The organism is Pseudarthrobacter cremeus (genome assembly GCF_051857465.1).
GTDB lineage: Bacteria > Actinomycetota > Actinomycetes > Actinomycetales > Micrococcaceae > Arthrobacter.
Map to the genome: position 1 here is coordinate 1 of NZ_JBPZHC010000006.1, position 55357 is coordinate 55357.

At 65.6% G+C, this 55357-nt stretch carries 56 protein-coding genes, 1 tRNA gene and 2 pseudogenes (1 of these 59 cut by a window edge); 35 read left to right on the top strand and 24 right to left on the bottom strand.

Annotation, left to right across the window (positions count from 1 at the left end; genetic code table 11):
• Positions 1 to 278: transposase (locus tag ACS5PJ_RS12085; RefSeq protein ID WP_439435130.1), on the top strand; the 278-nt coding region annotated here is incomplete at its 5' end.
• 363 nt (positions 279 to 641) lie between these two features.
• Here the strand turns inward: ACS5PJ_RS12085 and ACS5PJ_RS12090 are convergent.
• The 4 genes and pseudogenes from ACS5PJ_RS12090 to ACS5PJ_RS12105 all read right to left on the bottom strand — a co-directional run.
• A pseudogene (locus ACS5PJ_RS12090) lies at positions 642 to 1412 on the bottom strand (alpha/beta hydrolase family protein); the annotation flags it as partial.
• 74 nt (positions 1413 to 1486) lie between these two features.
• A complete protein-coding gene (locus ACS5PJ_RS12095; protein WP_439435131.1) occupies positions 1487 to 2320 on the bottom strand; it encodes an alpha/beta fold hydrolase in 834 nt (277 codons plus the stop codon).
• A gap of 41 nt (positions 2321 to 2361) precedes the next feature.
• The gene (locus tag ACS5PJ_RS12100) at positions 2362 to 3216 is read right to left on the bottom strand and encodes an alpha/beta fold hydrolase (protein ID WP_439435132.1); all 855 of its coding nucleotides are present in this window, start codon (positions 3214 to 3216) and stop codon (positions 2362 to 2364) included.
• Between the two features lie 31 nt (positions 3217 to 3247).
• Positions 3248 to 4132, bottom strand: coding sequence for an alpha/beta fold hydrolase (locus ACS5PJ_RS12105; RefSeq protein ID WP_439435133.1), 885 nt, complete (start codon positions 4130 to 4132; stop codon positions 3248 to 3250).
• Positions 4133 to 4200: 68 nt separating this feature from the next.
• On the opposite strand from ACS5PJ_RS12105, the gene lysS reads away from it, so the two are divergent.
• The 5 genes from lysS to ACS5PJ_RS12130 all read left to right on the top strand — a co-directional run bounded on the left by lysS (position 4201) and on the right by ACS5PJ_RS12130 (position 9963).
• The gene (gene lysS / locus ACS5PJ_RS12110) at positions 4201 to 5733 is read left to right on the top strand and encodes a lysine--tRNA ligase (RefSeq protein ID WP_439435134.1); all 1533 of its coding nucleotides are present in this window, start codon (positions 4201 to 4203) and stop codon (positions 5731 to 5733) included.
• 3 nt (positions 5734 to 5736) lie between these two features.
• On the top strand, positions 5737 to 5943 hold the full coding sequence (locus tag ACS5PJ_RS12115; RefSeq protein WP_439435135.1) for a hypothetical protein: 207 nt from the start codon (positions 5737 to 5739) through the stop codon (positions 5941 to 5943).
• 139 nt (positions 5944 to 6082) lie between these two features.
• Complete coding sequence (locus ACS5PJ_RS12120) at positions 6083 to 6412, top strand: histone-like nucleoid-structuring protein Lsr2 (RefSeq protein WP_439435136.1); 330 nt, start codon at positions 6083 to 6085, stop codon at positions 6410 to 6412.
• Positions 6413 to 6656: 244 nt separating this feature from the next.
• On the top strand, positions 6657 to 7358 hold the full coding sequence (locus ACS5PJ_RS12125) for a M23 family metallopeptidase (protein WP_439435137.1): 702 nt from the start codon (positions 6657 to 6659) through the stop codon (positions 7356 to 7358).
• 112 nt (positions 7359 to 7470) lie between these two features.
• Entirely contained in the window at positions 7471 to 9963 is a 2493-nt protein-coding gene (locus tag ACS5PJ_RS12130; RefSeq protein ID WP_439435138.1) for an ATP-dependent Clp protease ATP-binding subunit, read from the top strand.
• A 212-nt stretch (positions 9964 to 10175) separates the two neighbouring features.
• Here ACS5PJ_RS12130 and ACS5PJ_RS12135 read toward each other — a convergent pair whose 3' ends face one another.
• Positions 10176 to 11465, bottom strand: a complete 1290-nt coding sequence (locus tag ACS5PJ_RS12135; RefSeq protein WP_439435139.1) for an ISL3 family transposase — start codon at positions 11463 to 11465, stop codon at positions 10176 to 10178.
• A 142-nt stretch (positions 11466 to 11607) separates the two neighbouring features.
• Here ACS5PJ_RS12135 and ACS5PJ_RS12140 point away from each other — a divergent pair, with 142 nt between their 5' ends.
• The 4 genes from ACS5PJ_RS12140 (at position 11608) to dhaM (ending at position 14758) form a co-directional block, all read left to right on the top strand.
• Positions 11608 to 12117 (top strand): amino-acid N-acetyltransferase, encoded by a 510-nt coding sequence (locus ACS5PJ_RS12140; protein WP_439435140.1) that lies wholly within the window; start codon positions 11608 to 11610, stop codon positions 12115 to 12117.
• 300 nt (positions 12118 to 12417) lie between these two features.
• Entirely contained in the window at positions 12418 to 13419 is a 1002-nt protein-coding gene (gene dhaK, locus ACS5PJ_RS12145; RefSeq protein ID WP_439435141.1) for a dihydroxyacetone kinase subunit DhaK, read from the top strand.
• A 2-nt stretch (positions 13420 to 13421) separates the two neighbouring features.
• Complete coding sequence (dhaL, locus tag ACS5PJ_RS12150) at positions 13422 to 14054, top strand: dihydroxyacetone kinase subunit DhaL (protein ID WP_439435142.1); 633 nt, start codon at positions 13422 to 13424, stop codon at positions 14052 to 14054.
• Positions 14051 to 14758 carry a dihydroxyacetone kinase phosphoryl donor subunit DhaM gene (dhaM, locus tag ACS5PJ_RS12155; protein ID WP_439435143.1) on the top strand — a complete coding sequence of 236 codons (708 nt, stop codon included), beginning with the start codon at positions 14051 to 14053 and terminating at the stop codon, positions 14756 to 14758. The genes dhaL and dhaM overlap by 4 nt, the downstream gene beginning before the upstream one ends.
• Positions 14759 to 14789: 31 nt before the next feature.
• Here the strand turns inward: dhaM and ACS5PJ_RS12160 are convergent, their stop codons facing one another.
• Complete coding sequence (locus ACS5PJ_RS12160) at positions 14790 to 15083, bottom strand: DUF3040 domain-containing protein (protein WP_439435144.1); 294 nt, start codon at positions 15081 to 15083, stop codon at positions 14790 to 14792.
• 149 nt (positions 15084 to 15232) lie between these two features.
• Here ACS5PJ_RS12160 and ACS5PJ_RS12165 point away from each other — a divergent pair, with 149 nt between their 5' ends.
• On the top strand, positions 15233 to 15421 hold the full coding sequence (locus tag ACS5PJ_RS12165; RefSeq protein WP_439435145.1) for a YnfA family protein: 189 nt from the start codon (positions 15233 to 15235) through the stop codon (positions 15419 to 15421).
• Positions 15422 to 15442: 21 nt separating this feature from the next.
• Here ACS5PJ_RS12165 and ACS5PJ_RS12170 read toward each other — a convergent pair whose 3' ends face one another.
• Positions 15443 to 15793 (bottom strand): ArsR/SmtB family transcription factor, encoded by a 351-nt coding sequence (locus tag ACS5PJ_RS12170; protein WP_439435146.1) that lies wholly within the window; start codon positions 15791 to 15793, stop codon positions 15443 to 15445.
• 44 nt (positions 15794 to 15837) lie between these two features.
• A complete protein-coding gene (locus tag ACS5PJ_RS12175) occupies positions 15838 to 16578 on the bottom strand; it encodes an aquaporin (protein WP_439435147.1) in 741 nt (246 codons plus the stop codon).
• A gap of 45 nt (positions 16579 to 16623) precedes the next feature.
• Here ACS5PJ_RS12175 and ACS5PJ_RS12180 point away from each other — a divergent pair, with 45 nt between their 5' ends.
• The 5 genes from ACS5PJ_RS12180 (at position 16624) to ACS5PJ_RS12200 (ending at position 20859) form a co-directional block, all read left to right on the top strand.
• Positions 16624 to 17301 (top strand): metalloregulator ArsR/SmtB family transcription factor, encoded by a 678-nt coding sequence (locus tag ACS5PJ_RS12180; protein ID WP_439435148.1) that lies wholly within the window; start codon positions 16624 to 16626, stop codon positions 17299 to 17301.
• 78 nt (positions 17302 to 17379) lie between these two features.
• Complete coding sequence (locus tag ACS5PJ_RS12185; protein WP_439435149.1) at positions 17380 to 17799, top strand: arsenate reductase ArsC; 420 nt, start codon at positions 17380 to 17382, stop codon at positions 17797 to 17799.
• Between the two features lie 29 nt (positions 17800 to 17828).
• Positions 17829 to 18818: a thioredoxin-disulfide reductase gene (gene trxB / locus ACS5PJ_RS12190; RefSeq protein WP_439435150.1), complete on the top strand. Its 990-nt coding sequence runs from the start codon at positions 17829 to 17831 to the stop codon at positions 18816 to 18818.
• A 189-nt stretch (positions 18819 to 19007) separates the two neighbouring features.
• Positions 19008 to 20372: an FAD-dependent oxidoreductase gene (locus ACS5PJ_RS12195; RefSeq protein WP_439435151.1), complete on the top strand. Its 1365-nt coding sequence runs from the start codon at positions 19008 to 19010 to the stop codon at positions 20370 to 20372.
• 52 nt (positions 20373 to 20424) lie between these two features.
• A complete protein-coding gene (locus tag ACS5PJ_RS12200) occupies positions 20425 to 20859 on the top strand; it encodes an arsenate-mycothiol transferase ArsC (protein ID WP_439435152.1) in 435 nt (144 codons plus the stop codon).
• Positions 20860 to 20888: 29 nt separating this feature from the next.
• Here ACS5PJ_RS12200 and ACS5PJ_RS12205 read toward each other — a convergent pair whose 3' ends face one another.
• The 4 genes from ACS5PJ_RS12205 to ACS5PJ_RS12220 form a co-directional block, all read right to left on the bottom strand.
• Positions 20889 to 21383, bottom strand: a complete 495-nt coding sequence (locus ACS5PJ_RS12205) for a YajG family lipoprotein (RefSeq protein WP_439435153.1) — start codon at positions 21381 to 21383, stop codon at positions 20889 to 20891.
• A 37-nt stretch (positions 21384 to 21420) separates the two neighbouring features.
• On the bottom strand, positions 21421 to 21852 hold the full coding sequence (locus ACS5PJ_RS12210) for a DUF3592 domain-containing protein (RefSeq protein ID WP_439435154.1): 432 nt from the start codon (positions 21850 to 21852) through the stop codon (positions 21421 to 21423).
• 3 nt (positions 21853 to 21855) lie between these two features.
• Positions 21856 to 22287, bottom strand: a complete 432-nt coding sequence (locus ACS5PJ_RS12215; protein ID WP_439435155.1) for a DUF3592 domain-containing protein — start codon at positions 22285 to 22287, stop codon at positions 21856 to 21858.
• 92 nt (positions 22288 to 22379) lie between these two features.
• Positions 22380 to 23321, bottom strand: coding sequence for an iron-sulfur binding domain-containing protein (locus ACS5PJ_RS12220; RefSeq protein WP_439435417.1), 942 nt, complete (start codon positions 23319 to 23321; stop codon positions 22380 to 22382).
• 224 nt (positions 23322 to 23545) lie between these two features.
• On the opposite strand from ACS5PJ_RS12220, the gene ACS5PJ_RS12225 reads away from it, so the two are divergent.
• On the top strand, positions 23546 to 24232 hold the full coding sequence (locus ACS5PJ_RS12225) for a hypothetical protein (protein ID WP_439435156.1): 687 nt from the start codon (positions 23546 to 23548) through the stop codon (positions 24230 to 24232).
• Positions 24233 to 24291: 59 nt separating this feature from the next.
• Positions 24292 to 24444 (top strand): hypothetical protein, encoded by a 153-nt coding sequence (locus ACS5PJ_RS12230; RefSeq protein ID WP_439435157.1) that lies wholly within the window; start codon positions 24292 to 24294, stop codon positions 24442 to 24444.
• A 15-nt stretch (positions 24445 to 24459) separates the two neighbouring features.
• Here the strand turns inward: ACS5PJ_RS12230 and ACS5PJ_RS12235 are convergent, their stop codons facing one another.
• Positions 24460 to 25086 carry an alpha/beta hydrolase gene (locus tag ACS5PJ_RS12235; protein ID WP_439435418.1) on the bottom strand — a complete coding sequence of 209 codons (627 nt, stop codon included), beginning with the start codon at positions 25084 to 25086 and terminating at the stop codon, positions 24460 to 24462.
• A 71-nt stretch (positions 25087 to 25157) separates the two neighbouring features.
• Positions 25158 to 26234, bottom strand: a complete 1077-nt coding sequence (gene disA / locus ACS5PJ_RS12240) for a DNA integrity scanning diadenylate cyclase DisA (RefSeq protein ID WP_439435158.1) — start codon at positions 26232 to 26234, stop codon at positions 25158 to 25160.
• A gap of 255 nt (positions 26235 to 26489) precedes the next feature.
• Here disA and ACS5PJ_RS12245 point away from each other — a divergent pair, with 255 nt between their 5' ends.
• The 4 genes from ACS5PJ_RS12245 to ACS5PJ_RS12260 all read left to right on the top strand — a co-directional run bounded on the left by ACS5PJ_RS12245 (position 26490) and on the right by ACS5PJ_RS12260 (position 31853).
• On the top strand, positions 26490 to 28151 hold the full coding sequence (locus ACS5PJ_RS12245) for an alpha-amylase family glycosyl hydrolase (RefSeq protein WP_439435159.1): 1662 nt from the start codon (positions 26490 to 26492) through the stop codon (positions 28149 to 28151).
• A gap of 198 nt (positions 28152 to 28349) precedes the next feature.
• Positions 28350 to 29963, top strand: a complete 1614-nt coding sequence (locus ACS5PJ_RS12250; protein WP_354148162.1) for a peptide chain release factor 3 — start codon at positions 28350 to 28352, stop codon at positions 29961 to 29963.
• 6 nt (positions 29964 to 29969) lie between these two features.
• Positions 29970 to 31214 carry a beta-ketoacyl-[acyl-carrier-protein] synthase family protein gene (locus ACS5PJ_RS12255; RefSeq protein WP_439435160.1) on the top strand — a complete coding sequence of 415 codons (1245 nt, stop codon included), beginning with the start codon at positions 29970 to 29972 and terminating at the stop codon, positions 31212 to 31214.
• Positions 31215 to 31262: 48 nt separating this feature from the next.
• On the top strand, positions 31263 to 31853 hold the full coding sequence (locus ACS5PJ_RS12260; RefSeq protein ID WP_439435161.1) for a flavin reductase family protein: 591 nt from the start codon (positions 31263 to 31265) through the stop codon (positions 31851 to 31853).
• A gap of 2 nt (positions 31854 to 31855) precedes the next feature.
• On the opposite strand, the gene radA is transcribed toward ACS5PJ_RS12260, so the two are convergent.
• Together radA and ACS5PJ_RS12270 are read right to left on the bottom strand one after the other, a co-directional pair.
• Positions 31856 to 33229: a DNA repair protein RadA gene (radA, locus tag ACS5PJ_RS12265; RefSeq protein WP_439435162.1), complete on the bottom strand. Its 1374-nt coding sequence runs from the start codon at positions 33227 to 33229 to the stop codon at positions 31856 to 31858.
• Positions 33230 to 33301: 72 nt separating this feature from the next.
• On the bottom strand, positions 33302 to 34429 hold the full coding sequence (locus tag ACS5PJ_RS12270; RefSeq protein WP_439435163.1) for an FUSC family protein: 1128 nt from the start codon (positions 34427 to 34429) through the stop codon (positions 33302 to 33304).
• A gap of 268 nt (positions 34430 to 34697) precedes the next feature.
• Between ACS5PJ_RS12270 and pstS the strand changes: the two genes are divergently transcribed.
• The 4 genes from pstS to pstB all read left to right on the top strand — a co-directional run bounded on the left by pstS (position 34698) and on the right by pstB (position 38814).
• Entirely contained in the window at positions 34698 to 35819 is a 1122-nt protein-coding gene (gene pstS / locus ACS5PJ_RS12275; protein ID WP_439435164.1) for a phosphate ABC transporter substrate-binding protein PstS, read from the top strand.
• Positions 35820 to 35925: 106 nt separating this feature from the next.
• On the top strand, positions 35926 to 36858 hold the full coding sequence (pstC, locus tag ACS5PJ_RS12280) for a phosphate ABC transporter permease subunit PstC (protein WP_439435165.1): 933 nt from the start codon (positions 35926 to 35928) through the stop codon (positions 36856 to 36858).
• Entirely contained in the window at positions 36859 to 37971 is a 1113-nt protein-coding gene (gene pstA, locus ACS5PJ_RS12285) for a phosphate ABC transporter permease PstA (protein WP_439435166.1), read from the top strand.
• Positions 37972 to 38034: 63 nt separating this feature from the next.
• Entirely contained in the window at positions 38035 to 38814 is a 780-nt protein-coding gene (gene pstB / locus ACS5PJ_RS12290) for a phosphate ABC transporter ATP-binding protein PstB (protein WP_439435167.1), read from the top strand.
• A gap of 267 nt (positions 38815 to 39081) precedes the next feature.
• Here the strand turns inward: pstB and ACS5PJ_RS12295 are convergent, their stop codons facing one another.
• The 3 genes from ACS5PJ_RS12295 to ACS5PJ_RS12305 form a co-directional block, all read right to left on the bottom strand.
• Positions 39082 to 40098 (bottom strand): inorganic phosphate transporter, encoded by a 1017-nt coding sequence (locus ACS5PJ_RS12295; RefSeq protein WP_439435168.1) that lies wholly within the window; start codon positions 40096 to 40098, stop codon positions 39082 to 39084.
• Between the two features lies 1 nt (position 40099).
• A complete protein-coding gene (locus tag ACS5PJ_RS12300; protein ID WP_354148152.1) occupies positions 40100 to 40717 on the bottom strand; it encodes a DUF47 domain-containing protein in 618 nt (205 codons plus the stop codon).
• 281 nt (positions 40718 to 40998) lie between these two features.
• The gene (locus tag ACS5PJ_RS12305) at positions 40999 to 41658 is read right to left on the bottom strand and encodes a hypothetical protein (RefSeq protein ID WP_439435169.1); all 660 of its coding nucleotides are present in this window, start codon (positions 41656 to 41658) and stop codon (positions 40999 to 41001) included.
• Between the two features lie 217 nt (positions 41659 to 41875).
• Between ACS5PJ_RS12305 and ACS5PJ_RS12310 the strand changes: the two genes are divergently transcribed.
• Positions 41876 to 41948: transfer RNA gene (locus tag ACS5PJ_RS12310), tRNA-Lys, on the top strand.
• 321 nt (positions 41949 to 42269) lie between these two features.
• Here the strand turns inward: ACS5PJ_RS12310 and ACS5PJ_RS12315 are convergent.
• Complete coding sequence (locus ACS5PJ_RS12315; RefSeq protein WP_439435170.1) at positions 42270 to 42938, bottom strand: ANTAR domain-containing protein; 669 nt, start codon at positions 42936 to 42938, stop codon at positions 42270 to 42272.
• A 639-nt stretch (positions 42939 to 43577) separates the two neighbouring features.
• Between ACS5PJ_RS12315 and arfA the strand changes: the two genes are divergently transcribed.
• From arfA to ACS5PJ_RS12345, 6 genes are all read left to right on the top strand, one after another.
• Positions 43578 to 45104 (top strand): arabinosylfuranosidase ArfA, encoded by a 1527-nt coding sequence (gene arfA, locus ACS5PJ_RS12320; RefSeq protein WP_439435171.1) that lies wholly within the window; start codon positions 43578 to 43580, stop codon positions 45102 to 45104.
• Between the two features lie 58 nt (positions 45105 to 45162).
• Positions 45163 to 45738: an HhH-GPD-type base excision DNA repair protein gene (locus ACS5PJ_RS12325; protein WP_439435172.1), complete on the top strand. Its 576-nt coding sequence runs from the start codon at positions 45163 to 45165 to the stop codon at positions 45736 to 45738.
• A 27-nt stretch (positions 45739 to 45765) separates the two neighbouring features.
• Entirely contained in the window at positions 45766 to 46770 is a 1005-nt protein-coding gene (locus tag ACS5PJ_RS12330; protein WP_439435173.1) for a LacI family DNA-binding transcriptional regulator, read from the top strand.
• A 32-nt stretch (positions 46771 to 46802) separates the two neighbouring features.
• The gene (locus ACS5PJ_RS12335) at positions 46803 to 47240 is read left to right on the top strand and encodes an SRPBCC family protein (RefSeq protein ID WP_439435174.1); all 438 of its coding nucleotides are present in this window, start codon (positions 46803 to 46805) and stop codon (positions 47238 to 47240) included.
• 329 nt (positions 47241 to 47569) lie between these two features.
• Entirely contained in the window at positions 47570 to 49168 is a 1599-nt protein-coding gene (locus ACS5PJ_RS12340; protein WP_439435175.1) for an AMP-binding protein, read from the top strand.
• Between the two features lie 98 nt (positions 49169 to 49266).
• The gene (locus ACS5PJ_RS12345) at positions 49267 to 49707 is read left to right on the top strand and encodes an SRPBCC family protein (RefSeq protein ID WP_439435176.1); all 441 of its coding nucleotides are present in this window, start codon (positions 49267 to 49269) and stop codon (positions 49705 to 49707) included.
• On the opposite strand, the gene ACS5PJ_RS12350 is transcribed toward ACS5PJ_RS12345, so the two are convergent.
• A complete protein-coding gene (locus ACS5PJ_RS12350) occupies positions 49645 to 51240 on the bottom strand; it encodes a carboxylesterase/lipase family protein (RefSeq protein WP_439435177.1) in 1596 nt (531 codons plus the stop codon). The two genes, ACS5PJ_RS12345 and ACS5PJ_RS12350, sit on opposite strands and share 63 nt — an antisense overlap.
• Before the next feature lie 167 nt (positions 51241 to 51407).
• Between ACS5PJ_RS12350 and ACS5PJ_RS12355 the strand changes: the two genes are divergently transcribed.
• Positions 51408 to 51572 (top strand): hypothetical protein, encoded by a 165-nt coding sequence (locus ACS5PJ_RS12355; protein ID WP_439435178.1) that lies wholly within the window; start codon positions 51408 to 51410, stop codon positions 51570 to 51572.
• A gap of 78 nt (positions 51573 to 51650) precedes the next feature.
• Here the strand turns inward: ACS5PJ_RS12355 and ACS5PJ_RS12360 are convergent.
• Together ACS5PJ_RS12360 and ACS5PJ_RS12365 are read right to left on the bottom strand one after the other, a co-directional pair.
• Positions 51651 to 51938 (bottom strand): annotated as a pseudogene (locus ACS5PJ_RS12360) (DUF427 domain-containing protein); the annotation flags it as partial.
• Between the two features lie 45 nt (positions 51939 to 51983).
• Positions 51984 to 52511 carry a transferase gene (locus ACS5PJ_RS12365; RefSeq protein WP_439435180.1) on the bottom strand — a complete coding sequence of 176 codons (528 nt, stop codon included), beginning with the start codon at positions 52509 to 52511 and terminating at the stop codon, positions 51984 to 51986.
• 305 nt (positions 52512 to 52816) lie between these two features.
• Here ACS5PJ_RS12365 and malQ point away from each other — a divergent pair, with 305 nt between their 5' ends.
• Positions 52817 to 55054 carry a 4-alpha-glucanotransferase gene (gene malQ, locus ACS5PJ_RS12370; RefSeq protein WP_439435181.1) on the top strand — a complete coding sequence of 746 codons (2238 nt, stop codon included), beginning with the start codon at positions 52817 to 52819 and terminating at the stop codon, positions 55052 to 55054.
• A gap of 87 nt (positions 55055 to 55141) precedes the next feature.
• Here malQ and ACS5PJ_RS12375 read toward each other — a convergent pair whose 3' ends face one another.
• Positions 55142 to 55357 carry the end of an FAD-binding and (Fe-S)-binding domain-containing protein gene (locus tag ACS5PJ_RS12375; RefSeq protein ID WP_439435182.1) on the bottom strand. The gene runs 2655 nt beyond the window's last position, so 216 of the gene's 2871 nt are visible here — the last part of the coding sequence; the start codon falls outside the window, past its right edge; its stop codon occupies positions 55142 to 55144.

Here is a 55357-nt window from a genome sequence, read left to right on the forward strand (position 1 = left end):
TCCATTCCGAGGCCGCCTTCGCGTCCCTGGCCGGAGCCAGCCCCATCCAGGCCTCGTCAGGGAACACCGTCCGCCACAGACTCAACCGCGGCGGCGACAGAACCCTAAACAAAGCCCTGCACCACATCGCCCTGAGCCGGATGACCTTCGACGCGGCCACCATCGCCTACGTCCAGAAACGCCAAGCCGAAGGACGCACAAAAAAGGAGATCCGCCGGTGCGTGAAACGCTACCTCGCCCGACGGATCTACCGAAACCCAGGCCCCTGCCACGCTTGACAACCATAGAAGGATCCCCGCGTTGCGGTTAAGCCAGCCTGCCACCGCGTTTTCCCAGAGCCCGGGACTGATGTTCCACTCCTGCGTGTGCCGGCAGGAAGGGAACCGGACCAAGGCCACGCGGTCAGGGAAACGGGCCGCATAGTCTTCGCTGATGCGGATCGGCGTGCTGGCATCGCCAACGCTGTGGAGAATGATCACCGGCACAGGCGGCGCCATATCGGTGAAATCCAAGGTCCTGAGGTCCAGAGGCTGGGCCAGTCCCGCGAGCCGGTGCAGCCGCCCGCGGAGGATCCGCAGCACTCCGGTGGCCAGGGCGGCCGGTAGACGCCGGGCTGCTGTGTGGGAGAAGAGCGTCCGGTGCCAGTCCAGGACAGGCGCGGTCAGAACAAGGCCGGTGATCAGGTCCCGGTGGCCGGAGGTGTGGGCCGCGGCCAAGGCCATGGTTGCACCCATGGACCAGCCGGAGATGATGATCGAGCCGGCACCCCGCGAAGCCGCGTAATCCAGGGCTGCTTCCACGTCCGCCAGTTCGCTGAGGCCGAGGTGGTGTTTGCCGTCCGCGGTCGGGGGAGCGTCAGGGTCGCCGCGGAATGAGATCAGCAGTTGCGTGCAGCCGGCCCGGTGGAAGAACGGTGCTGTGCGCAGGCCGGTGATCCGCCGCCCGCCGAGCCCGTGGACGTGGATGACCCAGGGACCCTGGGCCGAACCGGGGATAAGCCACGCGGGAGCGGGCCCCGGCAGCAGCACGTCCTCGAAGGGCAGGCCGGCCGCTTCAGGGTCCGGGAAGACGTAGCCGGACCAGTAGCCCGCAGTGTCCGGCGTGAGTTGGCCGCTGTAGATTTTTTCGACGCGGCGGGTGACCGTGCCACCCCTCTTGTTGCTGGATATCACCTGACCGATGCGGGCGTGCCCGGTGCGGTTGTTCCAGTACAGGCTGTAGACGCCGGGAGCCCTGGTGTCCTGGTCGGCACGGAACGTGGCGGTGGCGTCGTCGACGTCCAGGACCCTGGTGCGCTCCGGCCGCTGGACTATGGGGGTCACCAGACTCCTGGCGATCTGAAGGCAAAGCCAGCCTGCAAAGGAAGCCGCAGCGAGTGCTGAGCCTGCACCGAGGAGGGGCCGGTAGTTCACACAGCTACTTTAGCCGCGGGCCTGAACGGGCCGGGCCTGAACGGGCCGGGCGTGAACGGGCACGGCCTGAGGGGTCAGCCGGCGAAGAACTCGCTGAGTTCGGTGATGAGTTTCTCCGGGGCACGGAGTACGCCGTCGTGGCCGGCGCCCTGCAGGATGGTGTAGCTGGAGCCGGACAGGACATCGTGGATCTGGCCGCACGCCACACCGAAATAGGCCGGGCTCTTCTCGCCCACCACGATCAGGGTTTCCAGGGGCAGTGCCAGGAACGGTTCCGCCGGCATGTCGGCAGCGATGATGGCCTTGATCTCGCGGACGCCGGTGTTCATCAGTTCGCGCTGCTGCTTGCCACCATGGGTGGCGGCGGTGAGCTTGTTGGCGATGGTGAGCATGGAGAGCGGCATCCGGGAGAACGCACCGCCCGTTTCCAGGCCCTTGTTCAGCACGGCGAGGGCCCGGCCGTCGTCCCCGGCCGCAGTGGCCCGTTCGTATTCGGCGGTCCAATCGGCTTTGACGCTGTGGTTCACTGACACCGCCGGGTCGTAGACGGCGAGCCGTTCCACGGGGAGGGTACGCGCTGCGTGCAGGGCCACGGCGCCGCCGAAGCTGTGCCCGAAGACGTCCGTGCTGGACGTGTGTTTCATGACGGCGTCCAGGTCCCGGATGTCCGTGTCCAGGGTGTAGTCCTCAGGCTGCGGCGAAGAGGATCCGCGGCCCCGGCGGTTGAACGTGTGCACCGGACGGCCCAGGGCTGCGCTGAGTTTCTGCGCGAACCTGGTGTAGTCGGCTGCGGTCACCATGGAAGCCGGCACCACCACCACGCCGGAACCGGCCGAAGCCAGCTCCGCACCCGTGGAGAAGAGCTCCAGTGTGCCGCCGTCGGGGGTTCTGATGTTCTCGCGCGTCATGAACCGAGCCTATCGGAGGTACCTGAGTGCTGGCAGCAGGCTCAGCTCTTGAAGTACTCCGCGATGTCGGTGACCAGCTCGTTCAGAGCGGCCGGGATGGAGCCGTGGAAGCCCTTGGGGGAGAGCTCGAAGGTGCTCCCCGGGACGGCGGCGTGGAGGCGCTGCGCGGTGACCTTGTAGTAGCCCGGGCTCTTGCCGCCCACCATGAAATGCGTGTTGGCGGGCAGGACGCCGAAGTCCCGGACACGGTCGGCCTCGTCATACGCGGCCCGCAGTTCGCCGACGCCGGTAGGCATCAGTTCGCGGAACATCCTGTTGACTTTGGTGCGCGACACCAGGGCCATCAGGCCGGCGAGTACGGGCTCGGGGATCCTTGAGAGCGTGGTGGCCGGCTGCATGCCCTTCTTCAGCCGGGCCAGGGCCTGGCCCACATTGCCGGCGTTGACCGCTGCCTCGAAGTCGTCCAGCCAGGACGTGTCCAGGCTGCCGTCGATGTTGACCGCAGCATCATAGACGGCCAGTTTGTCCGGCTCGTGGGCGGTGCCGGCGAACTCCTGGACCGCATTCAGGGCCACCGAACCGCCCAGGCTGTGGCCCAGGACGGTACGGGCGCCGGTGGCGTCCATGACCGTCCGGACGTCAGCGATTTCGGTGGCCATGGAATAGCCGGCAGGCTGGTCCGTGGAGTTGCCCCGGCCGCGCCGGTCGTAGACATCCACGCACCATCCCTCGCCCAGTCCCTTGGCCAGCGCCAGGGAAAACGGACGGTAAATCAGGGCGGTGAGGAACGCGCCCCCGATGACCACCACGCGGCGTTCTCCCGGCGCATCCACGGCGCCGTAGCTGTACAGGGCCAGCCTGCCGCCGTCGTGCGTGGGCACTTCCTGTTCTTTCACGCTCCCCATCCTAGGGGTGCACGGTCAGTGCCTACCGGCGCCGGCCCAGTGGCCGGACCTGCCCGTCGGCGCCGCTGAGGAAGCGGGCCATCCGCACTGCCAGCCCTTTGCCGGGACGGATCGGTCCCTCATGCAGCTGGCCCGGGACCACCTGAAATTGGATGGACGGGACAGCGGCTGCCAGCTGCCGTCCCGTCTCGGCAAAGTACGCGGGGCTCCAGCCGCCGCTCAGCATCAGGATGGGAGTGGTGAGGGCCGTGAAGTCGTCAAGTTCGGCGTCGGCATCCAGCACCGCACGCATTTCCATAACCGCTGTGGGCAACAGCTGGCGCATCTCTCCGCCCAGATTGGTCCGGGCGGAGAGGATACTCAGCATCCGCAGGGCGCCGAGGGGCAGGTAGGACAGGGGACCGGCAGTGGCCAGGCCCTGGACCAGATGGGCCCACGCGTGGTTAAGCTGGCCCGCGGCCACCGCGTCCTCAAGCTCCGGACGCCAGCGGTGGCTCAGGTTTCCGGAGAGGGACACCGCCGCGTCATAGGTCACCAGGCGGCCGATCGGAAGGGTCCGGGCGGCCTGGAGTGCCACGAATCCGCCGTAGCTGTGGGCCACCACGTCCGTGGAGCCCGTCTCGCGCATGACCGTGGCGAGGTCGCTGATCTCCGTCTTCACGGAGTAGTCATCGGGCTGGGGTGATGATCCGTCCCGCCCGCGGCGGTTGTAACAGTGTACCGGCCTGCCCAGCAGGACGCTCAGCTTCCGGGCGAAAGGCCGGTAGAGGGCGTCGGTGACCAAAGTGCCGTGGATAAGTACGACGCCGGGAGGCCCCGCCGTCGTCGGGTCCAGTTCCGCCGGGGTGAGGAAGGAATGCGCATCGAGGCGTCCGCCGTCTTCGGTCTCCACCGTCCATTTCTCCACAGCCCGAGTCTATGCCCGGGAGCGCGACCGGAAGCTGGCCGGGCTAACGCCCGGTAAACTTGGGGATTGTGACTTCCCAAAACACCCCCGCCCCGAAAAATGCCCCAGAGCCGGTCGACACCAGCGAGCAGATGCGAATCCGCATGGACAAGCGCGCCAAACTGATCGAACGCGGCACAGAGGCGTATCCGGTGGGTGTTGAGCGCACGCATTCCCTCACCGAGATCCGCGAAAAGTACGCGCACCTCGAGGCTGACGACACCACCGGGGATGTTGTTGGCGTCACCGGCCGGGTGGTCTTTGTGCGGAACACCGGCAAGCTGTGCTTCGCCACCCTGCAGGAAGGCGGCGTTGACGGCAAGGGCACGCGGCTCCAGGCCATGCTGAGCCTCGCCAACGTGGGCGAGGAAGCGCTCGCGGACTGGAAGTCGCTGGTGGACCTCGGCGACCACGTCTTCATCAAGGGTGAGGTGATTTCCTCCCGCCGCGGCGAGCTGTCCGTGATGGCAGAGTCCTGGTCAATGGCGTCCAAAGCCCTGCGCCCGCTGCCCGTCCTGCACGCGGAATTGAACGAGGAAACGCGTGTCCGGCAGCGTTACGTTGACCTGATGGTGCGCGACGAAGCCCGCGAAATGGTCTACACGCGTGCCGCGATCACCCGCTCCATCCGCGAGAGCCTGTACCGGCACAACTATGTGGAGGTGGAGACCCCCATCCTGCAGCTGGTCCACGGCGGAGCCCTGGCCCGCCCGTTCGAAACGCACATGAACGCGTTCGACCAGAAGATGACCCTGCGCATTGCCACCGAGCTTTACCTCAAGCGCGCCGTGGTGGGCGGCATCGACCGCGTGTACGACATGGGCCGGGTTTTCCGCAACGAGGGCGTGGACTCCACCCACAGCCCCGAATTCACCACGCTTGAATGCTACGAAGCCTGGGCGGACCAGTTCGTTATGGCCAACCGCATCAAGGAGATCATCCTCGACGCCGCTGACGCCGTGGGTGCCGGCCGCACCCTCCAGACTGACGCCGGGGAAATCAACCTCGACGGCGACTGGGCCTGGGTTTCCGTCTATCCCGGACTGTCCGACGCCGTTGGCCAGGAAGTCACGCCGGACACGCCCGTTGAGGTGCTGCGCGCCATTGCCGCCAAGCACGAGGTAAAGGCCGACCCGAAGTGGGACGCCGAAAAGCTCGCCGTGGAACTGTTCGGCGAAATTGTGGAACCCACACTCCTGAACCCCACGTTTGTTTACGATTACCCGCCTTCCGCGCAGCCTTTGGCGCGCCCGCACCGCGAGGACGGCCGCCTGATCGAGGCCTGGGACCTCATCATCGGCGGAATGGAACGCGGCACGGCCTTCTCCGAGCTGATCGACCCCGTCATTCAGCGCGAGCGGCTTACCGAGCAGTCCCGGCACGCGGCGGCCGGCGACGTCGAAGCCATGCAGCTGGACGAGGATTTCCTGCGCGCGCTTGAATACGGCGCCCCGCCGATGGGTGGTATTGGGCTGGGCATCGACCGGCTGGTGATGCTCTTCACCGGTGCCGGCATCCGTGAAACCATTCTTTTCCCGCTCCTGAAGCCGGAAGGACACTGACCCATGGAATATGTCGCCGTTCTCCTGCCTTCGGTGGTGGTTGGCCTGATTTTTTGGTTTGCGATGAAATCAATCTTTAATGCCGATAAGGCCGAGCGCCAGGCGGAAGCGCGCGCCCAGGCAGAAGCCCAAGGCCGGACAAATGCCCCGGCAGATACAAAAGCAGAGAAACATCCTTCTCCGCCGGCCCGCCCGGACCTGGAATCCTGATATAAGGTCCGCAAACTTCCTGCGGATATCCACAGGAACCATTTGATACTTTGACGCGTTGCCATAATAAGGGTCATACTTTTTAGAGGAACATCCTGCTTTTCTGAAAACCCCGACCTTTCCCAGAGGAAGACTATTAATGGCACAGAAAGTAAACATCGTCCTCGTAGATGATCTGGATGGGGGATCCGCGGATGAGAATGTCCGCTTTGGCCTCGATGGGGTCAGCTACGAAATTGATCTGTCCTCGGCCAACGCGGCCGAGCTCCGTACGTCATTGCAGCGGTTTATAGCCGCAGCGCGCAAGACGTCGGCCGGGCGGGTTGCCCGCACTAAAACGGCCATTACCGGACGCGGCAATGATTCCGCGCAAATCCGGCAGTGGGCCCGTGAAAACGGCTACACGGTTAACAGCCGTGGCCGAATTCAAGCGGAAATCCAGGAAGCCTACCAAAAGGCCAATTCCTAGCAGCAGCCCTCCTGCCCCACCGGGAACCCTGTCTTCGCCATCAGGCGGCGGCGGGGTTTTTTGGTCCATTGAATATGGCGTGTAGCGCCGTAATTGGAATTAGCGGATTCGGGCGGTTCATTGCAGTACGGCGGCGGTCCTCCGGAATACGCCCGCGCTGCCCACCCGGTTCGGCGGGCCACCCGGAAACCAGGGACACCCACGGGTGGATATTCCAGCGCGTCGGGCAACGGGAAGGGAAACCATGACATTTGAGGCAAACCCGGAGCTCCAAGATGTGGAGGTTTCGCTCCCGTTCTTCGGACGGTGGAAAGTGGAGAACAGCCCGAAGCGGCGGATTCCCAGCCACGGCACCATGATGTTGGGCACTGCCTGCTCGATCGACTTCGTTGGTGTCGATGACCATGACAGGACTGCGCCCGGGGTGAGCTGGCGAACCGCGTTCGCCACGGAGCCGCCGGAGCAGTTCTTCGCCTTCGGCCGGGAGATTCTCGCCCCCGTGGCCGGGCGGGTAGCCGCGGTGCATCAGGGGGAGCCGGACCACGAGGCACGACGCTCCCCGTTGGTGCTGGTGCCCTACGCGGTGGGACAGGCTTCACGGCTCCGGCAGGGGCTCGGCAGGATCACCGGAAACTGCGTCATCATCTCTTCAGCAGCGGGCACCAGCGCCTTCGTTGCGGTCATGCATCTGCAGGCCGGCTCGATCCGGGTATCCGTCGGCCAGGAGGTCGCGGTGGGAGAGCACATCGCAAACTGCGGCAACTCCGGCAATTCCACCCAGCCTCACGTACACCTGCAGGCGATGGACAGGCTTGACCCGTGGACGGCTCAGGCACTTCCCCTGCGCATCAGCCGCTATTACGAAAAGCCCCGCCGATCGCAACGTTTCCTTCTCCGGGAAAACACCATTCCGGACGAAGGTTCGACTGTGGAGGCCGCGCGCTAGCCGCTTGGCCCCGTCACAAGTGCACCCATGGTTTCCCCTGTGGCGAACACGCTCCACAAGTCCGGGTCTGCCACGTAGCATCAAAGTACGTCGTAGCTAGGAGTGTGGCGAAATGTTTGAGCGATTTACGGACCGTGCCCGTCGAGTAGTTGTGCTTGCCCAAGAAGAGGCACGCATGCTGAACCACAATTACATTGGTACCGAACACATCCTCTTGGGTCTTATCCATGAAGGTGAAGGCGTTGCCGCCAAGGCTCTGGAGTCCTTGAGCATTTCGCTCGACGGCGTTCGCGAGCAGGTACAGGAGATTATCGGCCAGGGCCAGCAGGCCCCGTCCGGCCACATCCCCTTCACGCCGCGCGCCAAGAAGGTGCTGGAACTCTCGCTGCGCGAAGCCCTACAGCTGGGCCACAACTACATCGGCACCGAGCACATCCTGCTCGGCCTCATCCGTGAGGGCGAGGGCGTTGCCGCCCAAGTGCTGGTGAAGCTTGGTGCTGACCTGAACCGGGTCCGCCAGCAGGTCATCCAGCTCCTCTCCGGCTACCAGGGCAAGGAAACCACCGGCGCAGGCGTCGGTGCTGGCCAGCCCGAAGGCACTCCTGCCGGTTCGGTGGTCCTGGACCAGTTCGGCCGCAACCTGACCCAGGCTGCGCGCGAGAACAAACTGGACCCCGTGATCGGACGCGAATCCGAAATGGAACGCGTTATGCAGGTCCTGTCCCGCCGCACCAAGAACAACCCGGTACTGATCGGTGAACCGGGCGTCGGCAAGACGGCCGTCGTCGAGGGCCTTGCCCAGGCGATTGTCCGCGGCGACGTCCCGGAGACCATCAAGGACAAGCAGCTGTACACCCTGGACCTCGGTTCGCTGGTGGCCGGCTCCCGGTACCGCGGTGACTTCGAAGAGCGCCTGAAGAAGGTTCTCAAGGAAATCCGCACCCGTGGCGACATCATCCTGTTCATCGACGAGATCCACACCCTCGTTGGTGCAGGTGCCGCAGAGGGTGCCATCGATGCCGCGTCCATCCTCAAGCCCATGCTGGCGCGCGGTGAACTGCAGACCATCGGTGCCACCACGCTGGATGAGTACCGGAAGCACATTGAGAAGGATGCCGCGCTTGAGCGCCGCTTCCAGCCCATTCAGGTCAAGGAGCCTTCGGTCGCACATGCGATCGAGATCCTCAAGGGCCTGCGTGACCGCTACGAGGCGCACCACCGGGTGACCATCACCGACGGCGCCCTCGCCTCAGCTGCCAGCCTCTCCGAGCGCTACATCTCGGACCGCTTCCTGCCGGACAAGGCGATCGACCTGATCGACGAAGCCGGTGCACGGCTGCGCATCCGCCGGATGACCGCTCCGCCCGAGCTGAAGGCCATGGACGAGCGCATCGCCAAGCTGAAGATGGAGAAGGAATCCGCCATCGACGCCCAGGACTTCGAAGGCGCTGCAGCGCTCCGTGACAAGGAGCAGAAGCTCATCACCGAGCGCTCCGAAAAGGAACGCCACTGGAAGTCCGGCGGAATGGATGACATCTCCGAGGTGGATGAGGATCTCATCGCCGAGGTGCTGGCCAACTCCACGGGCATCCCCGTCTTCAAGCTGACCGAGGAAGAATCCTCGCGCCTGCTCAAGATGGAAGATGAGCTGCACAAGCGTGTTGTCGGCCAAAATGAGGCCATCAAGTCCCTGTCCCAGGCGATCCGCCGCACCCGTGCAGGCCTGAAGGACCCCAAGCGTCCCGGTGGCTCGTTCATCTTCGCCGGCCCCACCGGCGTCGGCAAGACCGAGCTGGCCAAGGCCCTGGCCGAGTTCCTCTTCGGTGAAGAGGACGCCCTCATCACCCTGGACATGTCCGAGTACTCCGAGAAGCACACCGTCTCGCGGCTTTTCGGTGCCCCTCCGGGCTACGTCGGCTACGAAGAGGGCGGGCAGCTGACCGAGAAGGTCCGCCGCCGTCCGTTCTCCGTGGTCCTGTTCGACGAAGTTGAGAAGGCCCACGCGGACCTCTTCAACTCGCTGCTGCAGATCCTGGAAGACGGCCGCCTGACCGACTCCCAGGGCCGCGTGGTGGACTTCAAGAACACGGTGATCATCATGACCACCAACCTGGGCACCAGGGACATTTCCAAGAGCGTTGCCACCGGCTTCCAGTCAGGTACGGACACGCAGACCGGCTACAACCGGATGCGCGCCCGCGTGACGGAGGAGCTCAAGCAGCACTTCCGCCCCGAGTTCCTGAACCGTGTGGATGACGTTGTGGTGTTCCCGCAGCTCACCCAGGACGAGATCATCGAGATCGTGGACATGTTCGTGGGCCGCCTCGAGAAGCGCCTCAAGGACAAGGACATGGGCATCGAGCTCACGCCCGCGGCCAAGGTGCTCCTGGCCACCCGCGGCTACGACCCCGCCATGGGTGCCCGGCCGCTGCGCCGCACCATCCAGCGCGAGATCGAGGATCAGCTCTCCGAGAAGATCCTGTTCGGTGAACTCCACGCCGGCGACATCGTCGTGGTGGATGTGGACGGCGAAGGCGACTCCGCCAAGTTCACATTTGCCGGCAATGCCAAGCCGCGCATTCCGGAGATCGCCCCGAGCGTCTAATCAATAAACCGAAGACCCCGCCATCCCTTTGAGGAGTGGCGGGGTCTTCGCGCGTTGGCGGGAGTCCCGGCGGCACCGCAGCCATTTGCCGCTTGCTGCTCCTTCGTCGCTTTGACGCAAGCTACACAAATGCCTCCGGCGCCGTCGCTGTGCCGGGCGCGACCAAAGCGGCTCTTCACGGTTCGTGGTGAATGTCCTGCCGTGATGAATATTCATGCCGCTGTTCTGGCGGCACTGCGCAACAGGATACGCGTCTTGTAGTTGCGTGCGTTGGTGAATCCCCTGCCTGTCCTTTTTATGTGCTTGATCGCGGTGTTGTTGGCTTCCACTTTCGCTGTTGTCGCGCCGGTGACAATGAGGACTTCGATCTCTCTCCACCACCGGCAGACCGTGCGCCAGAGCCGGTTGGTTTCCAGCTGCGCGGCCTGTTCTACCAAGGTCTGCATGCGGTCTTTCGCGGCCGCAGCGTCGGCGAGGGACCCGGTGGCGAGCAGCGTCCGAAGCTGCTCTTTGACCAGCCAGGCTGCCCGCAATTTTCCGGTGGCATCATCGGTGGCGAACACGGTGCTGAGCCTGTCCCGGGCCCGGTCTGAGAGTGTGTCGCCGGCCCGCAGGAGCAGGCGCCGGTTGGCCCAGACCGGGTCGATGGAGCGTCCCCGCCGGCCATGGACCTGCTGGGTGAGCCGCTGCCGGACTTCGGTGAGCATGTCGTTACCGAGCTTGACCAGGTGGAACGCATCGACCGAGACTGCAGTGCGTGGGAGCCACATCCGCAAGGCTTTGCGGAATGCCGCTGACGGGTCGATCGCGACGACCTGTACGCCCAGGCGCCACTGCAGCGGGCGAGCGAACAGCCATTCTCCGACGCCATCGCTGTCGCGCCCATCCACGATCCCGAGCACTTGTCCGGTGTCCAGATCGACGATTGTGGTCATCCAGGGTTCGTAGCGTTTCCAGGCCTTGGTGGCCGGGTCGCGGAAGAACCGCACGGACCGGTAGCGGTGTTCATCGATGCCGAGCATCCGCGGGGCCAGCGCATCAACATCAGGTAGCGTCAGCGCAGCCGAGTCCAGAGCTCGCTGGACCAGCCACCAGGAGACACCGAACGAGGAGGCAGCCTCCGCCGCCGCCCTGCCGGATCCGATCACGGCGGCGACGAGGGCATCGCGGAGCCGACGGGTGGACCGAGCCCGGCGCGGGACCTGGGCTGTTTCCTCAGCGAATGTCTGGCGCGGGCACAGGTACTCATCGCAGAAGAATCTCCGCTTGGCCCAAATCACTTCGATCGGCCCGGCGACAGGGACGTCACGCAGGCGTTGTGGGCGGCGGGAATGCACCCGGCTGCTGATCACGCCGCACGATGGACACCCGGCCTCGGCAGTGGCTTCGACGCTGACCCGCCGCTGCCCGAAGGCGAGGATCTCAGTGTCTGTGACGCGGTAGTCGGGCAGGTTAAAAATGGCGGTGGCAGCATCTGGGCGCGGGGAAGTAGGCTCGATCAAGGCTCGTAGCTCCTGACTCTTGATGAATGCGTAGAGAACATCCATCACAGCAGGGCTACGAGCCCTTCAGCTTTCAAGACACGGAATCCCTTTCACCACGAACCACGGAGAGCCACCAAAGCCCCACCGTAGGATGGATCCTGTGACTGACGCCTTCCATATCCGCCCTGCCCGCACCAGTGATGTCGCCGCCATCAAAAGCCTGGTGGCGCCGTTGGCCGAGCAGCGGATCCTCATGGCGAAGGAGACCGTGGCCTACTACGAAAGCCTCCAGGAGTTCCGGATCGCAGAGTCCGACGACGGCGACGTGATCGGCTGCGGGGCGCTGCACGTGATGTGGGAGGACCTCGCAGAAGTCCGTACGCTGGCCGCATCCGACGCCTGGCGCGGCAAGGGGGTGGGCCACGTGCTGGTGGAAAGCCTGCTGGAGGAAGCCCGCGAACTGGGGGTGGCGCGGGTCTTCTGCCTCACCTTTGAGGTGGACTTTTTCAAGCGCCATGGGTTCGAGGTCATGGCCGACCAGACAGCCGTGGACCCGACGGTCTACTCCGAGCTCCTGCGCTCCCATGACGAAGGCGTGGCCGAGTTCCTGGACCTGGCCCGCGTGAAGCCCAACACGCTGGGAAACACCCGCATGATCAAGTTCCTGTAGCGCGAACGACACCGCAGGCTCCTGCTCCCCGGAGTGTTGCAGCCTCTGGCTGGCTTTAAATCTATTTGGTGGATAAACTGAACCGGTTGCAGGGTGGCCCGCACGTAAGGGACAGTCATTGGGGGCTGTCCCTTACCTTTTGCCCGCAACCTTTTGCCCGCAACCTTTGCCGGAACCGCTCTCTGAACCGTTCCCCGCGGCCGGCCGCTCCTCACCGGACGACGCGGGCTACCGGACTCAATGCAGCGATAGTAGGGTCAAGGTGCATCCTCCGGAAGCACCGTCCCCAGGAGTTCGGCCATGAAGAAGCTCATCAACGACCCCCGCGCCGTGGTTGCCGAGTCCGTCCAGGGCTTCGGGCTTGCCCACGCGGGCCTCGTGACGGTCAACGCGGATCCGCTGTTCATCACGCGTAAAGACGCGCCGGTCGCCGGAAAAGTGGGGCTCCTTTCGGGCGGCGGCAGCGGCCATGAGCCGCTTCATGCCGGATTTGTCGGACGCGGAATGCTCGACGCCGCCGTGCCGGGGCCGGTGTTCACCTCGCCCACGCCGGACCAGATCCTTCCCGCGACGCTGGCCGTTGACTCTGGTGCCGGCGTCGTCCTTATCGTGAAGAACTACACCGGTGACGTCCTGAACTTCGAGACGGCCGCGGAGCTGGCGGAGGCTGAAGGCGTAGCCATCCGCACAGTCCTGGTAAACGACGACGTAGCGGTGGAGGACTCGCTGTACACCGCGGGACGCCGCGGAGTCGGTGGCACCGTGCTGGTGGAGAAGATCGCCGGGGCAGCCGCGGAACGCGGCGACAACCTGGATGCGGTGGCCGCAATCGGTGACCGCGTCAACCGCAACGTCCGCACCATGGGCGTCGCGCTGTCCGCGTGCACCGTTCCGCATGCGGGAACACCCAGCTTCGATCTCGCGGACAACGAAATTGAGATCGGCGTTGGCATCCACGGTGAGCCGGGCCGGCACCGGATTCCCATGGAGGGCGCGGACGGCATTACGGACCGCCTGCTGGACCCCGTGCTTGCCGACCTGGGAATCGCAGCAGGTGAGAAGGTCCTGCTGTTCGTCAACGGGATGGGCGGTACGCCGCTGAGTGAGCTGTACATCGTGTACCGCCGCGCAGCGCAGGTGATAGCCGGCCTCGGAGCCAGCGTGGAGCGCTCACTGGTGGGGAACTACATCACCGCCTTGGACATGCAGGGCTGCTCCATCACCGTCCTGCGCCTTGATGATGAGCTGACGCAGCTGTGGGACGCTCCGGTGCACACGGCCGCGCTGCGCTGGGGCGTGTGATCATGGTGCTGGATGTGAACTGGACCATTAAGTGGCTGACTCTGTGCGCGCAGGCAATGGCGGAAAACAGGGTCTACCTGATCGAACTGGACCGGCCCATCGGGGACTCCGATCACGGCGAAAACATGGACCGCGGCTTTCAGGCAGTACTGGAGAAACTGGCTGAAACCCCGCCGGAGACACCCGGCGCTGCACTGAAGCTGGCCGCCATGGCCTTGATGTCCAAGGTTGGCGGCGCCGCGGGCCCCCTGTACGGAACGGCGTTCCTGCGGGCCTCTGCTGCGGTGGGCGACGCGGCCGAGGTTGGTCCGGAGGCCTGGGCAAGGGTGGTGGCGGCGGCCCGCGACGGGATTGTGGCGCGGGGTAAGGCCGGGTCCGGCGACAAGACCATGGTGGATGCCTGGACCCCGGCCGCCGGGGCGGCGCAGGCGGCCGCCTCGCACGGTGCCGGCAACGTGCTTGAAGTTCTGGTTGCCGCGGCCGAGGCCGCCGAGGCCGGCGCCATTGCCACAGACCCCCTGATCGCACGGAAAGGCCGTGCCAGCTACCTGGGGGAGCGGAGCGCGGGCCACCGCGATCCCGGAGCCGCCTCCAGCGCGCTGATCCTCCGTGCCGCCGTCGAGGCAGCCGCGTGACCGTTCGTCTCGTGGTGGTCTCGCACAGCGAAAAGATCGCCGACGGCGCCGCGGAACTGGCCGCCCAGATGGCGCCCGACGTCTTGATCCTCGCCGCCGGGGGAACCGGGGACGGCCGGATCGGGACCAGCCTGGAGAAGGTCATGTCCGCCCTGGACCGAGCGGTCGGGGGCGATGGAGTGGTGGTGGTGACGGACCTCGGGTCGGCCGTGATGACGGCTGAATCCGCCCTTGAGCTGGTTGCGGACCCGGCCGGCGTGCTCCTGGCCGACGCCCCGTTGGTGGAAGGCCTCGTGGCGGCCGCGGTGGCAGCTCAGGGCGGCGCAGACCTCAAAGCGGTGAAGCGGGCCGCGGAAGCCGTGTGCGGCGGGGGCCCGGCGGACGCAGAGCAGGCGGCCAGGTTCGCGGCAGGCACCGTCACCGAAGGGTCCGTTACCGGACAGGGGCCGGATTTCACCGGTGACTTCGAACTGGTTAACGAAGCCGGCATGCATGCCCGTCCGGCTGCCAAAATCGCGGGTGGCCTTGCAGCCCTTAACGCCGAAGTGACCGTCAACGGGGTGGACGGGACAGCGATGACATCCCTGATGACCCTGGCCGCAGGAAAGGGCTCGGTGCTCCACGTGGAGGCATGGGGTCCCGATGCGGAGCGGGCCATCAACTATGTAGGAGGCCTGGTCCAGGCAGGCTTCGGAGAGCCCTGACCCCGGACCACAAGCTGCGCGTGCGGGTTTGTTATTTTACTTGCGGCCGGCGGTGCAGGGTCGGCTTATGCCCCTCGAACAGCAGGTAGGTGCCGACGCCCATCAGAAGGAAGCCGGCCACGCCCACGGCGATGATCTGGGTGCTTACGCCGGCGATCAACAGAACGATCCCGAACATTCCCGCGACCGCTCCAAGATAGGTGCTCCGCTTGAACCGTGAGCCCACTGAGCCGGATGAGAGCTCCTGGGCGAGCCGCGGATCCTCGGCTGCCAGTCCCGATTCCAGCTCTTCGAGCTGTTTCCGCTCCCGATCTGAAAGTGGCACCGAAACCCCTTCCCGGCGTGCAGTGTTCTCTAAATCCAACATCTGCAGTGTTAGTAATACTGAAAGTACAGCGTCCTTGAGGGAAGTCAAGGGGGCGGTTCCGGAGGTGTCGAAAGCGGCCGCCCGGACGGGCAGGCGATGATGGAATCATGACCATCGCCAAATCTGTTCTGCTTTTCAGGATCCTGGCCGCCTACGGTGGCGTCTTCATCGCAGGGTCACTGGCGTGGGGTGTGGTCTTTGACGGCTTCCGTCCGGACCGCTGGGACGTCGTTGGCTCCATGGTGTGCCTGGCGGGTGTGGCTGTCATCATGTTCACACCCCGGGACGCGGGCTAAGGGTTACATGGCCGGCAGCTGTCAGAGCGCGGCGAGGAGGCCGGCGGTCTTTTCCAGGGCGCCTGGAACGAGGGAGTAGTAAGCCCAGGTGCCGCGCTTTTCGCGGTGCAGCAGACCTGCATCCACCAGGATCTTCAGGTGGTGGGACACCGTGGGCTGGCCCAGGTCCAGTGGTCCGGTCAGGTCGCAAACGCAGGATTCCCCGGCGGCTTCGGCTTTGACCATGGAAAGCAGCCGAAGGCGGTTCGGATCTGACAGGGCCTTGAAGACAAGGGCTTTCTCCAGGGCCTCCTCAGCGCCAAGGGCGGGCATGGCCGACGGGGCGCAGCAGGCTTCGTCCGTCTCGGCGGCAAGCACGGGCAGTGAGTTCATCTCTCCATTATGCCCTCATATTGACAGCCATCAATATATTCGTGCTACTGGCTGGCCCGCTCGGCGCCATGCGGCAGGATGACATCGTCAGCGGCCCGGCCCGCCGCGGGGAAAAGGATGGCCAGGATACCCACGCCCAGCACTGCGCCGACCAGTTGCGCTGCGATGAAGCCGGGCACAGAGCCCGGTGCGATGCCGGCGAAAGTATCACTGAAGATGCGGCCCACCGTGACGGCCGGGTTCGCGAATGAGGTGGAGGAAGTGAACCAGTAGGCGGCTCCGATATAGGCGCCCACTGCCGGTGCCGCAAGCACGCCGCGGGAGGTGGCGGCGAGGGCAAAGATCAGCAGGATGAGCCCGGCCGTGGCAACCACCTCGGCCAGCAGGTGGCCGGGTGTCGCGCGCTCCTTGGCGGAGATCGAGGAGCCCACGTCAAACATTGCATTCGCCAGCACGCTGCCCCCGGCTGCGCCTGCAGTCTGGGCCACCACGTACGTAGTGAGCTCCGGCAGGGTCAGCCCGGAGCCGCTGCGGCGCCCCAGGAACCAGTCCGCCAGGGAAACGGCCGGGTTGAAGTGCGCGCCGCTTACCGGACCCAACATCAGGATCAGCACCGTCAAGCCCAGGACGGTGGCCGTGCTGTTCTGCAGCAGCTGCAGGCCGGTGTCGCCGGGGGAGAGCTGCTGGGCGGCTATCCCTGATCCGACAACGATGGTCACGAGCAGGGCTGTGCCGAGCATCTCGGCAACGGCACGGCGCCACAGTGGTGGCTGGGTTGAAGTCATGCCACAAGCTTGACGGAAAGAACTATCTCAGTCAAAATTGACTCAATGAATACTGAGGCAAGCGAGAAGCTCCGGGCGCGGGCGGCCAGGCATGCGGCGCTCGCCGATCCCACCCGGCTTCGCATCGTGGACCTGTTGACCCTGGGGGACTTTTCTCCCACGGAGTTGCAGGATGAGCTGGGAATGTCGTCAAACCTGCTGTCCCACCATTTACGCGCACTGGAAGAAGCCGGGCTGGCAACCCGCCACCGGTCGGAGGCGGACAAGCGCCGCAGCTACCTCCGGCTGGCGGCCGGAGCCCTTGAAGGCCTGGTGCCGGGCGTGGAGCACAGCGCAGGCAGTGTGCTGTTCGTCTGCACCAGGAACAGTGCGAGGTCGCAGCTGGCCGCCGCGCTCTGGCGGCAGGTCAGTGACATCCCGTCTGCGTCTGCGGGAACACACCCTGCGGACCGGATTGCCCGGGGTGCCATCGAGACTGCCCGCCGCCATGGCCTTGATCTGCCCGACCGTCCGCCGAGCGGGCTGGATCTGCCCGCCTTGGAGGACGGGCTCGTGGTGACCGTTTGTGACAATGCCCATGAAGAGCTGGCCGGGCGGGGTGATGTCCACTGGTCTGTGCCGGATCCCCTCCGACTGGGCACCGCTCAAGCCTTCGACGCGGCGTTCGAGGACCTTGCCCAACGCATCAGTGGCCTCGTGCCCCGCGTGCTGGCCAAATATTGACATCCATCAATGTATTGCTCGATACTTCCTGTATCGATAACTATCAATGTTCTTGCCGAGAACTGAGAGAAGAGACCCGTGAGCACCGAAACCAAGAAACCTTCAGTCCTGTTCGTCTGCGTCCACAACGCCGGCCGTTCGCAGATGGCTGCAGCATTCCTGACTACTCTCGGCAAGGGCGAAATCGAGGTCCGCTCCGCGGGTTCCCAGCCGGCCGACAAGGTTAATCCGGCCGCCGTAGAGGCCATGGCCGAGCTGGGCATCGACATGTCAGCCGAGATCCCCAAGGTCCTCACCACCGAGGCGGTGAAGGAGTCGGACGTTGTCATCACCATGGGCTGCGGCGACGAATGCCCGTACTTCCCGGGCAAACGCTATGAGGATTGGGTACTCGAAGACCCTGCAGGCCAGGGCGTGGACGCCGTCCGCCCCATCCGGGACGAGATCAAGGGCCGCATTGAAGGCCTCATCGCATCCCTGGCCCCAGCCGCCAAGTAAGACACTTCCGAGCACCAGGAGACCGTTTCGTGAGCGAGACCGTAAACACCGAACAGCTGATCATCATCGGGTCCGGCCCTGCCGGCTACACGGCGGCCATCTACGCTGCCCGTGCGGGCTTGAAGCCTCTCGTGCTGGCGGGGTCCGTCACTGCCGGCGGTGCGCTGATGAACACCACCGAAGTGGAGAACTTCCCGGGCTTCCCCGGCGGCATCCAGGGCCCCGAGCTGATGGACGGCCTCCAGCAGCAGGCGGAAAAGTTCGGCGCCCAGGTAATGTTCGACGACGTCACTGAAGTGACGCTGAAGGGGCACCTCAAGCGGGTGGTCACCGGCGCCGGCGAAACCTACGAGGCCCCGGCCGTCATTCTGGCCACCGGTTCGGCCTACAAAGAACTGGGACTTCCGGAAGAGAAAAAATTCAGCGGACACGGAGTCTCATGGTGCGCCACCTGCGACGGGTTTTTCTTCCGCGGGCAGGACATCATCGTGGTCGGGGGCGGCGACTCCGCCATGGAGGAAGCGACCTTCCTGACCCGTTTCGCCAAGTCCGTGACCGTCGTTGTCCGCAAGGGTGAACTCCGTGCCTCACGGATCATGGCCCAGCGTGCCAAGGACAACCCCAAAATCAGTTTTGCCTGGAACTCGGCTGTCACTGCCATTCACGGAGACGGCAAAGTCACCGGTGTGACCCTGGCCGATACGCGGACCGGTGAGGCACGCGAACAGGCGGCCACGGGGATCTTTGTGGCGATCGGGCACGTCCCGCGCACGGAGCTCCTGCATGGGCAGGTGGACCTTGATGACGAGGGATACATCAAGGTTGATTCGCCCACAACCTGCACCAACCTGACCGGCGTCTTCGCCTGCGGGGATGCCGTTGACCACCGGTACCGCCAGGCCATCACGGCAGCGGGCACCGGCTGTGCCGCGGCGCTTGACGCCGAGCGTTACCTGGCCGCCCTGGACGACGCCGACAGCATCGCCACGGCCCTGGTGGAAGAACCAACCCACGCTTAGACCCCAGGACAGGGGAGGAGGTGAGCGTAAATGATCACCGGATGCTGCGGGGATGCTGGCTGCTGCGATGACTCTGGCTGCTGCGAGGACGAGCAGGACTGCTGCTGACCATCGCCGCCTGCCGGCCCCTGCTGGCCGGCAGGCACCTCCCGCCACAACAGCCACAACTTTGAAATAACAGAGGACACCATGGATTCAGCGAAGAACCTGCCGGTTGCCGTGATCGGTGCCGGACCCGTAGGCCTGGCCGCCGCGGCCCACCTGCTTGAGCGCGGCCTGGAACCGCTGGTCTTTGAGGCCGGGCCCACCGCGGCGTCCGCGATAGCCCAGTGGCGACACATCCGCCTGTTCTCACCGTGGCGCTTTAATGTCGACGCTGCCGCCGTCCGCCTGCTCGAATCCACGGGCTGGAAGATGCCCCGGCCCACTGCCCTGCCTTACGGCGGTGAGCTTATCGACAGCTACCTCGCGCCCCTGGCAGCTGTTCCGGCCATCAGTTCCCGCCTTGAGACCGGGGCCCGGCTGCTGGCCGTAACACGGCTGGGCATGGACAAAACCCACACGAAGAACCGCGACAACACACCTTTCGTGATCCGGGTCCGGCACTCGGACGGTGAGACCCGCGACCACACTGTCGGAGCGGTCATCGACGCGTCCGGAACGTGGTCCCGCCGCAACCCGCTCGGTACCTCCGGCCTGCCCGCCATGGGCGAGGACGACGCCGCAGGCAGGATTTCCCCGCCGCTTCCGGATGTCCTTGGCCGGGACCGTGCCTCGTTTGCCAACCGCAGGATCCTGGTGGTCGGCGCAGGGCATTCCGCCGCAAATACCCTCATCAGCCTGGCTGATCTCGCGAAGGACGAGCCGGACACCAAAATCCTCTGGGCGGTCCGCGGCGACTCTGCCGAGAAGGTCTATGGCGGCGGCGACGCCGACGGCCTGCCGGCACGGGGCCAGCTCGGCGCCCGGCTCCGCCGCCTGGTCGGGGCCGGATCCATCGAACTGCACACGGGCTTCGGTATTGCTTCGCTGAAAGCCCTGGACTCGCACCTCAGCGTCGAAGCCGTCGACGGGCGCACCATCGATGCCGACGTCGTGGTCCCCTGCACCGGATTCCGCCCGGACCTGGACATCCTCCGTGAACTCCGGCTGAACCTGGACCCGGCCGTTGAGGCGCCTGTGGAGCTGGGGCCGCTGATCGACCCGGAATTCCACTCCTGCGGCACCGTCCCGCCGCACGGGGCCAGGCTGCTCGCCCATCCGGAAAAGGATTTCTACATCGTGGGCATGAAGTCCTACGGCCGGGCACCCACGTTCCTGCTGGCCACCGGTTATGAACAAGTGCGCTCCGTGGCCGCAGCCCTCGCCGGGGACGCCGAGGCAGCCGACACCGTCCAGCTCGAACTTCCCGAGACGGGGGTCTGCTCTACCGACGGCGGCTCCAGCTGCGAAGTCCCCGCCGCCGCTGAAGCAGACTCGTGCTGCTCAGTGCCGGAGACGGTGAGTCTCGGCTTCCCAACCGGCCTGTCCCACGGCCGCTCAGGCCTGGCCTGAACCTGTCCGACCAAACCCTTGCCGCCTCACTCACGAAGGAAACAACGTCCTCATGACCCAGGAAACCTCCGCCACTTCGAAGACCCCCTCCGTGCTGTTTGTCTGCAGCAAGAACGGCGGCAAATCACAGCTCGCAGCGGGGCTCATGAACCAGCTGGCCGCAGGCACCGTCACCGTCCACTCCGCCGGAACGAAACCCGCCCAATCCCTGAACTCCCAGGCCGTGGAGTCGCTGACCGAACTGGGCATTGATATCACCGGCGAACACCCCAAAGCAGTCACCGAAGAGGTCCTGGCCTCCGTGGACGCCGTCATTGTCCTCGGAACCGAAGCGAAGCTTGACCCTATCGCGGGCACCCGCTTCGAAGTCTGGGAAACCGACGAGCCTTCCGAACGCGGCATCGAAGGCATGGAACGCATGCGCCTGGTCCGCGACGACATCAACGCAAGGGTCGGGAAGCTCTACGCCGAACTCACGGGCAGTTAGGGACCGCAAAGGCAGGAACCTCCCGGCCGCTATTCCGGGTCGCTTTGGCGCAGGCCGTTGGCGTCAAGGTTCACCGAAGCGGTGATGAACCGCCCGCAGTGCTCCCCGAACGGGTAGGCGCCGCGAGGCCGGAACTCCAGGGTGCGCACCGGCAGGGCCGATCCGTCCGGTGCAGTCCCCGTTGCCGTGAGGTCCATCAGCTCCTCGGTGAGGGAGTCAAGCATCAGCATCCCGAGCCTTGTTCCGTTCGGCGAAGCCGTGGCTGAGCAGCCACCTTCCGGCGTGCAGCCCTGGTCGATGGAGTCACTGCCGGCGAACAGCTCGAGGTCGGACTCCTTGCAGACGCCGCCTTGGCACGCCTTGAGGTGCAATGTCCCCACCTGGGCCGTGTAGTCCCGCGCCACCGTCACGGAAACTACGGTGGCCTGCGCGATCGCAGGGCATGGCGCCGGGATGGGGTAGTGGTAACAGCCGGTGAGTACCGTCGTCGTCATCAATGCCAGAAGCACCGCGGACTTGCGCATACTTCAGCGTAGATCCGGCGGAATCAGTGCTGAACGGCTACCAGAGAAGTGACGCAAACATTGTTATGGCCCCGGCGCCGAAGACCACCAGAATGAGACCTGTAGCCATGCGGCCCTTGGCGACCACAAATCCCGGACGGGTGGATTCAGCCGGGTTGGCCGGGTTGTAGCGCACCGGAATGTCCGTGCCGATGATCTCCTGGTCCGGGCCGTAGATATCGGACTGGCCCAGCCAGCGCTTCCCGGCGGCGTCGTGGAACTCGAAGGACGGCGCGAAGCGGTTGCTGCCGTTGCTCCCGTGGCCGTCTTTGCCGTGCAGGTTTCCGGTGACGGTGGCCGAAGCCTCCACCCACCCGCGCGTGGAGGCGCGGCGCCGATAAGAGGCAGTCAAGGACATCGCCACCAGGATCAGGCCAAGGACCAGGAAGAGTCCGGGCAGGACGATGAAGATCAGTTTCACAGAGTCCATGGTTCAGCCCAGCGGGAAGGCGCCGGCAACCCAGAACAGCAGCAGGGCGAAAAGTGCGAAAGCCGGAATCAGGCACCCGATGACCGCCTTGGACTCGGACGAGATCTCGAAGGACTGGTTGGGATTCGCCGGGTTGTAGGCCACCTCCAGGAGCGAGCCCGGTACCTGCTGGTTACGGTGCCCCACCTCCGACTCACCGGCATACAGGGTCCCGTTCGGGTCAGCGAACTGATACGTGGGATAGAAGACGCGGCTTCGGCTGCCGCCGCCCCCGCCGTTCGTCCAGCCCCCTACATTGCCTGTAACGGTGGCCTGCACTTTTGGCCAGCTGGCGATCAGCTGTTCATGCCGCTTGGTCTTCCGCAGGTTTCGGACGAGGAGGAAAATGGCGGCCGCGACAAAAAGCGCCCAGATAATGTACAGCACGATTCTCATAAACATCCCCCGGTTCGAGTCACCTGAAAGTATGCCATCCGGACGGCGCCGTTCCGTAACCAGCGTCCGGCGCAGTGACTCAGGCCTGGCTGTCAGGCGGGCAGCCGGTATGCGTCCTGGTGCAGCTGGGCCAAGCCGTCGCTGACCAGTCCGGCCAGTGCGCGTTCGAGCTGTTCCGGCGCGGTGTTGAGCCGGTGCAGCGCGGCCAGCGGTACCCCGATGCCCTCAGGTGCGAACCCGAGATCGGCCGGCTCCTGCTGGAACATCACAGCCGGCACCGGGGCGGCGGCGAGCCGGAGCACGGCCATCACGGCCCCGCGGACCTGGCGGTCAGTGCCGTGCCACGCCTGGCCCTTAGGGGTGTACGACGGCGGCGGCTCGCCCGCCGCGAGCCACGCGCAGGAGTCGCGGACCGGGCATGCTGCGCACTTCGGTGCCCGGGCCGTGCAGACCAACGCCCCCAGTTCCATGACGGCGGCGTTCCACCGGACCGACGTTCCGCCGTCGTCCGGCAGCAGTTCGGCCGCGAGCCTCATCTCCGCGGCCGACAAAGACGGGGAGGGGAGCGCGACGCCGGAAACCAGGCGTGCGTGCACGCGCCGGATGTTGGTGTCCACCACGGTCTCACGGCGACCGAAGGCGAAGGCAGCAACAGCGGCGGCGGTGTAGCTTCCCACTCCGGGCAGGGCAATCAGTTCGGCGTAGGTGCCGGGGACCTTGCCGCCGTGATCGGCGACGATGGCGGCGGCAGCCGCATGGAGCCGCAAAGCCCGGCGGGGGTAGCCGAGCCGTCCCCAGGAACGGACGGCTTCACCGGCAGGTTCACCTGCGAGGCCCGCAGGGGTGGGCCAGCGCTCAATCCACTCCCGCCAGACCGGCTGGACACGCACCACCGGGGTCTGCTGCAGCATGATCTCGCTGATCAGGACGCCCCACGGCGAGCAATGCGGCTCCCGCCAGGGAAGATCGCGTGCGGTCTCGGCGAACCAGCCAGTGATCCTGTGGTGCAGGGAGATGAGTTCGGTGCTGCTCAGTCCGGTGGTGCTGGGCCGGCTGGTGCCGGGCCGTCCGGGCACAGGCAGGGCGCCGCTGTCCGCGAGCACGGCTGGGGTGAGGGTTGAAGCGTCGATCCCAACACTGTAGTGGATGCGCCTGAACCGGCGGGCAGTCCAGCCCACGACAAACTGTGACCTGAGCGTTGGCTGAACGCCCGGCGTGGTGGGACGGCGGAATCCGGCCTGTTCTCTAGCCTAGAAGAATGGGCAGGCAAGGCAATTCATCACCACGCAAGACGGCATCCGGGTACGGGGCCGGTTCCGGCGGCAGCGGCAAGACCAGCGCCGCTGTCTACCGCCGCCGTCGGCTGTTTGTCGGCGTAGCACTCCTGGTGGCCGTGGCCCTTGGGCTGGGCGGCTTTGCCGTGTCCGGCGCGTTCAGCGGCAAGCACGCATCCTCCACCGACGGCGCCACGGACGGTGCCACCGGGCCGGCATCCTCACCCGCTGCGACGCCGTCGGAACCCCAGGCCGCCACACCGACGCCCACCCCCACACCCTCGTGCAACCAAAACCTCGTGACGGTGTCCGCGTCCACCGACAAGGCCGCCTACGGACCCGATGAGAGCCCGCTGCTCAGCCTCAAAGTGACCAATGGCGGCACCATGCCCTGCGAAGTGAACATCGGCACGTCGCAGATGGAGTACCTCATCACCAGCGGAGCAGACAGAATCTTCTCCTCCCGGGACTGCCAGGCCAAGAGCGACGACCTGGTGAAAACCATCGCCCCGGGCGCCAGCGAGACAGCAAACATGCCATGGCCGCGCAACCGGACGCTCGAAGGCTGCAGCCCCATCGAGGCCAAGCCCGGAGCAGGCGGCGCGTATTACATTTTCACGGCAAAGCTCGGCGCCAAAGCCAGCCCCAAGGCCGTCTTCCAGCTCAACTGACCGGGCCGCCGGGCCGTGCCCTCCGGGTTTGACGGATCCGGCGGGCGTAGGATTCCGGTATGGGACTCATCATTGCGCTTCTGGTCATCTGGCTCGTTCTGTCTATCGTTGGCTTTGCCGTGAAGGGACTGATTTGGCTGGCAGTCATCGCCCTCATCCTGTTTGTCGCCACAGGCGTCTGGGGCTGGATGAAACGCAAAACCAGCGCCTGAGCTGAGGTCCTGCGTTCAGCGGCGCAGCAGGTAGTCCGCCACCCCGGCGGGGTTTGCCAGTGCCAGGAGATGGCCGCCGGCCACAACATCCGGCTCAACGCGCATGCGTTCGCGGGCCACCCGTCGCTGGAATTCCAGCGGGAAGAACCGGTCCGCCGCGCCAATGAGCACCCGGATGGGGATGTTGGGCCACCGGGTGAAGTTGCATTCCGATTCGAAGGCGGCACTTGCCTCGCTCCGTTGATGATTTTCCCCGTCGGCTGCCACTTCCGGTGGAATGTCATGCAGGAAATAGGTTTCTGCGTCGAATTCGGTGCTGTAGCCGCGCGCCGTCGCCGCGGCTTTCTGTGCTGCAGCCCAGCCGGTGTTCTCCCACCAGGCCCCGGGCGACTCGCCTGGCAGGGGGATCATCGCATTCACCAGGACGAGCTCCCGGACCGAAGCCTTTTCGCACACAAGCGGGGCGGTGAACGCGCCCAGCGACTGCGCCACGAGGACGGCGTCCTGGCTGTCACCAATGGCTTCGAGCACCAGGCGTGTGTACTCCTGCAGGCCGGCGCTTTCGTCGTCACCGGGCAGACGACTGCGACGGCGTCGTGGCCCGCCTCCTGCAGCAGAGGCAGGACCCGGCTCCAGTACCAGGCTGCGCCACCCGCACCCGGTACAAGAACGAACCTGCCCACCGAAGTGTCTCCCACGTGCAGGCGCCGGGACTAGAGGAACCGGTCCAGGAGGCTGGCCTCGGCCATGCGGCTCAGGCCCTCGCGGACAGTCCGGGCGCGCTGGTCGCCGATGCCGTCCACGGTCATCAGGTCATCGATGGTGGCCGCCATCAGGAACTGCAGTCCGCCAAAGTGGTCCACCAGCCGGTCAGCCACAGCCTTGGGGACTGCCTTGAGGCCTGAGAGCAGACGGTAGCCGCGGGGCTGCACCACGGCGTCGAGGTTGGCCTCGCCGCCGGCAAAACCGACGATTCCGGAGATTTTTCCGAGGTCGATCAGCTCGGTGGGGCCGAGGCTGACCAGGGCGCTCACGGCTTTTTCGATGTCCTCAGGGGTGGCATCAGGCCGGGCGTAGTCACGGATGATGACATCGCTGCCTGGCCCGCGGCCCACGGTGAGCTCATCCAGCTGGAGGGACAGCAGCCGGCCGTCCTCGCCCAGTTCCAGCACGTACTGCGAGATTTCCTCGGAGATCCGGCGGACCATCTCCTGGCGCTGCAGGGTGACCGCCACGTCCCTTACCGTCACCATGGCCTCGATCTCCAGCGCGGACAGCGAGCTGGTCACCTGGTCCAGCCGGGAGCGGTAGCGCTCCAGGGTGGCCAGGGCCTGGTTGGCGCGGGCCAGGACCTTCTCGGAGCCCTCCAGGACGTGCCGGAGCCCGTTCACGTAGAGCGCGATGATCTGCATGGACTGGCTCACGGAGATCACGGGCACGCCGGTCTGGATGGCCACACGCTCGGCGGTACGGTGCCGGGTGCCGGATTCCTGCGTCTCGATGCTTGAGTCGGGCACCAGTTGGACTGCGGCGCGGAGGATGTTCCCGGCGTCTTTGTCGCAGATGATGGCGCCGTCCATCTTGGCCAGCTCGCGAAGCCTTGTAGGGGAGAAGTCGATGCCGATGTCGAACCCGCCCGAACAGATGGATTCGATGGTCCGGTCAATGCCCAGCACGATCAATGCACCTGTCCGCCCCCGGAGGATGCGTTCGAGCCCATCCCGTAGGGGAGTGCCAGGAGCCACTCTGCCCAGAGTCGCCTTGAGCGATTCTTCGGGGCTCCGAGCCATAGTGTTCCCTTCAAAGGTGCAGACTGCCGCCCGCGGTGTTCGCCGGATTTAAGCTCCGCCGGCGGGTCCAAAAGTACTCAGTTTCCCGCAAGCTCAATACTAGAGGTAAGAATGGGCAACAACCGCACAACGAAGCCCTAAAGTGGCCCATACGGGGTGCCCCTAAAATGCGCATATCGGGTTCGGCGGCGGCTGCCCGGCAGGGGCACTTGGAAGCGGCCAGAAACGGAAACCGGACAGGGAGCGTGTACGCGTATGGACGAGCAGAACCCGGGCGCGGCAGTGGGAACCGCAGTAGCCAGCGAATCGTCCGCTGCCCTTCCGAAACCCCCTGAATGGTTGGCGAACGCCGTCATCTACGAGATCTATCCACAGTCGTTCGCGGATTCCAACGGCGACGGCATCGGTGACCTCCCGGGCGTCCGGGAGCACCTGGACTATCTGGAGTGGCTCGGGGTGGACGTGATCTGGTTCAATCCGTGCTTCGCGTCGCCCTTCCGGGATGCCGGCTACGACGTTTCCGACTACCTTGCCATCGCCCCCCGCTACGGGACCAATGAGGACATGACTGCCCTGATCCAGGAGGCCGGAAAGCGTGGAATCCGGGTCCTGCTGGACCTTGTGGCTGGCCATACCTCTGTGGATCATCCGTGGTTCCGCGCTTCCATGAACGAGGAATCCGACCACCGCTATGTCTGGTCGGACCGCCCCGGTGATGCCTTTGTCCCCTCGCCCGGACGGCGACCGGGCTGGTACCTCAAGAACTTTTTCCCCGAACAGCCGGCGCTGAACTTCGGTTACGCACGGCTGGCCGAGGACGAGCCGTGGCGGCAGCTGACGGATGCCGCCGGACCGCAGGAAAACCGGGCGGCACTTCGGGAAATCATCGGTTACTGGCTTGATCGCGGGGTGGCCGGCTTCAGGGTGGACATGGCATTCTCACTGGTCAAGGATGATCCGGGCCTGGTCGAAACCACTGCTTTGTGGCGGGAGCTGGCGGTGTGGATGAAGGGCGCCTACCCGGACGCGGTCCTCCTTCCGGAAAGTGACGAATGGAGAACGGTCGACGCCGGCGCCCGGGGCGGCTTCGACGCAGACTTTTCGCTCGTCATCCATGAGGAGCACAGCGCGCTCTTCAACAACGGAGGCGCCGGCCTGCTGCCGTGGCAGGAAAGCACCGAGCCCTGCTATTTCGATCCGGACGCTGACCCCGCCGAGGGCACCCTCGCCTTCGGAAAGTTCCTGGGCCTGTGGAACCACCACCTCGAAACCAACGGGCCGGACCGCCTTGTGGTGCTGCCATCGGCCGATCACGACTTCTCGCGGCTGGCCTGCGGGAACAGGACAAGCGGGCAGCTCCCCGCCGCGTTCACGTTCCTGCTGACCTGGGGTTCGATCCCGTCGATCTACTTTGGCGACGAAATTGGCATGCGCTACCTGGAGGGGGTGCCCGAGAAGGAGGGCAGCATCTGGACGCCCAAATACAACCGGGCAGGCTGCCGCACCCCCATGCAGTGGGACAACGTCCTTGCCAACGCCGGCTTCTCGACAGCACCGCCCGACGATTTGTATCTGCCCCTGGATCCCGACCCGGACCGGCCCGCGGTGGCGGCGCAAAGGGAGGATCCCGACTCGCTCCTGCACTTCGTTCGGAGCCTGGTTCAGCTGCGCAAATCAACCCCGGCCGTGGGGACCGGAACGCCCACGAGGCTGCTCGCCGTCGGCTATCCGCTCGTCTACGTCAGGAACGGCACGCACCTGGTGGTCATCAACCCGCTTCGGCGCGCCACGCAGGTTGCCGTGGAGCTTCCCGGTGGTTCAACGGCGCGGCACCTTATTGGTGCCGGCGTCCGGATCGACGCCGGCACCGTCTACGCCGACGGCTTCGGCTGCGGTGTGTTCGAGCTCGCGGGATAGCCCTGGCCGGCCCGCGTTCACGGCCAGCATTTCGCCGGCTTCGTCCAGCTGATTACCGTTGATGAGTGTCCCCAGGGGCGCCCCTTCGGCTTGTGGCCGTTGCTGCGATAAACTTGGAACTTGGCTGTCAGAGAGCCACGCTTCCCCGGATGGCCCGCCGAGCGCCTGGGGTAACCCCATCGCAGCGAAAGTAGCACCGTGTCCCAAGATGTCCTGAGCCCCGCCCGAGTCCATGAGATTCACAAACAGGCGGCCCGGCGTCGGACCTTTGCTGTTATTTCCCACCCTGACGCCGGCAAGTCCACGCTGACCGAGGCGCTGGCCCTGCACGCGAAGGTGATCGGCACGGCCGGCGCCTCCAGCGGCAAGGCCAACCGCAAGGAAACGGTCTCCGACTGGATGCAGATGGAGAAGGACCGCGGCATTTCCATCAGCTCGGCGGCGCTCCAGTTCTCCTACCGGGACACCGTTATCAACCTCCTGGACACCCCCGGGCACGCCGACTTCTCCGAGGACACCTACCGCGTGCTGGCCGCCGTCGACTGCGCGGTGATGCTGGTGGACGCCGCCAAGGGCCTGGAAACCCAGACCATGAAGCTGTTCGAGGTCTGCAAGCAGCGCAACCTGCCCATCATCACCGTGATCAACAAGTGGGACCGCCCCGGCCTGGACGCACTGGCCCTGATGGACGAGCTCACCGAACGGACCGGCCTGCAGCCCATGCCCCTGACCTGGGCCGTGGGCATCTCAGGCGATTTCCGCGGCGTCTGGGACCTCCGCAACGACAGGTTCGCCAGTTTCAAGCGCAACAACTCCGGCGCCAACATCGCGCTGACCGAGTACTTCACCCCGGAGGAAGCCGCCGAGAGCCAGGGCAGCAACTGGTCCGACGCCGTTGACGAAGCCGGACTGGTGATCGAATCCAACTCCGAGTTCGACGTCGAGGCGTTCCACGCCGGCACCGCCACCCCCATCCTCTTCAGCTCCGCAGCCCTGAACTTCGGTGTGAAGGAACTGCTGGATGCCCTCGTCGACTTCGCCCCGCAGGCGGCTCCGCGCCCCGACATTGAGGGCAGCCCGCGCCCGGTCGAATCGCCCTTCTCAGGGTTCGTTTTCAAGGTACAGGCCGGCATGAACAAGGCCCACCGCGATCACGTCGCCTTCATCCGCGTCTGCTCCGGCGTCTTCGAACGCGGCATGGTGGTCACCCAGACCCGGACCGGAAAATCGTTCGCCACCAAGTACGCCCAGCAGGTCTTCGGCCGCGAACGCGAGGTCATCGACGAGGCCTACCCCGGGGACGTCGTGGGCCTGGTTAACGCTTCTTCCCTGCGCGTCGGTGACAGCCTCTTCATCGAGGACGCCGTCGAATTCCCGGCCATCCCGCTGTTCGCCCCGGAGCACTTCCAGGTGGCACGCTCCAAGGACCCCAGCCGCTTCAAGCAGTTCCGCCGCGGCATCGAGCAGCTCGAACACGAGGGCGTCATTCAGGTGCTCCGCTCCGACGTCCGCGGCGACCAGGCGCCGGTGCTTGCCGCCGTCGGCCCCATGCAGTTCGAAGTGGTGGAGGACCGCATGGCACACGACTTCAGCGCCCCCATGCGGCTGGAACGCCTGCCGTACTCGATCGCCAGGATCTCGACGGCGGATGCCATGCCTGCGCTGGCCAACGTCCCGGGCGCCGAGGTGCTGTTGCGCTCCGACGGCGAATACCTCGCCCTGTTCAACGACGTCTGGGCCCTGCGCCGGATCGAGAAGAACCACCCCGATCTGACCCTGGTGCCGATCGGCACGCACAACCCCGCGAAGTAGGCCACAATGACTGCAGTTCAACCAGGCCCGGTTCAGCCGCGTGCCCTGATCACCGGCGCCGGGACAGTCAACCCCCTTGGCTCCACTGTCGCGGAAACCTGGTCCAGGCTTGTTGCCGGGGAATCAGGAATCGCAGCCCTGGACGAAGCCTGGGCGGAAAAGCTGCCCGTGCGCATCGCCGGACAGGTCACCACGGACCTCTCCGAACACCTCACCACCCGCGAGCTCAAGCGGATGGACCGGTGCGGCCAGCTTGCGCTCATCGCGGCCCGCGAGGCCTGGCAGCAGGCAGGTGCGCCCGACGTCGATCCTGAACGCTTTGCCGTGGTGATCGGCTCGGCCTACGGCGGACTCGGCTCCACCCTGGAACAGGACCGGACCCTTGCCGAATCAGGCCCCCGCAAGGTTTCCCCCCATACGCTCACCCGCCTGATGGTCAACGGCCCCGCGGCCTGGGTGTCCATCGACCTCGGTGCCCGCGGCGGAGCCCGGACGCCCGTCAGCGCCTGCGCGTCCGGTGCCGAAGCAATTGTGCAGGGCGCCGAGATGATCCGGTCCGGAGCTGCCGACGTCGTCATAGCCGGCGGGGTGGACGCCTCCGTCAATGACCTGGTGATCACCGGCTTCTCCCAGATCCGTGCCCTCTCCACCCGCAACGGGGAACCGCAGCGCGCGTCGCGCCCGTTCGACGGCGGCCGCGACGGTTTTGTCCTCGCTGAGGGAGCCGGGATCGTGGTGCTCGAGAGCGAAGCGCATGCCCGCGCCCGCGGCGCGGCCGTGCTCGGCGCCGTCGCCGGCGGCTCGGTAACGTCCGACGCCAACGACATCGTGGCTGCCGATCCCGCCATGCAGCGAAGGGTGATGCAAAAGGCCCTGGCATCGGCCGAAATGGAAGCCTCGGACATCGGTTTCGTCCACGCCCACGCCACGTCCACCCCTGTGGGCGACCGGCTCGAGGCACAGGCCATCAGCGCGATTTTGGGCTCCGACGTGCCCGTAACCTCCACCAAGGGCCACACCGGCCACCTCCTGGGCGGCGCCGGAGCGCTCGCCGCCGTCGTGGTGGTCCAGGCCCTGCAGACCGGGCAGCTCCCCGGAACGCTGAACATTGAATCGCTCGATCCGGAGCTGAACCTGAACGTCGTCACGGAAACGGTCCACACCCTGGCGCCCGGTTCTGCGCCTGCAGGCCTGGTCAACGCCTTCGGCTTCGGCGGCCACAGCGTCGCCCTGGTGATCACCAAGGCGTAGTTGAGGCCGGAGTACGCTGGGACCGGAGTCAACAGCAAGGAGGCTGCGGTGACCACGGAAGCACCCGGGGCCCCGTTCGGCACCCACGAACTCCGGCAGGCATTCGGCACGTTTGCCACCGGTGTCACGGTGGTGACGTGCAATGCCGATGACGGGGTGCCGCACGGCGCCACAGTGAACGCCTTCACAGCGGTGTCCCTGGATCCGCCGCTTGCCCAGGTGACGTTGACCCGCACCTCGCGGGCAGCCCGCTATCTGGAGGGTGCGCCGTTCGCCATCAACATCCTGTCCCTTGACCAGATGGACGTGGCCCACCACTTCGCCGGCAGGGTCATGGAAGAGGAACCGGAATGGACCCTGGACGGCGATGTGCCCATCCTGACGAGGAATGCGGCCACCCTTGAATGCCGGCCGTGGAACATCTACGACGGCGGCGACCACATCATCGTGGTGGGGGAGGTGATCGCCCTCGAGGTCACCGGGCGTGAACCGCTGCTCTACTTTGGTGGCAGGTTCCACAAGATCGGACGGCTCGTGGACGGCACGGCAGGGGACCGGACGGCTGAGGTGCCCGAAGCGCCCGACGACGGCTGGTTTGCCGGCGCCAGGTCCTTCAAGCCGCTGAGCCACGAACCCTAGGTTTACCCGATCAGCAGGCTCAGGGCCTCCGTCAGGTGTTCGACCTCCCGGACCGAGAACCCGGCGGGAACGGGGCCCGGTCCGTTGTGGCTGGCGGGAACCACTGCGTGGGTGAAACCCAGCCGGTGCGCCTCCTGGATCCGCTGGTTAATGCCGGGCACCGGGCGCACCTCGCCCGCCAGGCCAACCTCCCCGAAGGCGATCAGCCGGATGGGCAGCGGTTTGCGGGCCTTGGCGGAGGCAACCGCCAGGGCAACTGCGAGGTCCGTGGCGGGTTCGCTGAGCTTCACCCCGCCCACTGTGGCCACGTAGGAGTCGTCCTTGTGCAGCAGGCAGCCGGCCCGCTGCTGCAATACCGCCAGCAGCATGGAAACGCGCGAGCTGTCCAGGCCGCTGGTGGCGCGGCGGGGCTGGGAGTTGGCGCTTTCGGCCAGCAGCGACTGCACCTCGGCCAGCAGCGGCCGCCGCCCTTCCATGGTCACGGTGATGCAGGTGCCGGAGACGGGCTCCTTGGTGCGGCTGACAAAGAGCCCACTGGGGTCGGTGAGTCCTTCGATGCCGTTCTCGTTCAGGTCGAAACAGCCGACGTCGTCCGTGGGGCCATAGCGGTTTTTCACGGCCCGCAGCATCCGGAGCCGGGAATGGCGTTCGCCCTCGAACTGGCAGACCACATCCACCAGGTGTTCGAGGAGCCGGGGGCCGGCGATGGAACCGTCCTTGGTCACGTGCCCCACCAGCAGCGTGGTCATGTTGCGCCGCTTCGCCGCAGCGATGATGGACGCGGCCACTTCCCTGACCTGGGAGACACCGCCTGCACTGCCGTCCACATCCGCACTGCTGAGGGTCTGGACCGAGTCGACAATCAGCAGCCGTGGTTCGATCTTTTCCACCTGGCCAAGTGCCTGGCCGAGGTCCGTTTCCGCCGACAGGTAGAGGGAATCGGCGACGGCGTCGATCCGTTCGGCGCGCAGCTTCACCTGCGCGGCGGACTCCTCACCGGTGACATACAGGACGTCCTGCGCGGTGCGGGCGAACTTGGCTGCGACGTCCAGTAGCAGCGTTGACTTGCCCACGCCGGGTTCCCCGGCCAGCAGGATGACGGCGCCCGGAACAAGGCCGCCGCCCAGCACGCGGTCCAGCTCGTCAACGCCGGTGGGCAGGAACGCCGCCGTGGTGGCGTCCACTTCGGCAATCCGGCGGGCCGGTTCGAGAACGGTTGTCGCCGCCGTCGTCCGCGCCACCGCGGCGCCGGTTTCCTCAACGGTGCCCCAGGCCTGGCACTCGCCGCAGCGCCCCACCCACTTCACTGCCGTCCAGCCGCACTCTGCACATTTGTACGCGGGCGCCTTGGACGCGCGGGTTGTCTTGGTAGCCATGGATTCCACCCTACTGTCGGGCACCGACACCGACGGCCACCGCCGGTCCCATTCCCATTCCCAGCCCCAGGCCTACAGCCCAGGCAGCACGTCCCTGGCCTCATCGGCATCCATGCCGGCAGCTTCCAGCAGGTCCACCATGAGGGGCCGGAACAGCATCACCACGGTCTCGCCCTCCAGACGCTCGACTTCCAGGAGCTTGGGGTGGAGCCGCAAGGCGATCTCACTGAAGTCCTGGCGGGCGGTGCGCAGGTGGGCGCGCCGGACGCCGTCGTGCGTTTCAGCCAGGCCCAGCGACAGCTCATCAATGGCGGCAGCGGTTTCCCGAAGGACTTCGGCGATGTTTTCAGTGGCTTCGTTCGACAGCGCCGCGTGGTTGATGGCGCTGGTGAGCCGGCGGGCAAAAACGCGGCTGTTCCTCAACGCGAGGTCAATGAAGTCAAGGGAATGCTCCAGCCGTTCCAGCTCGTCCCGGTGCCTGCGGTACGCAGGCGCCAGGGTGGCCACCTCACCGGAGGCGCGCAGGGACTGCCGCATGCGGTCCACCAGCGGCTGGCAGTTCCGGCCCCGGACCAGCGCGTGCCAGGCCTTGGTGGAGTCGCTTTCAATCAAGGCGGACGCGCATTCGCGCAGCACTTCGGCAAGCTCGTGGAGCAGTTTCCGGACGTCGCTGCGCGGCTCGCGGCGCGGGTCCTTGGGGATCAGGACTGTCACGAGCAGTGCAAAAAGGCCGCCAACGATCGCATCGATGCTGCGGGTAAACGGCCCGCCGGCCGGGGCGGGCAACAGCACCACCAGCAGCGATTGCAGCCCCAGCTGCGTGGTGAAGATGTTGCCGCTGTCCAGGAAGCGCGCCAGCAGGATGGACACGAGAAGAACGACGGCGGCAACCCAGATGTCGCCGCCCAGCCAGTGGAGGAGCAGGTCACCCACCGCGATGCCGATGGTGCAGCCCAGCCCCACTTCCATCACCCGCCGCAGCCGCGGCTCACGCGAGAAGCCCAGAGCTATCAGCGACGACGTGGCCGCAAAAAGGGGGCCGGAGTGTCCCAGCACATATTGGGCGAACGCGTAGGCGCCCACGGCACACCCGGTCATCTGAATGGCGGGGAACAGGGAGTTACGGCTGCGGATCAGCCCGGTTTTCATCCGTCCGCGCAGGAAACGCCTGCTTGCTGAGAATCCTGCTGCTGCGGCCATGCCTTCCAGTCTATTTGCAGCCGCCGTTCGAATTTGCGGCCCTTGCCGACACGCCCCGGTCCACTACGTCCGGAAGTGTGACCTGCGCAATGGCGACGGTGCACATGTTGGCTAATGGCCAACCTCCGTTAACCTTCCGTTCACTCTGGGCCGCCAATCCCTTTACCTGCTCCCCCTAAATTCGATGAAGGTACAAAACGTACGCATCGCGCTGCAGGGCGTCTCCAGTCCTGCCCGCAACTGAATAACCCTGGAAGGGGTACATCTAGTGAAGGCACTCCGCTTCGGCCGCCACGCGGCTATCGCTGTTATCGCAGCCGGCGCACTCGCGCTTACCGCCTGTGGAACAGATAACGCCACGGGCAACACGCCTGCGGGCACCCAGACTGCTGCGGGCCCCAAGGTCACCGGCACCCTGACCGGCATTGGCGCTTCCTCCACCGGCGCAGCCATGGATGCCTGGAAGGCCGGCTTCGCTTCTGCCAACTCCGGCGCCACTGTGCAGTACTCCCCGGACGGCTCCGGCGCAGGCCGCAAGGCCATCATCGACGGTTCGGCCCAGTTCGCCGGTTCCGATGCCTACCTCAAGGATGAAGAGCTTGCCAGCTCCAAGACCCAGTGCGGCCCCGAAGGTGCCATCAACATCCCGGTCTACATCTCCCCGATCGCCGTTGCTTTCAACCTCCCCGGCGTCACCGAGCTGAAGCTCGACGCCACCACCGTCGCCAAGATCTTCCGCGGCCAGATCGCCACCTGGAATGACCCGGCCATCGCGGCCCTGAACCCGGGCGTCACCCTCCCGGACACCAAGGTCACCCCGGTCAACCGCTCTGATGACTCCGGCACCACCACCAACTTCACCGAGTACCTGGCCTCTGCCGCTGCAGAAGTCTGGACCGACAAGGCTTCCGGCATCTGGCCTGCATCCCTGCAGGGCGAAAACGCCAAGGGAACCTCAGGTGTGGTCAAGACTGTCACCGACACCCCGGGCGCCGTGACCTACGCCGATGACTCGGCAGTGGGCGGCAAGCTGGGCACCGCCTCGATCAAGGTTGGCGAGGAGTTCGTCAAGATTTCTGCCGACGCTGCATCCAAGGCTGTTGAAGCCGGCAAGCCCGTAGAAGGCCGCTCCGCCACCGACGGCGCCATCAAGCTGGACCGTAAGACCACCGCCAAGGGCGCCTACCCGGTGGTGCTGGTTTCCTACCACGTTGTCTGCACCACCTACCCCAAGCAGGAAACCGTTGACCTGGTCAAGGCCTTCGAAACCTATGTAGTCTCGGATGCGGGCCAGAAGGCAGCTGCCGACGCCGCGAAGTCCGCGCCGCTTTCGAAGTCGCTTTCCGAGAAGGCTGTCAAGGCCATCGAATCGATCAAGGTCAAGTCCTAGTACCTGTCCCTGAACCAAGTTCCCCGCCACGCCGCTAAGGTGGGGCGGGGAACTTGGTTTTTTGCAAGCAAGCTTTTTTGGCACCACCACAACCGAAGGGTCTGGAATGACCGCCACCTCCCTGAGTTCTTCCCAGGGCGCAGGCCGCACCGGGGATAAGATCTTTTCCGGCGCCGCCCTGGCCGCCGGATGCCTCATCCTCGCCGTACTGTTCGGCGTGGCATTGTTCCTGGTAGTACAGGCCATTCCGGCGCTGACAGCTCCGGCCGCTGAGATCCAGGGCGGTAAGGGCTTCTTCGCCTACATCTGGCCGATCGTCATCGGCACGCTCATTGCCGCAGTCGTCGCATTGGTGATCGCCACCCCCATCGCTATCGGCGTGGCCCTTTTCATCTCGCACTTCGCCCCACGCGGACTCGCCTCAGCCCTTGGCTATGTGGTTGACCTCCTGGCCGCCATCCCGTCCGTTATCTACGGCGCCTGGGGTGCTGCGTTTCTGGCCAGGGAAATCTCCCCGGCGTACAACTGGCTCGCCGAGAACATGGGCTGGCTGCCCATCTTCCAAGGCCCGGCTTCCGCCACCGGCAAGACCATCCTGACCGCGGGCATCGTGCTCTCGGTGATGGTACTGCCCATCATCACGTCCCTGAGCCGCGAAATCTTCCTGCAGACCCCCAAGCTCCACGAAGAGGCCGCATTGGCACTCGGCGCCACGCGCTGGGAAATGATCAAGATGTCTGTCCTTCCGTTCGCCCGCCCGGGCATCATCAGCGCCGTCATGCTCGGACTGGGCCGCGCGCTCGGCGAGACCATGGCTGTGGCGCTGGTGCTCTCCTCGGGAGCCCTGACCGCCAGCCTGATCACGTCCGGCAACCAGACCATTGCCGCTGAAATTGCACTGAACTTCCCCGAAGCCAGCGGACTCAAGGTCAGCACGCTGATTGCAGCGGGCCTGGTGCTTTTCGTCATCACGTTGGCCGTGAACATGGTGGCCCGTTGGATCATCAGCCGGCACAAAGAATTCTCGGGAGCAAACTAAATGTCCTCCACCCTCACTCCCGTGCGCAGCAAGCGCTCAGCCCTTACCAAGGGCCAGCTGCCCGCGTTCGCGCCGTACCTTGTTCTGGCTCTGGCGCTCATTGTCGGGGCCGCCATCATGGCGCTGATCGGATTCAACCCATTCGGCTGGGGCATTCTCTCCGCCATCCTGTTCGCCGCCGGCCTGGTGGGCTGGAGCGCCGTCGTCGAAGGCTCACGCAAGGCAAAGGACAAGCTGGCCACCTGCCTGGTGGTGGGCTCGTTCCTGATCGCGCTGCTGCCCCTGATTTCCGTGATCTGGACCGTGCTGGTCAACGGCATCCCTGGCCTCATCTCGCCGGGTTTCCTCACCAACTCCATGAACGGCGTTACGGGCGTCTACGACAACAAGGCCGTTGAAGTGGGTGCCCCGGTGATCGGCGGCATCTACCACGCGCTGCTTGGCACAGTGCAGATCACGCTGGTAGCCACCGTGATCTCGGTCCCCGTGGGCCTGCTGACCGCCATTTACCTGGTTGAATACGGCAACGACGGCCGCCTGGCCCGGGCCATCACGTTCTTCGTTGACGTCATGACCGGCATCCCGTCCATCGTGGCCGGCCTGTTCGCGGCAGCCTTCTTCTTTGCCGTGGTGGGGCCGGGCACCAAAACGGGCGCCGTCGCCGCCGTCGCCCTCGCTGTCCTGATGATCCCGGTGGTGGTCCGCTCCAGCGAGGAAATGCTGAAAATCGTCCCCAACGAACTGCGCGAAGCGGCCTACGCACTCGGCGTTCGTAAGTGGCGCACCATCCTCAAAGTGGTCATCCCCACGGCGATCTCCGGCATCGCGTCGGGCATCACGCTGGCGATCGCACGCGTGATCGGTGAGACGGCCCCCATCCTGGTCACCGCCGGGTTTGCCACCAGCATCAACAGCAACGTGTTCGGCGGCTGGATGGCGTCACTGCCTACGTTCATCTACACGCAGATCCTCAACCCCACATCGCCCGCCAATCCGGACCCGTCCTCGCAGCGGGCCTGGGGCGCAGCCCTGGTGCTGATCATCCTGGTGATGATCCTGAACCTCGGTGCGCGCCTGATTGCCAAGGCGTTCGCACCCAAGACCGGCCGCTGACACTTCCCTCCGGAAGCCGGCCCTGTCAAGCTAATTCATATCCTAAGTAAGTGAAGGAACACCATGTCTAAGCGCATCGACGTCAAGGACCTGAACGTGTACTACGGCGATTTCCTGGCCGTGGAGGACGTCACCATCAATATCGAGCCCAAATCCGTGACGGCCTTCATCGGCCCCTCCGGCTGCGGAAAGTCCACTTTCCTGCGCACCCTGAACCGCATGCACGAGGTCCTGCCCGGCGCCCGCGTCGAAGGTGAAGTCCTGCTGGACGGCGACAACCTCTATGGCCCCGGAGTCGACCCCGTCACGGTACGCGCACAGATCGGGATGGTCTTCCAGCGGCCCAACCCGTTCCCCACCATGTCCATCCGGGACAACGTTCTGGCCGGCGTGAAACTGAACAACAAAAAGATCTCCAAGGGCGAGGCTGATGCCCTGGTGGAGAGCTCCCTGCAGGGCGCCAACCTGTGGAACGAGGTCAAGGACCGGCTGGAGAAGCCCGGCTCCGGCCTGTCAGGCGGACAGCAGCAGCGGCTCTGCATCGCCCGGGCAATTGCCGTTGAACCCCAGGTGATCCTGATGGACGAGCCGTGCTCGGCACTGGACCCGATCTCCACCCTGGCCATCGAAGACCTCATCAATGAGCTCAAGGACCAGTACACCGTGGTGATCGTGACCCACAACATGCAGCAGGCAGCCCGCGTTTCGGAAAAGACGGCGTTCTTCAACATCGCCGGCACCGGGAAGCCGGGCCGGCTGATCGAGTACGGCCTCACCCAGAACATCTTCAGCAACCCCACCGTGAAGGCCACGGAGGATTACGTCTCCGGCCGCTTCGGATAGTCCCCACCGCCACCCTGACCTCGCAGGCTCGGCCAGGGAACCCGGGCGGCGTGGGCCCATCACCGCCACCCTGACCTCGCAGGCTCGGCCAGGGAACCCGGGCGGCGTGGGCCCATCACCGCCACCCTGACCTCGCAGGCTCGGCCAGGGAACCCGGGCGGCGTGGGCCCATCACCGCCACCGAAACTTTGCATCGATTGCTCCGTCCGCGCCCCTTGGACAGCTCAGTAGGGCTGACGGAGCAATCGATGCGGCGTTTAACCCCGGCTAGCTGCGGCCCAGGGGCGACAACGCCAGTGCGAACACGAAGGCGCCTGCTGCGGCTGCAAGCGGAGTGAGGATCCAGAGTCCCAGGATCTGCATGACGAGTTTCCGGTTGGTTACCGCGAAGTGCTGGTTCTCTCCGGCTCCCAGCACGGATGATGTCACTGTATGGGTGGTGGACAACGGCCAGTGGAGGGCAATTGCCCCGATGAACAGCATGCAGGCGCTGTAGATCTGGGCCACGGAGCCACGCAGCGGGTCGACGCGGGTGATCTTATAGCCGATGGTGTGCGAGATCCGCCAGCCGCCAAAGAGCGTTCCGACAGCGATCATCACGGCCGAGAACATTGCCACCCACAGGGGCATGCTGTCGCCGTCGGAATAGCCGGCCGCGAACAGGGCAAGCAGCAGCACGGCGCCCACCCGCTGGCCGTCCTGGAGCCCGTGGCCGAAAGCCACCGCTCCGGCGGCGATGGCCTGGCTGCGGCGGAAGCGCTGGTTAACCACGTTCGGTTGCGTGTACCGCGCCGCCCAGGTGGCGGGAAAAACCAAGAGATAGGCCCCCACATAGGCGATGACGGGGGACAACAACAGCGGCAGTCCGACCTGGAGAAGCAGGGACTGGTCAACGCCGCCCACACCCGCTCCGCCCACTGCAAGGCTGGCCAGTCCGGCCCCTGCCAGTCCGCCCACCAAAGCGTGCGTGGACGACGCCGGGATGCCTCTCCACCACATCAGCAGGCCCCAGGACGAAGCGCTGGCCAGGCCCGCCAGCAGGATGCTCAGGCCGCTGTCACCGGCGGGCAGATGGATCCAGGTGTGGCTGACGGCAACAGCCACCGTGGCGCTGAGCAGGGCGCCGAGGAAGTTGAAGAGGGCTGCCAGCAGCACAGCCACGGTGGGGGTCAGGGCCCGCGTACGGACCGCAAGCGCCACCGACGTCGAAGCGTCCCGGAAGCCGTTCAGGAAGGCAAACGTAGCGGTCAGCAGGACCACCACGCCGAAAATGACGGCTGTCACGTCAAGATTCCTTGACGATGATGCTGCCTACCTGTGTAGCTATGCGCCGCATGCCCTTGGTGACCTCCACCAACTGGTTGGCGACGTCGCGGTTACGGGAGTACTGCGCCCACTTCATGTCCCGGATCATGTCGGCCACCCAGATCCTGTGCGTCCGCTCCGCTCGTTTGGCCAGCCTGAGAATCTCGATCCAGTAGTCCTCAAGATCGTCGAGGTTGTTGAGCCGGCGCATGGCGTCAACGGTCAGTTCGGCCTGCCGGCTGATGATCTCGAGCTGGTCCGCGGCCCTCCGGGGCAGCCGCTCCAGCTTGTAAAGAAACACCAGCTCCGCAGCGGAGTCGAGGTTTTCCAGGGCTTCGTTGAGGAGGCGGGACAGGGTGTACATGTCTTCGCGGGGGAGGGGGTTGACGAAGCTCGTTCGCATGTGGGTCAGCAGGGCGAAGTGCAGTTCGTCGGATTTGGCCTCGTGGTTGTGCATGTCGTCCACAAGTTTGGCGTGCTCTGCCGCGGGGACGCCGAGGATCTCTGCCATGGTGGCGCTGGCGAGCACGATTTGTTGGGCCATGCTTGAGAGCAGTGTCAGCCCGGCGGGCTCTTGGGGGAAAAGTCGCAGCTTCACGTTGGGGTACCGGTCTCCGGGCGATGTACTGTGTCGGGGGCCGCCCACTTGTGACTCTCCGCAGGCCAGCAGCTGTTGCTGATTCTACCGGGCCGTTCCTGGGAGTATGCATCTGAGCCTGCAAACACGCAGAAAAATGGTGCCGAACCGGATACGCCTCTCGGCGGTAGGCCGCTCTAGGCGGCTAATTGTTGAAGCCCGGGGGTTTCGCGGCTCGGCACCAGTTTCAGTGTTCTACGTTGGTTGGCCCAAGTCAACATTGACAGATCGGCCGCGGTAGGTCAGTCAAGCTCACCCAGGCGCCATGCATTTGCCGCATGTTCCAGGTCTTCTGCCGTCTTCACCAGCTGGTGCGAGTTGCGCGTCAGCTTGCTCGCGTGCGCCTCGTTACCGTGTTCGGCACCGTCAGCGAGGGTCGCCTGCCCGAGGGCCACCACCCGGCAGAAAGCGGCCGAACGCTCAAGGGCGACGTCGAACTCGCCGTCGAACGCTCCGGAGAGGATGGCGTCAGCCATGGCCCGCATTTCCTCGGCACCCGGAGGTTCAGCGGCCCCGGCGACGACGTGGGAGACCTGCGCCGTGTCTTTTCCCGCACGGAAATACACGGAGATCCGTTCCGGGTCCTGGACCGTCGCCGCGCGGATGGCGTACAGCCGCCACAGCGCGCCCGGGAGGGACCGGGCCGGGCTCTCAGCCCACATTTCGGCGATGGCTTCCAGGCCCTGCTCGTCTGCCAGCTTGACCAGCCGTTCGGTAATCACGGGGTCGTCGCTGTCGCGGCCGTGGCGCACCAGCGCCTGGGCTGCAAGGTGGGCGGCCTCCGAGACGCGCGCCGGGTCCGCTCCACCGGCGAAGGGTTCAAAGTCAATGGGCGCGAACGGCTTCGGCTTGTGATGCCTGTTGGCGCCGCCATAGTGAAAGGCTCCTGTTTGTTCGCTCATGCCCCCACGCTACTCCTGTGCCACGCGGGAAATCGAGCATCGCTCCCGGGCGAAGCAAGCGGAGGCGGGTGGCCGGCGCCGCGGTGCACCGTGCGCGGGGAACCTGGAACGCACGACGCCGGCCCGGGCGTGCGTGCCAGAGCGGCCGCGTGTGTGCGGTAGAGTATTTAACGTTCAGAAATGGACTGGGCTGATGGGTCGTTTTGACCGTCGGCTGGGGCCTTTAGCTCAGTTGGTAGAGCATCGGACTTTTAATCCGTGGGTCGTGGGTTCGAGCCCCACAGGGCCCACCCGCTGAGAAGACCAGAGGCAATATTGCCTCTGGTCTTTCTCTTTGGGTGCCATTGCTCTTTTGTGTCCCTTCGTCGCGATGGCCCCGTGCGGCGACGTCACTAAGATGCGATGTCCGTCGGCGATTTGGATTGTAAGCATGCTGTCTATTATCTTGGAGCCAGCAGCTTCTCATGTTCCCAATACGTGGAGCTGAATAGAAGGGCCCCGCGTAACTTGACTCGTGCCGCGGGGTTCTTCGCTAAGAAGACCGGAGGCGCTTCGCCTCTGGTCTTCTTTGTTCTCGGGGCCAGGCGAAGGGCCCGCGCAGCCTGGGCGGATCAATGCTCGAAGTGCGTATTGGGTGCGCCGCCGGGAAGGTTTTCCAGGATGCCCTCCGCCACTTTGCGCAGCTTGATGTTCCGGTAGCTGGACGCCTTGGCGATGATGGCGATTGCCTCGTTGTAGGAACATCTGTTCTGCGCCATGATCACCCCGCAGGCGATGTCAATCGAAGTCCTGCTTTCCAGTGCGGACTTAAGGTCCGAAGCCCTGGTCCTGGCAGCGTCCATTTCCAGGACCAGCCTCAGGCCGCGGGATGCTGCGTCAGCGAAACTGCGGGCCTCCGCGATCACCTGAAGCGGGAACGCCTGGTCCTCGGCCGCAAAGAACGCGAGGGCAGCGTCGGTGCCTTCAGCCAGGCGAAGCCGCAAAGCCAGGACACTGTTGAACCCGGCGTCCCGCAGGTACGGCCGGAACCGCGCCCAGCGGAAGTCGGTGGCCGCGTGGTTCATGGCAACTGTGCCGCCCCCGGCGAGGGCTTCGGTCAGCGGGCCTTCCCTGACCTCTTGCTCCAGCCGGGCCAACCTTGCCGTCTGAATGCCAGTGCCAGCGGTTGCATAGCCGCGCTTGATCCGGTGCAGGACAAGGCCGCACTCCACCCGTTCACCGGTGGTGCGGGACAGAACCGCCGCGGCCATCTGGACCAGGATCTCCAGGGACTCAGCCAAAGTTTCCGCCCCTGTAGCCAGGTCGGGAATGTAACCATCGGTTCCGACCGTACGGGTGGGGTCTTGGACGGGGGCCGGCGCAGGACGCTGGGTTGGATATTGGGTGGACCGCTGGGCCGTGTGGGCGGTTCCGGGACGCCTGCCGGCCGACGTATGCGCAGGGGACGGCTGGGAAGCGGAGATTTTCATTGCGGACCCGCTGCGGACCTGCCGGGATGCCCCACGGAAAGGTTAGTTGCGGCGGTCGGAGGGCCGGCGACGGCTGGGGGAGAGGCCTTGGTCTCGAAGACCTCCTCGTCGCCGGCCCCGCTCACTTCCGGGACCCCAAGGTCCGGGAAAACGCGCTGGCCCGGGAAAGCTCGGCTGATAAGTGCTGTATTCATACTTCTCACAACCCCCTAGTGAGACATCCAACCCCAGTAAGATCTGCGAGTCTTAGCTCTTAGTCGAAGGTAGTTCCGAGGCGGTGCCCGGTAAACGCGTAATCGGTACTCGTTTATCAGATTAGGTAGTACTTGCTTTTGCCCGCTTCCGTTGCGGCCGCCGAAAGCAGCTATGACGGTAGCTCCTTGACTCCGTCGCCGGTCCCACTAGGATTGATTTCTATAACGTTGTAAATCAGATCGAACGAGGACCAGGATGACCGCCCAGGACAGTGCCACAGCCAGGATCACCATCGACCCCGCCTTTACGGTCGGCCCCGTCCGGCGCAGGACCTTCGGAGCCTTCGTGGAACACCTGGGCCGCTGTGTCTATACCGGGATCTTCGAGCCGGAGCACCCCAAAGCCGATGAGGACGGGTTCCGCACCGACGTCCTGGAGCTGACCCGCGAGCTGGGTGTCTCCACCGTCCGGTACCCCGGTGGAAACTTCGTCTCCGGCTACCGTTGGGAAGACGGTGTGGGTCCGGTGGAGCAGCGTCCGGCGCGGCTCGACCTGGCCTGGCACTCCACGGATCCCAACCTGGTGGGCGTGGACGAGTTCACCAAATGGTCCGTAAAGGCCGGCGTGGAAACCATGATGGCTGTCAACCTGGGCACCCGCGGCATCCAGGAGGCCCTGGACCTGCTTGAGTACTGCAACATCGACGGCGGCACGGCCTTCTCGGAACAGCGCAAAGCCAACGGTGCGGGGAACGGCTATGGCATCAAGATGTGGTGCCTGGGCAACGAGATGGACGGGCCGTGGCAGATCGGCCACAAGAATGCCCTCGAATACGGCTGCCTCGCTGCGGACACCGCCCGGGGAATGCGCATGATCGATCCGGACCTTGAACTGGTGGCCTGCGGCAGCTCGGCGCCCACCATGGACACTTTCGGCGAATGGGAACGGGTTGTCCTGACCGAGACCTACGACCTCGTGGACCTGATCTCCGCGCACCAGTACTTTGAGGACTTCGGCGACCTGCAGGAACACCTCTCGGCAGGACACAGGATGGAGTCCTTCATCCGGGACATCGTGGCCCACATCGACCACGTGAAGTCGGTCAAAAAGTCCAGCAAACAGGTCAACATCTCCTTCGACGAATGGAACGTCTGGCACATGAGCCGCGGCGAGTCCAAGGCACCCACCGGCACGGACTGGCCGGTTGCCCCCGTCCTGCTGGAGGACCGCTACACAGTGGCGGACGCCGTCGTCGTCGGGGATCTGTTGATCACCCTGCTGCGCAACACGGACCGCGTGCACTCTGCCAGCCTGGCGCAGCTGGTCAACGTGATTGCCCCGATCATGACCGAGCCGGGCGGCCGCGCCTGGAAGCAGACCACTTTCCACCCCTTCGCCCTGACCTCCCGCCACGCCGCCGGCACGGTGCTGCAGCTCGCCGTCGAATCCCCGCTGCTCAGCGGCGGCAAGACACCGGACTTCCCGGCTCTGTCCGCCGTCGCAACCCTCGACGCCGACGCCGGCGAGGCAGTGGTGTTCGCCGTCAACCGCTCCGCAACGGATACCCTGGCACTCGACGCCTCGATCCTGGGACTTGGCACCGCCCGGATCATCGAGGCGCTCACCTTCGCCAACAAGGACCCGTACTGGCAGGCAACCGCCGACGATTCGACGTCGGTCCTCCCCGCCGCGAACGGCAGTGTGCAGGCGGACGGCGGCCGCCTCACCGCGGAACTCCCGGCGGTGTCCTGGTCCATGATCCGGCTGGCGCTGGAGGCTTAGCGGGCACCAACCGTCACTCCCATGACGCGGGCGCCCGGAAGATGGAAAGATAAGGGCCATGGAACTGCATATCACCGGGGACCCGGCTGCCGACACACTGCTGAGCAATGATGCGTTTGCGCTGCTGACGGGGATGTTGCTGGACCAGCAGGTGACCATGGAATCGGCGTTTGCCGGGCCTGAGAAAATCCGGGCCCGTCTCGGTTCGATCGAGCCGTCCGCTGTTGCCGCCCACGATCCCCAGGCCTTCGTCGAGGTGTTCAAGGAACGTCCCGCGGTGCACCGGTTCCCGGGGTCCATGGCCGGCCGGGTCCAGGCGCTTGCCGAGACGGTCCAGCGGGACTGGGAGGGCGACGCCACCCTCATCTGGACCAAAGGTGAGCCCGACGGCAAAGAGGTGCTGCGCCGCCTGCAGGCCCTGCCCGGGTTCGGGGAGCAGAAGGCGAAGATATTCCTCGCCCTCCTGGGGAAGCAGTGCGGGCTCCAGGCTCCGGGCTGGCGTGAAGCGGCCGGGCATTACGGCGAGGCTGATGCGTACCTGTCCGTGGCCGATATTGTGGATCCGGAGTCACTCGTTAAGGTGCGTGCCAGCAAGCAGGCGGCCAAGGCGGCCGCAAAGGCGGCCAAGGGCTGAGGGCGGGCCCGGAAGGAAGCAGCCGCAATGGCAGTGACCATGAACGACGTCGCGCGGGCAGCAGGCGTCTCGCTGAAAACCGTCTCCAACGTCCTTAACGACTACGAGTTCATCCGCCCTGCCACGAAGCAAAAAGTCCATGACGCCATCGCGGAGCTGGGCTACGAAGCCAACCTGACCGCGCGCAGCCTGCGTTCGGGAAAGACGCGGATGCTGGGGCTGGTCCTGTCGGATCTCTCGGCGCCCTATTACGCCGAGCTCGCCTCAAGGCTGATGACGGTGGCTTCCGTGCGGGGTTACCGCGTCCTCGTGGAGCAGTCCGGGGCCGCGGCCAGCAACGAGTTGGGTGCGCTTCAGGGGCCGCTGCGGCAACTGACCGACGGGCTCCTTTTCACCCCTTTGGCCTTGGACGCCGACGCCGTTGCCTCCCACCGCGGCAGCAAGCCTGTGGTGATGCTCGGCGAGCACATTGTGGACTCCCGGTTCGATCTGGTCACCATGAAAAACGAAGAGGCCGCGCAGGCCGTGACAGCGCACCTCCTGGCGGGAGGGCGGCGTCGTATTGCGGTGGTCGGGGCCCGCGCCGACGAATCAGCCGGCACCGCGGGCTTGCGGCTCAACGGCTACCGCAAGGCTCTGGACGAGGCCGGGATACCGTTCGATCCGGCCCTGGTGGCACCGTGTGAATGGCGGCGCGACGGCGGGGCTGCCGCCGTCGCGGGCCTCCTGGCAGGCGGCGTCGCGTTCGATGCCGGGTTTGGCCTGAACGACGCCCTGGCTCTCGGTGCCTTGCACGAACTGCTCGTCCGGGGCGTGGAGGTGCCCGGGTCCGTGGCCGTGGCGGGCTTTGACGACATTGACGAGGCAAGCTTCGCGTCACCTTCGCTCACCACGGTGTCGCCGGGAATGGGCGAGATCGCCGAAAAGTCCATTGGGCTGCTCATCGACCGTATCGAGGGGCGGGAGCCAGCCGGAGACGGCGTCCACGTGGAAGCAGATTTTGTCCTGAGAGTCCGGGACTCGGCACCCTGAAAACCACCGATTGCAGATGAAAGCAGGAACCCGTGGTTGATGTCCAGACCGAGACCGTGATCAACCGTCCACGGCTGGAAGTGGCCGGGTACGCCGCTGACCCCGGCAATGCGCCGGACTGGTACAGCAATATCGCATCCGTGCGGTGGGAGACGGTGCCGCCGCAGAGGGTCGGCTCCCGGGTGGCTTTTGTGGCGCACTTCCTTGGCCGGTCGCTCGAATACACCTATGAGTTCACGGAGCTCGTCCCTGGCACATCCCTGACCATGCGGACCGCCCAGGGCCCGTTTCCCATGCAGACCCACTACACGTGGCAGGACGCAGGGGAGGGCCGGACCCGGATGGTGCTGCGCAATACTGGCAGCCCGGCAGGGTTTTCCCGCGTTGCCGGTTTGGTGATGGCGCCCATGATGCGCCGGGCAATGCGGAAGGATCTCGCCAAGCTGAAACAGCTGCTGGAAGCGCGCTGAGTGCGGGGCAGCGCTTAGTCGGTTTCCGGGCAGGTACAGAAGAAACAGTCGTCCCCGCCGCTGCAGGAATCATCGATCATGCTTGTTCCCGGCATGGCGGCCGCTGACGCCCGGAGTGGTTGTTCTGCTTGGTTCTGACCGGAGGTTTTCAGCATGACCCGGGCTTTCTCTGAATGGGTGGATGACGTGGCGGCTGGTTCAGTTCCAGTATGGAAGGGCAATCAGATAAGAAAAAGCGATGAAAGATGACCTATAAACCTTAGGAAAACCGATCCTTTGAAGAGGTCCTAGGATGGGGAAGACAACGCCACCGTCGGTAGGAGTCCTCTATGTCTGCACCAGCCCTCAGTGTCGAGGCCGCCATCAGGATGTACACGGGGGAGGGCGCCTGCGCCGCCGAGCTGTTGTGCGACCTGCATGAGCCTGACGCCGTAGCGTTTACGCTCATCGAGTCGGACCTCTCCAGCACCGACATCACTTACGGCCAGTTGCGTGAGCGTTCCGAGCGCGGGGCTGCTGCCCTTGCCGGACTTGGCGTGGGCCCCGGCGACGCCGTGGCCACGCTGATGGGCAAATCGGCTGACCTGGTGGTGATGCTCCTGGCGATCTGGCGGCGCGGGGCCGTCCACGTTCCCCTGTTCACGGCATTCGCCTGGCCCGCCATCGAACTGCGCCTGACCGCCTCCGGCGCCAAAGTGGTCATCACCGACGAGGACCAGCGCGGCAAGATCCAGGAAACGGCAGCTGCTGTGGTGGTCGCCGGGGACCATGCCGCCGGGGATGACTTTTCCCTGCACCAGTTGCTGGCCTCCCACGAGCCGGGCATCCGGGCCGAGGCTGTGGGCGGTGACGGCACGCTGGTACTCATCTTCACCTCCGGGACCACCGGGGCACCCAAGGGCGTGCCGGTACCGCTCCGGGCCCTGGCGGCATTCCGTCAGTACATCGAATATGGCCTGGATGTCCGCGAGGATGACGTGTTCTGGAACGCCGCTGATCCCGGATGGGCCTACGGGCTGTACTACGGGATCCTCGGACCGCTCGCGGCGGGCCGGCGCAGCCTGCTGCTGCATGCCGGGTTTTCCCCGGAACTCAGCTTCGCCGTCCTGGAACATTTCCAGGTGACCAACTTCGCCGCCGCGCCCACTGTGTACCGGACCATGCGTTCCAAGCCCGCCGCAGCCAAAAACATCCGCCTCCGCCGGGCCTCTTCCGCCGGGGAGCCGCTGACGCCCGAGGTGATCTCCTGGGCCGAAGACACTTTCGGCGTCCCCGTCCGGGACCACTACGGGCAGACCGAGCACGGGATGATGATCATCAACGCCTGGCATGATGACCTGCGCCAGGAGCTCCGCCCCGGCTCGATGGGCCACCCCCTGCCGGGCTGGACCTGCGCTGTGCTCAAGGACTCGGCCAACGAACCTGCTGCCCCGGGGGAAATGGGACGCGTGGCGGTGGACACGGCCAACAGCCCGATGATGTGGTTCACCGGCTACCGGGACGCACCGGAGAAAACCGCTGAGCGCTTCAGCGAGGACGGCCGCTGGTACATCACCGGGGATGCGGGCATGGTGGATGAGGACGGCTTCTACTACTTCTCCGCCCGGGACGACGACGTGATCATCATGGCCGGCTACCGGATCGGGCCGTTCGACGTCGAAAGCGTCCTGTCCCAGCACCCCGCCGTGCTCGAATCAGCCGTCATCGGAGCGCCGGACGAACTCCGCGGCGAAGTCCTGGAAGCCTACGTGGTCCTGACTTCAGACGCCTCGGGTAGCGAGGCCCTGGTCACCGAACTGCAGACCCTCGTTAAAACGCAGTACGCTGCCCACGCCTTCCCCCGGCGTATCCACTTCGTGGACGAACTCCCCAAGACACCGTCCGGCAAGGTCCAGCGCTTCATCCTTCGCCAGGAAACCCGGCCCTGAACGCATGCGGTCATCGGGAACTGTATGCGGGACAGAGGCCAGTCATTCCCTGGGCCTGAAGTGATGTGCTTGCGGTCCCGCGTTCCTACACTGGGTGGATGATCAAAGTCGACGGATCCATCGAAACAAAACTGTCCCCTGAGAAGGCGTTTGCCTTCCTCTCTGAGTTTGAAAACACCAGCGAGTGGGACCCCAGTACGCCGGTGATGGACAAGCTCACTCCTGGTCCTGTCGCGGTAGGGCACCGCTACCACGCGGAGTCCGAGTTCCGCGGCAAGCGCCAGTCGCTGGAGTACGAGGTGATCGAACTGACCGACCGCCACATCAAACTCCGCGGCGAAAACAAGTCCATTACGGCCTTCGATTCCATTGATGTGGGCTCATCCGGCCAGGGATCGCTGGTCACCTACACCGCGGAATTTGACATCAAAGGCCCGGCAAAGATCCTCCAGCCCCTCCTGAGGCCGGCGTTTATGTCACTGCGGGATCCGGCGCTGAACGGAATCCGGGACACTTTGAACTCCCTCGCGGGCCGCTGAGCCCAGCCAGAACTCCCGGAGCGAACCGCGCGGATCGGCTTCGACGCCGGGCCGCTCGTCAAGGATCATGGTGTGCCGTTCATTTGCTGAGTAGCGTGGCCATTCCGGCAGTCCCGGCGCCTCCGGAGTCCCGGCCCGGGCGAATGCTGCCCACGCCGTGCTCATTGCCAGGCTCAGGTCTGTCGGCGCTGTGCCGCCGGTCAGGAACCTGGCTTCGCGGTTGCCGGTCTGGCGGAACACAAACGGAATCTCCAGGGCATGGCAGGCACCCAGCTTTCCGCCCAACGCCGGGCTCGCCCAGGTGAACAGGTAACTGAAGGTGGCGCCGGCCGATCCCTCGCGGGCACGCAGCAGCCGGTTGCTGGGTTGGCGGTACTGCAGATCTGCCAGGCAGGCCTCGAGCTGCTCCCGGCCGTCAGGATCCTTGCCCAGGCTGTGGGCCAGGGCAGCCGCGAAGCCGGGGCGGGCACGGGCAGGATCCGGAAAGTATCCGCCCAGCACCAACTCCGCGCGGTCCTCAAAAAGCGGCGGGTCGGTCGGATAGTCCGGGCGCATTTCAACCGCGAAAGAGCCCTCGTTGAGGTTGGTGCCCACCAGCAGGTCCACCGCGGAACTGCGGCCGCTACGGACGGTGTCCAGCGGCGGTTCCGGCAGGGACGGCGTCCCCACCGTGGGCTGGAACGGCAAAGGAACGCCGAAGCTGTGCGGTGCCGCGGCGTCACAGAGTGCTTTTTGGGCGTCCAGCAGCCGTGCGGCCGGCAGGGTCAGCAGCTCGGCCGCGCGCGACTCGTCCAGCCGGCACAGCCGGAGGAAGTCCCGGGTCACTTCAGCGGACCCGGCGGGGGTTCTGAAGCGCTCGGCGGTTCCGCTCTGCATGATCGCGCGGCGGAACAGCCCGTCCGACGCCGGCATACCCAGCAGGGTTCCAATGGCCGCCGCCCCGGCCGACTCGCCGAAGACCGTGACATTGGCAGGGTCCCCGCCGAACGCGGCGATGTTTCCCGCAACCCAGCGCAACGCCGCCAACTGGTCGAGGAGCCCGGTGTTGGAAGAGTCTTCGTACCCAGGACCCAGCAGCTGAGGCAAGTGTAAAAATCCAAAGGCCCCCAGCCGGTAATTGATGGCCACCACCACGACGTCGGTCTCCGCAGCCAGCGGCCCGCCGTCGTGCATGCTGCCGTTGTTTGACCCTGTGAGGTAAGCGCCGCCGTGAATCCACACCATCACCGGCCGTCCGGCACCGTCCGGGGCCGGGGTCCAGATATTGAGGTTCAGGCAGGCGGCCTCGTCCCACAAATCGGCAAAACCGGCCGACGGCGGTGTGAAGTCGTCCGGATTCTGCGGCGCCATGGCGCCCGGTGCAGTGCAGTCGCGGACACCTTCCCAGGGAAGTACGGGAACCGGCGGCAGGAAACGGCGTGTGCCAGCGGGCGATTCCGTGTACGGGACGCCCCGGAAGCAGTGCACGGGCAGGCCGTCAAGGATCTGCCGGGTGCCGCGGACGCTGCCCAGGGGTGTAGAAACGAGGCTCATGAAAGATCAGCCTAGTCAGTGTCGTGGCCCAGTTCGTTGGCAAACCCCACGTGCGGGCGCCCGGGGTGCGGCGCGGACCAGTGCCGTCCCCCATCGACTCGCAAGGGAGTGTCTGCGGCCCAATTCCGTCCGGTTCGAATATGCTCTCTGGCGTGGAAACTGCGGAAATGGAAACCAGTGGGCTGGCGGCTGAAATACCGGTGCTGGAGGGTCAGTCCACCATCGAGGACCTGCTGCCCGGCGTGTCCGGCCTCCGCGCGGCATGGGCATTACCCATCGCTACGGACTCGGTCCCCGAAGGGGCCGAAGGCAACCAGCCCGCCCTCTTCTGAGGAACCCGCTGACATCCTGCTGCCGACGTCCGGTTGCCGAATTCCTGCGGCTGACTTCCTGCTGCTGACCCGCAGCGCCTATTCCTCGATGGTCACACCCCGCCAGAAGGCGATGCGGTCCTTGATGGACGACGCCGGTTTCTTCGGGTCGGGGTAGAACCAGGCGGCGTCGTTGTTCATCTGACCGCCGACTTCCAGCGTGTGGTAGCTCGCCTGGCCCTTCCAGGAGCAGACAGTGGTCTTGTTGCTGTCCTTGAGAAACGTGGGGTTGACGGCATCGCGCGGAAAATAGTGGTTGCCCTCAACCATCACCGTGTCCTCGGATTCGGCGATGACCTGTCCGTTCCAGATTGCCCTGACCATGGAGTGTTCCCTTTCGTAAAATTACCCCCTGCCGATCGGCAGGGGGATCTATGCGGCCATCCGGCCTTTGGATTTACGTGCCTGGCGCTGCTCCGCGGGCGTCCGCGCTGCCGGCGTTCGAACAGCGGCCGTCTTCACCGCCGTCGTCCGCGCAGCAGGCACCCGCGCAGCCGGCACCCGCGCCGGCAGGCGCGATCCTGCCAGGACCTCGGCGCCGTCGGGCACTGTACTGTCCGCGTGGAGATGGATTCCGTGCTCCACCAGGACGCCGGAACCGATCCGCGAATGGCTGCCGATGTTCGCCCTGCTGCCAATGACTGTGCCACGGCCAACGCGCACACCGTCGCCGATCACGGTCCGGTCACCGATCCTTGCCTCGCGGTCGATCCAGCTCCCGTGCCCTACCCGGCAGCCGGAACCGATGTGGGCGCCATGCTCCACATAGGTCATCGGCCCGATGCGGGCGTTCTCGGCAACCACCGCTCCCGGTGCGACGAGTCCGCCACCGTTGGCATGACGCACATACCGTGTGACCTTGCCGGCGTCGTCTTCAACTGATACAAACTTTGCGTTCATTCCATTCCTTGATCAAAGGCCCGATGGTTTTGCTCGCATCTGGGTTAACGCCCTGCAACCCAACAGGATTCCCGCAGGGCAGCGTCCGGTGACCCAGACGAACCCGTAACAGTTGTTCGTAGCAGGGACCCGGCTGGATGGCCCGTCATGCAAGGTGAGGTTGGGCAAGCCCTTTTCGCGGGTTTCCGTTGCCCTGCAATAATCGGACCAACGGTTGCCCCGGCGTGAAACCGGGGCACACCAGGCAGCAAGCAAGCAGGCAGCAGGTAGGTTCAGGCCCATCCCAACAGACGAGGCGGACATCCATGAAGGCCCCAGACCAGCAGCACACCCAACTTGCCGGAACGCCAGGATCCCCTGGGCCGGTTGGAGCGGCAGGTCATGAGCCGGTGGACCACCATCTGCTGCAGCGTCTCGCTGATGCACACGGGGTAGGCACCTCCTTCCAGGGTTGGGACGGGCTGCCGCACAGCGTCGCGCCGGACACCCTGATCAAGGTCCTGGCGTCGCTAGGCGTCCAGGCCGGGACCAACGCGCTCATTGAAGCGGCGCTGGCCGAGTCGGAACTGGCGCCCTGGCGGCGGATGCTGCCGCCCGCCGTCGTCGTCCAACAGGGCGAAACAGCCTTGGTGCCCGTTCATGTGCGGGACGGTGCCACAGCACAGCTGAACATCGTGCTGGAGGCAGGTGCGGGAGTAGTGGAGGCCGCCCAACAGGATATCTGGGTGCAGCCGCAGGACGTTGACGGCGTCCCCACCGGCCGCGCCACGTTCGCCCTCCCACACAATCTGCCGCTCGGCTGGCATGCCCTGCACGCAGAGTCCGACGGCGTCACGGCCGAGGGTGCGCTGGTGGTGGTCCCGGCGCGGCTCACCACTGCCGAGGCACTGCTGGAGCGGCGCGGTTGGGGACTTGCCACCCAGCTGTATTCCGTGCGGTCCAAGCGTTCGTGGGGTGTGGGCGACTTCGCTGACCTCGCGGACCTGGCCACGTTGAGCGGCGAGCGGGGCGCCGACTACGTCCTGGTCAACCCGTTGCACGCCGCTGAACCGGTGCCGCCGGTCCAGCCCTCGCCTTACTCCCCGTCCACGCGGCGTTTCTTCAATCCGCTCTACATCCGGGTGGAAGCCATCCCGGAACTGGCCTACCTCAAACCCCGGAAGCGTGCCGCTGTGGACCGGCTGCAGGAGCAGGTCCAAAGCCTGAATAAGGAGGGGGACCGCCTGGACCGGAACGCCGTCTACGCTGCCAAACTCCAGGCTTTGGAGCTGCTGTACCACGCGCGGCGCTCGCCGGCACGGCAGGCAGCCTTCGATGAGTTCTGCAGGATTTCCGGGTCCGGCCTCGACGACTTCGCCCTCTGGTCCGCCATCCGTGAGGACCTGGCGCCGGAAGATCCGCTGTGGACTGACCCGGATTGCGCGCTGGGATCCGCCGAGGCTGAGGCCCTTCGGGCAAAGCTGGGGGACAGGATCGGCTTCCACCGCTGGCTGCAGTGGATCTGCGACGAACAGCTGGAGGCCGCTCAGGTCGCGGCCCGCCGGGCCGGGATGCGGCTGGGAGTGGTGCACGATCTGGCCGTGGGCGTGGACCTGAGCAGCGCCGACGCCTGGACCCTCCGGGGCGTCCTTGCACCCGGCGTCAGCGTGGGCGCACCGCCGGACATGTACAACCAGCTCGGCCAGGACTGGAACCAGCCGCCGTGGCATCCCGGCCGGCTGGCAGAGGCCGGCTATGCTCCCTTCCGCAACATGCTCTCCACCGTCCTCCGGCACGCCGGCGGCATCCGCGTGGACCACGTCCTGGGCCTCTTCCGGCTGTGGTGGGTCCCGGCCGGAAACTCCCCGCGGGAAGGCGCGTATGTGCGGTACGACCATGAGGCGCTGATCGGGATCCTGGCGCTTGAGGCGCAGCGGGCCGGCGCCGTGGTGATCGGCGAGGACCTCGGGACCTTCGAGCCGTGGGTGCGCGATTACCTTGCCGCGCGCGGCATCCTGGGGACCTCAATCCTCTGGTTCGAGAACGACGGCGACTCGCCCCTTCCGCCCGAACGGTACCGGACCCAGGCCCTCGCCAGCGTCAATACCCACGACCTTCCGCCCACCGCCGGCTACCTGGCAGGCGACCACGTGGGCCTGCGCAGCCGCTTGGGCCTGCTGGAACGGTCCGAGGCCGAAGAACGTGTTGAACACGTGGCCACGCTGGAAAAGATGATGGGGCTGCTCCGGGAACGGGGGCTGCTGCCGGAGCGCACGGGCGCGGGAGAAGCCCCAAGCGCCGGTCCCACGGAGACCGAGGAACACACCATCGAGGCGCTGCACCGCCTGCTGGCCCAATCGCCGTCGGTACTGCTGGGTGTGGCGCTGGTTGACGCCGTGGGGGAGCGGCGTGTGCAGAACCAGCCGGGAACCACCGAGGCGCTGTACCCGAACTGGCAGGTCCCGCTCGGTGATCCGGACGGCCGGGCTGTCCTCATCGACGACCTCCCCACCAATGCCCGGTTCAACTCGCTGCTGGCCGCCGTGGAGGATGCCCTGCGCTGACACCCTCCATGACGCCACGTGCTGAGCGCTGATCCGCTCGCGTGACGGGACTCCACGGATCAGCGCCGGGTGCTGATGCTGCCCAGGTCACCGGGTGACCTCCTCCAACAACTCCAGTACATGGCGGTATTGGGAACCTGTTGCCCGCGTCATACCGAGTTCGCAGGTCCGGTTGCAGGAAGCGTGGGCCGTGGCACCCATGTCCGCCACCTCCGCGGCCTGCTTCGCCGTGGCTGAAGCCGTCAGCTCGGGGTGCAGCATGCCCCTGTCACCGGCAAAGGCGCAGCAGCCCCAGTTTTCCGG

What these genes read in the sequence shown, in the direction of transcription:
- ACS5PJ_RS12095 (WP_439435131.1), bottom strand. Translation starts at nt 2,320, where the DNA reads ATGACGCGCGAGAACATCAGAACCCCCGACGGCGGCACACTGGAGCTC.
- ACS5PJ_RS12115 (WP_439435135.1), top strand. Translation starts at nt 5,737, where the DNA reads ATGGAATATGTCGCCGTTCTCCTGCCTTCGGTGGTGGTTGGCCTGATT.
- ACS5PJ_RS12120 (WP_439435136.1), top strand. Translation starts at nt 6,083, where the DNA reads ATGGCACAGAAAGTAAACATCGTCCTCGTAGATGATCTGGATGGGGGA.
- ACS5PJ_RS12125 (WP_439435137.1), top strand. Translation starts at nt 6,657, where the DNA reads ATGACATTTGAGGCAAACCCGGAGCTCCAAGATGTGGAGGTTTCGCTC.
- ACS5PJ_RS12130 (WP_439435138.1), top strand. Translation starts at nt 7,471, where the DNA reads ATGTTTGAGCGATTTACGGACCGTGCCCGTCGAGTAGTTGTGCTTGCC.
- dhaK (WP_439435141.1), top strand. Translation starts at nt 12,418, where the DNA reads ATGAAGAAGCTCATCAACGACCCCCGCGCCGTGGTTGCCGAGTCCGTC.
- dhaL (WP_439435142.1), top strand. Translation starts at nt 13,422, where the DNA reads ATGGTGCTGGATGTGAACTGGACCATTAAGTGGCTGACTCTGTGCGCG.
- ACS5PJ_RS12165 (WP_439435145.1), top strand. Translation starts at nt 15,233, where the DNA reads ATGACCATCGCCAAATCTGTTCTGCTTTTCAGGATCCTGGCCGCCTAC.
- ACS5PJ_RS12170 (WP_439435146.1), bottom strand. Translation starts at nt 15,793, where the DNA reads ATGAACTCACTGCCCGTGCTTGCCGCCGAGACGGACGAAGCCTGCTGC.
- ACS5PJ_RS12175 (WP_439435147.1), bottom strand. Translation starts at nt 16,578, where the DNA reads ATGACTTCAACCCAGCCACCACTGTGGCGCCGTGCCGTTGCCGAGATG.
- ACS5PJ_RS12180 (WP_439435148.1), top strand. Translation starts at nt 16,624, where the DNA reads ATGAATACTGAGGCAAGCGAGAAGCTCCGGGCGCGGGCGGCCAGGCAT.
- ACS5PJ_RS12195 (WP_439435151.1), top strand. Translation starts at nt 19,008, where the DNA reads ATGGATTCAGCGAAGAACCTGCCGGTTGCCGTGATCGGTGCCGGACCC.
- ACS5PJ_RS12200 (WP_439435152.1), top strand. Translation starts at nt 20,425, where the DNA reads ATGACCCAGGAAACCTCCGCCACTTCGAAGACCCCCTCCGTGCTGTTT.
- ACS5PJ_RS12205 (WP_439435153.1), bottom strand. Translation starts at nt 21,383, where the DNA reads ATGCGCAAGTCCGCGGTGCTTCTGGCATTGATGACGACGACGGTACTC.
- ACS5PJ_RS12210 (WP_439435154.1), bottom strand. Translation starts at nt 21,852, where the DNA reads ATGGACTCTGTGAAACTGATCTTCATCGTCCTGCCCGGACTCTTCCTG.
- ACS5PJ_RS12215 (WP_439435155.1), bottom strand. Translation starts at nt 22,287, where the DNA reads ATGAGAATCGTGCTGTACATTATCTGGGCGCTTTTTGTCGCGGCCGCC.
- ACS5PJ_RS12225 (WP_439435156.1), top strand. Translation starts at nt 23,546, where the DNA reads ATGGGCAGGCAAGGCAATTCATCACCACGCAAGACGGCATCCGGGTAC.
- ACS5PJ_RS12230 (WP_439435157.1), top strand. Translation starts at nt 24,292, where the DNA reads ATGGGACTCATCATTGCGCTTCTGGTCATCTGGCTCGTTCTGTCTATC.
- disA (WP_439435158.1), bottom strand. Translation starts at nt 26,234, where the DNA reads ATGGCTCGGAGCCCCGAAGAATCGCTCAAGGCGACTCTGGGCAGAGTG.
- ACS5PJ_RS12245 (WP_439435159.1), top strand. Translation starts at nt 26,490, where the DNA reads ATGGACGAGCAGAACCCGGGCGCGGCAGTGGGAACCGCAGTAGCCAGC.
- ACS5PJ_RS12255 (WP_439435160.1), top strand. Translation starts at nt 29,970, where the DNA reads ATGACTGCAGTTCAACCAGGCCCGGTTCAGCCGCGTGCCCTGATCACC.
- radA (WP_439435162.1), bottom strand. Translation starts at nt 33,229, where the DNA reads ATGGCTACCAAGACAACCCGCGCGTCCAAGGCGCCCGCGTACAAATGT.
- ACS5PJ_RS12270 (WP_439435163.1), bottom strand. Translation starts at nt 34,429, where the DNA reads ATGGCCGCAGCAGCAGGATTCTCAGCAAGCAGGCGTTTCCTGCGCGGA.
- pstC (WP_439435165.1), top strand. Translation starts at nt 35,926, where the DNA reads ATGACCGCCACCTCCCTGAGTTCTTCCCAGGGCGCAGGCCGCACCGGG.
- pstA (WP_439435166.1), top strand. Translation starts at nt 36,859, where the DNA reads ATGTCCTCCACCCTCACTCCCGTGCGCAGCAAGCGCTCAGCCCTTACC.
- pstB (WP_439435167.1), top strand. Translation starts at nt 38,035, where the DNA reads ATGTCTAAGCGCATCGACGTCAAGGACCTGAACGTGTACTACGGCGAT.
- ACS5PJ_RS12305 (WP_439435169.1), bottom strand. Translation starts at nt 41,658, where the DNA reads ATGAGCGAACAAACAGGAGCCTTTCACTATGGCGGCGCCAACAGGCAT.
- arfA (WP_439435171.1), top strand. Translation starts at nt 43,578, where the DNA reads ATGACCGCCCAGGACAGTGCCACAGCCAGGATCACCATCGACCCCGCC.
- ACS5PJ_RS12325 (WP_439435172.1), top strand. Translation starts at nt 45,163, where the DNA reads ATGGAACTGCATATCACCGGGGACCCGGCTGCCGACACACTGCTGAGC.
- ACS5PJ_RS12330 (WP_439435173.1), top strand. Translation starts at nt 45,766, where the DNA reads ATGGCAGTGACCATGAACGACGTCGCGCGGGCAGCAGGCGTCTCGCTG.
- ACS5PJ_RS12340 (WP_439435175.1), top strand. Translation starts at nt 47,570, where the DNA reads ATGTCTGCACCAGCCCTCAGTGTCGAGGCCGCCATCAGGATGTACACG.
- ACS5PJ_RS12345 (WP_439435176.1), top strand. Translation starts at nt 49,267, where the DNA reads ATGATCAAAGTCGACGGATCCATCGAAACAAAACTGTCCCCTGAGAAG.
- ACS5PJ_RS12350 (WP_439435177.1), bottom strand. Translation starts at nt 51,240, where the DNA reads ATGAGCCTCGTTTCTACACCCCTGGGCAGCGTCCGCGGCACCCGGCAG.
- ACS5PJ_RS12355 (WP_439435178.1), top strand. Translation starts at nt 51,408, where the DNA reads ATGGAAACCAGTGGGCTGGCGGCTGAAATACCGGTGCTGGAGGGTCAG.
- ACS5PJ_RS12365 (WP_439435180.1), bottom strand. Translation starts at nt 52,511, where the DNA reads ATGAACGCAAAGTTTGTATCAGTTGAAGACGACGCCGGCAAGGTCACA.
- malQ (WP_439435181.1), top strand. Translation starts at nt 52,817, where the DNA reads ATGAAGGCCCCAGACCAGCAGCACACCCAACTTGCCGGAACGCCAGGA.